The organism is Streptomyces sp. NPDC039430, assembly GCF_055639435.1.
Genome location: NZ_JBVKAK010000004.1, coordinates 452,321 through 497,189, shown reverse-complemented (window position 1 = coordinate 497,189; position 44,869 = coordinate 452,321). Strand labels below are relative to the sequence as shown.

The window sequence follows — 44,869 nt, the reverse complement described above, 5'->3', positions numbered from 1 at the left end:
ACCTACACACCGATCTCAAACTGACCCACCCCCCTTCCCGTAGTTGGTCGGTCACCCCCCCCCCCCCCCCCCCCCCCCCCCCCCACGTCACTGCTCACGCCGCGCCAGGCCGTGATGGGCGGACGCGGGGCGGCGTCAGCTCACCCATCCCTCCCGGCGATACGAGGCCAGCTTCTCCGAAGTGAGTGCCCGGAGGTCGTCGACACAGCCGTAGTGCATGGCGATGGTCACGGCACAGCGCACCACGTCCAGTACCTCTCTGGTGAGGTCGCTGACGTCCGGTTCGCCGTGGCGCTCGCGCTTGACGCCCATGCCCTCCAAGTGGTTGACCCGCTGGGCGACTTCCCCTGTCTCCTCGGCCAGGCGGGAGACGAGATGGAAGATGTCGTTGTGGCGGGGGAAGCGCGCGATCGCCCCGCCGGCAATGCGTTCCACTTCGTCCAGCCAGTCGGCTTCAGGCTCCGGCACGTGGGCTCCAAGGGTCGTGGGAGGGAGCGGCGGGTTCGGAGGAGAGGGCAGAGGAGGGGACGGGCCCGGCTGTCGCCCCTGTCGGCCCTGTCGCCCCTGTCGCCCCTGTCGCCCCTGTCGGCCCTGTCGGCCCTGTCGGCCCCTTCGTATCTGAGGTCCTCATCTACCCTGAGGCCCCCGTGAGTCGGTGCAGCCTCCGGATCACCCGTTCCCTCTCGCTCCTCAGCGCGGCACGCGTCCTGGGGGCGACCTGTTCGGCGAGTGATTCCAGCAGGTGCACATCGTCGCGGAGCAGGGCCGGTTCGGAGCACTGCTTGCGGCGCTCCCGGTCCATCAGGGTGCTCCAGCACAACCGGACTTCACGGCCGTCGGCGTACCGTACGGTACGGTCGCGGCGCCCCTCGAAACCCCAGTTCGTGTACTCGCCCGGCTCGGAGCGGACCAGAAACAGCGGCGCCGTGGTCGCGTCCACCCCCATCGCGCTTTCGTTGAACTCACTGACCAGCACGAACCCGGTGTACATCACTTGCTGATGCCCCCTTGGAACATCTCGTGGACGTTGGTGCCCTTCACGAACACGCATTGTGCTTCGTCCAGTGCCCTGGTGAGTTCCGGGGACAGCTTGCGCAGATTGGCCGTGGCCATGCTCGGGCCGGTGGTGCAGACGTCCGTGGCCCGCAACCGGCCGACGCCGAGCGCGCGCAGGCGTGGCGAGTCGAGCAGGCGCAGGACAAGCGCGGTGTCCGCGTCCGTGTAGCAGGGCAGGGACTTGGGCACCAGGGTGAGCTGGAGCCGGGGATTGGCCGCCACGAGGCGGTCGAGCAGCAGGAGGTCGATCACCGTCTCGGCGCAGTCGTCGGAGAACCACACCAACCGGCATGGTCCGTCCAGTACGTCGGCGCGGAAGGCCTCCCAGTGGTCGACGCGCAGTGGACGTTCGGCCAGTTCCCGGTACGTCGGCCACAGCCTTCGCGCCGCCTCGGCGGGATCACCCGAGTCGCCCACGGGCAGTGCCGTGCCGGGGCCGGGGGCGCGCAGCCTCTGCCCGGCGCCGATGAGTCCGGCGGCGAGGCTGTAGCGCAGCAGGGCGGAGAGGTCCCGCCCGCACCTCTCGGCGACCAACGAGGCGAGTTCCAGGGCTGCGTGGACGGAGCGGTGTGCGTAGGTCCGGTGCGTGACCACCGGTGCCCGGACATCGCCGAACACACAGTGCGCGATGACCCGGTCCACGACCGACGGCACCTCCTGGTTGGCCAGCGTCCGCGCCACCGGTGCCCCCGCCACGGAGTGGTCGAGCAGCCGCATCGTCTGTTCGTGGCAGAAGGCGACGACGGCCGGGTCGGCCCCCCCCGTGGTCGTCGCCGCCGTCGGCCGGTGGCGCCAGCCGTCGCAGCTTCCCCGCGATCACGCCGGAGAGCCACGGCCCGAAGTCGCACTCCGAAGGGTCGAACAGCACCTCGCCGTTCATCCGCTCGGCCGCCGTGAAGCCGTCGGGCACGAAGTCCGTACGTGTCAGCAGCCGCCGCCACGCCCCACTGCCCCGGGAGTCGTCACACAGCAGCTGTTCGACCAGGCGTGCGTCGTCCAGGTCGAGAACCCGCAATGCCGCTGTACACGGGGGCAGTTGGGGCGCTAGCACGTCTGCTCCCGGTCACTCAGGACCGTTACCCCGGCCGGCGAGATCTCCACTGCCATCCCGTCCCGCAGCCGCGCGGCACCGGGTGACACGATCGCCGGGACTCCTCGTTCGCGCAGCACGATGGCGGTGTGGCACAGGAGGTTGCCGCGCTGGAAGACGAAGCCCGCCGCGAGGTCCACCAGCGGGATGAGCCCCGCCGAGGGATACTCGGCCACCACGATGACGTTCTCGGCGCGGCCGACCGCGTCGACGGCGGCGGTGATCCGGGCGTCCGCCATGACCGCTGCGTTGTCCATGCCGGAGCCGACGACGCTGACCTCCAGCGCGCGGGCGGCCTCGTCGAGCTCCCCGAGGTCCGGCAGGCTGAGGACCGTACCCGAGGCGACACCGGCCGAGATCAGCTGCCCGCCGGGGGACGAGGGGGCGTCGAGGCGGCCGCCTTCGAGGCTGACATCACGGACCATGGCCCCGTCGTCGCCTGCGTACCACTCCACACGTGCCTCCCCGAGGGACTCGCACAGGGCACGGGTGACGCGGGCGATGTCCAGGATCTCGGCGTCGGACCGGTCGAAGGTGTACGGGGGTGTCTCCTCCGGGTGCCACCATCAGCCCTCGCCGGGCTCGACGCGGCACCGGCGCTCGAACGTCGCGATGTGCTCGCGGGCGACCTGCCCGGCGGGCGTGACAGTGAGGACCGACGGGACGAGCCCGCCCTCCTTGATGCCCGGAAGCCCGGCGGGAAACGCCTCGATGACGACGGTCCCGTCACTGAGCACGGCGGAAAAACCGGACGCCTCGGCGGGCACGATCTCCCCGATGTGCGCCGCGCAGAACGCCGGGTCGTCCAGCGGATTGCGGTCGTGTCCGCGCTTGAGATGGAGTGCGAGGTCCGCCAGCGGTGCGACAGTGCCGGTGCCGCGCGCGGCCCAGTTGACCTGGACGTACGCGGTGCGCAGATGACCGGCGAGCTCGTCCGCCAGGCGCGGCGCGTCCTCCGGGCGGTAGACGACGTACGCCTCGCGGTACGTCGGCACGTCGAGGACCGCGCACTGCCGCCGCAGCCAGATGTGCTTCATCAGGGCGCCTTCGAAGCGCCGTCGGCACAGGCCGAGGTCCGCGTCGTGCAGCGCGCCGACCTCGGAGTCGGGCCACCAGGCGGCGGCCGTCGGAGCGCGGGTCGCGGTGGCGTGTGTGATCGGCCGGGCCTGGAGCGTGTGGAGGCGGCCGTCGCTCCACACCCACTCGATGTCGAGTGGGTGGCCGAAGAGTCGTTCGCCTTGCCGGGCAAGGGAGTTGAGGGCGCCGCGGAGTCGGCGCGGCAGTGTGACGCCGGAGTCACCGTCACCTGCTGTGAGAGCGACGCGTCCGGCGCTGGCGCGCCCCGACGTGGTGTCGGTCGCGCTGCCCCAGGCGACATCGGTGATCGGCCCGTCGGCGTGCGTGACCGGATCCCGGGTGAACAGCACACCGTGCGCGTCGGGTCGCACCCAGGACTGGAGGAAAGCGGCGTACTCGCCGGGCAGTTGGCCGCGTGTGTACGACAGGACGCGGGCCGAGTACAGCGCCGCCCAGCAGCGGGCGAGCGCCGCGAGCACCTCCGGCACGGACTCCAGCGGGCCCTCGGACTCGAAGACACCGGCGAAGGACAGTCCGGCACCGTCCTCCACCGGAACGGACGAGCGCACCATCACGGGCCCCGCCGCGAGCAGCCGCCGTGCCGCCTCGCTCACCTCAGCGACCAGGTCGTCGGGCCATGGTGTGCGGGTCAGGGCACGGCGGATGAGTTCCAGGGAGCGGCCCGTGCCGGTGGGGATCGCGCCGAGGTCGCGCAGGTTGTGCTCGATCGACCGGCCGATGTCCGTGCGCGACGACACCTCGCCGAACCAGCGCGAGGTCACGCAGACGCCGTCCGGGACCGAATGGCCGGCCCCGTGCAGCCGGGCCAGGGCCTGTGCCTTCGCGCCCGTCAGCGGCGTGGGGAACCCGTCGGCTCGATACAGCGGTACGACTCTGTCCTGCTTCACCTTGACTCCTGTCCTCTGTTTCCTCCGCCCCGGCCCGTGCCGGACGTCAGGCGGCGCTCCGCAGGTCGACGCGGAGCGGCGCGCCGGACTCGCCAGTCGCCTCGTAGACCTTGAACTCGTACATGTCGATGACCCGGACGCTGCCGTCGGGGTAGATGCCGTACTGGTGGTGTGTACGGGTCTCCGCGGTCGACTTGAACCGCTTGCCGTCCCCGCCCTTGATACTGATCGCGTTCACGACCGGGCTGTCCCCGACGTACGAGCCCAGGTCGTAGATGTCCTTCGCCGAGACACGGCGCGGATCGGCCATGGCCTTCTCCGACTCGTCGGGGCGCAGCCCGGCCTGCTCCAGTGCCCGCGCCATGAACTGGAGCGCCTCGACGAGATCCTCGCGACCGATGAAGTCCGGCTCCTGGGGCGGGAGATGAGCCGGAATGGGCAGTGGCCGAGGACTTGGCGACGCTTCCGGCCGCTCCTTCGCCCGCTCGCTCTCCTCCCCATCCGGCTCCCCAGCCGCCTCCGCGCCGCCGACGAGGCTGAGCACCTCGGACGCCGGGGGCGCCAGGGCGGGGTCGCGCTCAAGGATGCGCTGGTGCAGCTCGGCGAGCGCGGGGCCCGGTTCCACCCCGAGTTCGTCGATGAGGAGCTGCCGGGCGCCGCGGAAGACGCCGAGCGCGTCGGCGGACCGCCCCGCCTGGTACAGAGCCGTCATCAGCAGGCTGTAGGGACGTTCGCGCAGGGGGTGTTCTGTGGTCAACCCGGTGAGTTCCGGCACGCAGCGCGCCGCCAGGCCCAGCGCGAGTTCGTACGCCAGACGCTCTTCGAGCAGGGTCAGGCGCAGCTCGCCGAACCGCTGGCGCTGCCGCTCCGCGAACGGGCCCGGCATACCGGCGAGCGGCTCGCCCTCCCACAACTCCAGTGCCCGCCGAAGCAGTTCTTTCGCCTGCTCGGGCCGCCCCTGCGCACCGGCCTGGTCCGCCTGGGCCGTGAGTATCCGCCGCCAGCGCCAGGCGTACGTCCGCAACGTCGACACGCCTTCGCGGGCGGGGTCGTGCCCCACAGCGCATCGGACAGATCGGCCGCCCCGGCGACACGGCCCGGCCTGAGCAGCAGCGCGGCGAGCATCGCCTGCTGCTGCGGATACCCCGCGGCGAGGGGGACGCCGTCCCGGAGGATCCGTAGCGGGCCGAGCAGCGAGAACCGGAGATGTGCCATGGTGCCTGACTCTTCTCGTACACGTTGACTGGGTGGGTGGTGATGAATGAGACCGTGATCTACATGCGCCGGTTCCGTAGGTGCTCCTGGCAACCGTCTACGGCTGCCGGCCCGGGAAAGGCCGGGTGAGGCAGGGGAGGGCAGGGCAGGGCCCTGGTCGAGGACGGAGGGGCGTTCTGTGAGGCGGAAAGCAGATCAGGCCTGTTGATTCAATATTCGTTTCACCATACTGTCGACGCGTGCGACCCTTCGATTCAGTTATTGAATCGTTGATTGCTCGAAGTCGTCGATCTGGCTGAGAGTCGCCAATTGTCATATTCCAGCCCGGCGTGCGCCGGTGTTCTCGGGATGTGCAAGCGTCCTGTTTTTTCGCGCTGTCGACCCGTACGAGTGACAGAATTAACTTGCTCTGGCCGCCCCTCGATTTGAGTGCCATAAAGGTGAAGGAGCTTCCCTTGCTCCTCCACCCGCACTCAAGAAAGAGGAATGCATGTCCACCAGAGCGAAGACTGTAGCGGCACTCGCGGCACTCTCGATTGCCAGCGTTGGGATCGTGGCGGCCACCTCCGCGATGGCTGTCAACACGACGGCTGCCGACCCGGGCGCCAAGGCGGTGACGAAGGTCAGGGTCGTTGAGGGCGACGCGCTGCTCTTCAGGGGCGGGGAGAATGAATGGGGCGAGGTCTGGGGACCCCGTTACCAGGGCACCGGAGAGCGGACCGCGCGGATCGACTGCCAGTACCGCACGGGAAGCGGCCCCGAACGCAGCAGGTGGTACCACCTCAATGGGCAGGATCACGTAGGCGCGGGGGCGGTCTACATTTCCGACTCGAAAGTCTCGCCCAAGCCGAATCTCCCCACCTGTGCGAACCATCCGTAAATGATGGATTCGCAGGCCGTGTGCTTTATGGGCCGCCGCCTGCTTTCGCGACGTGCCCCATTATGTGACGGATCGGCAAACGCCTGATCAGGCTGATCCTGCACCGGGCCACCGTGCGAACAATCGCCTCCGGCAATTCAATTTCCGGAGTGACGGCGAACACCACCCGCGGATGGGACCGTCGGTTTCGATCCACGCGAAACGCTCGGCCGGGAGACCCCGGCCGAGCGTTTCGCGTCAGGCACCGCTCAGGTGCGGTAGGCGTAGTACGCCGCGCTCGGGTACGAGGCGATGAGGCTGGCCACCGACCTGTTGTAGGTGTCGATGGAGTGGTACGTGAGGTACGGCACGCCCTGCTGGCTGCGGGAGGTGACGATCATCGTGTGGTCCTTGGAGCCGTCCTTGTCGAAGTCCAGCTGGAGCACATCACCGATGTCCATCTGGTACACGTTGGCAAGGCTGGTGACCCGTGCCGACGACAGCGCGAACCAGGAGAACTCATTGACTCCCACGAAGGAGTACGACTGGATCTCGGCGTTGCCGAACCACTTGTGGAAGTCCGTCACGTAGCCGGGAATGTGCTTCCAGCCGCCGGCCTTCAAGGACTGGCTGACGAAGTTGGTGCAGTCGCCGCCCGCTCCGGCGCCGTCGAAGCTCGGGTACTCCGGGTTGTAGTTCTTCCAGTGCTTCGTCGCGTAGGCCGCCATGGCGTTGTAGTCGTACCCACTGGCGGTGAAATTCTTCGGGTTGGCCGGCGCCGGACGCGTGATGGCCGCGCGGGGCGCCGAGGGCGGGTCGTCGGCGGCGGCCACCGGCGCGGCGGCGGACGGCTTCGCGACCTGGTTCACCGCGAGGTAGCCGGCGTCGGTGTCACGGACGGCGGTCAGCTGCCAGCCGCCCTCGCGGTCGGCCTGGAAGGTCAGTTCGTGGTGGGCCTTGAACCCGGTGGTCTTCGGCTCGGTGCCCTTCGCCTTCGCGTACGTCAGGGTCGTCTTCTCGGTGACGGCGACCGTGGCGTTCCTGCCCGCCACCCGGGTGGCGTCCAGCGTGACACTGGTGCTGGTTCCGCTGTACGTCTCGCCGAGACGAGCCAGGCGGGACTTGCGGGCGCGGAGTTCTTCGAGCGTCGAACCCTCCTCACGCGCCTGCGTGCCGGACAACCGCACCTTTCCGGCGAAGCCGGACGTGCGCTGCCGGGCCGCGCTCGGGGCGTCGTCCTCCACCAGCGCCCGGGTGCGGTCGGCGAAGACCGCTTCGGCCAGCCGCTGGAAGGTGGCCTTGGTCGCCGGATCCACCGTCGGGTCGTCGAGGACCGCCGCGCCCGCGCTCCAGCCGGGCCCGAGCCCGATGCCGGCGACCATCGAGACCGCCGCCACCGTGACTATGCCGGCGCGGCTCCGCCCACGGCTTGCTCTTCTCGTTTTCAATGAGGTTCCTTCTCTTCGGTGCACCTACTGGGCGATCGCATCTTCACACGAGATGTGCGTGGGATGTGAAGTGATGAGCACAAGTGGAACCAGACTGTTTCCAGGGTCACTTGACCACCGTGGACCAGTCCGGTGACTGCGCCGGATCCAGTCCGCGCAGGCGCTCCAGCGTCTCGGGCTTCTGTACGTCGAGCCAGTCGGCGAGCTCCTTGAAGGACACACACTTGACGCCCTTCTTGGTGCAGACGTTCTTGATCACCTCGTCGACGGCGTTCATGTAGATGCCGCCGTTCCAGTCCTCGAAGTGATTGCCGATGAACAGCGGAGCCCGGCTGCCGTAGTAGACACGATTGAACCCCGCCATGTAGGAATCGACGGTCTGCCGCTCCCAGTCGGGGTACTTGGCCGGGTCGCCCTCGGTCTCGCCGTCGGACTGGTTGTAGAGGAAGTTGAAGTCCATCGACAGGCCCTGGTACTCCCCGCCCGGATACGGGAGCATCTGCAGCGGAAGGCCCCAGATGCCGTCCTTCTTGGTCGGCCATATCTGGAACTCGCCGGGGGAGCTCGCGTCGTAGCGCCAGCCGTAACTCTTCATGGCCTTCAGCAGGTTCGGCTGGCCCTCCAGACAGGGCGCGCGTCCGCCGGTCACCTCCTTGCGGGGGTCGAACGGCAACGGAGGCATGTCCTTGTCACCGGTATTGGTCTTCCACTTCTCCACGAACTCGTAGAACTGGTCGATCTCGCTCTTCCACTCCGCCACGCTCCAGTCACCGCCCCCCTTGTCGCCGCAGAAGTGGCCGTTGAAGTGGGAGCCGATCTCGTGGCCGTCCTGGTAGGCCCCGGCGAGCTGCGTCAGGGTGGTTCGGATGTGCTCGTCGGTGGGGTAGCTGATCGCGGCGGAGCCCACCGGGTGCTGGGGCGGGCGATAGAGGTCCTTCTTGTCCTTGGGCAGCAGGTAGATGCCGGTGAGGAAGAAGGTCATGTGGGCGTCGTACTTCTTGGCCAGCTCCCGGTAGTGGGAGAAGAGCCGGTCGTCGCCCTCCAGCGCGCCGTCCCAGGAGAAGACGACGAACTGGGGTGGTTTCTCACCCGGTTTGAGCGGTTCCGCCCGCAACTGGTCTTTCTGCGGACCGGTGTAGGAGGTCGACCCGTCGCCGAGCACCTTGGTCTTGCCGTCCCATTCCGGCTCCTTGCTGGACTGCGCCGAGCCCCAGCCGGCCCATCCGTCGTCGCCACCGGAGGCGGCCTCGGCACCGTCGTCGGAGTGGTTCCACGCCAGGAAGCCCGCGACCACCGAGCAGACGACGACCAGGGCCGCCGCGAGGGTCACGAACCGGGTACGGGCGGTGCGCCGGGGTGCGCGCGCTTTGCGGCGGCGGCCGGGAGTCGACTTCATACGGGGCTCGAATCTGTGAGGGGGTACGGGTGCGGGTACGGTGCCGACAGCCGGTCAGCCCAGTGGGCTCATGGCGCCGGCCCAGATGTCGTACGGGACGCTGTCGGCGGCGGTTCCCGCGATCCCCTTCAGAGGCAGCGGTTCGAGGCTCTTGGCCAGATCGATGCGGTAGACGACCACGGCAGTCGTCACAGCGCGGGCCGTGCCGACGTACCAGGCGGCGGTGTCGTTCGCGGTGGTGCCGGCCTTGCCGGACACAGCTGCGCCGTCGGGAGCGGCGTCCGGGTGGGCGGAGCGGATGGAATCCGTGAGGGCCTGCGTCACTTCCTCGGCCACCCGGGGGTCGATCGCGCGGCGCGCGTGCGGCAGGTCCAGCCGCACGGTCGAGCCGTTCTTGGTGATGCGGCGCACGGAGTACGGCTCGGTGTGCTGCCCCGCGGCGGCGAAGGTGGCGTAGCCGCTGGCCATACGGATCGCACTCGGTGTGGAACTGCCCAGGGACAGGGCGGGGACCTGCGGCCCCATGCTCGACGACAGCAATCCGGCCGCCAGCGCCGTCTGCTTCACCTTGTCCAGGCCGGTGTCCATGCCCAACTGCATGAAGGGGGTGTTCACCGACTCGGCGAGGGCCTCGCGCAGCGTGATCCGGCCCCATGACTTGCGGCCGTCGTTGCGGGCGGCGACCTTCTTGCCGGCGCGGTCCCAGTAGGGGCCCTCCGGCGTGACGACGGGCACATGGTCGTCGCCGTCGTAGAGGGACTCCGGGGTGACGGGCTCCCGGGGCGCGTCGCGCTGCTTGACGGCGCCGTGCTCCAGCCCCGCCGCGTAGACGAACGGCAGGAAGGCCGAACCGGCCGGAACCGTCGTGGCGTTGGACTCGTTGTAGCCCTGCTTGCGGTGGTCAGGACCACCGTAGACGGCGAGGATACGGCCGTCGGTGGCCACCGACGCGGCGCCGTAGTGGGCGGTGACCGCCGCGTCCGGATGGGTCCTTCGGGCCTCCTCGCGCGCCTTGGTCACCTCGTCGTCGAGTGCCGCCTCCCGCTTGCGGTCGAAGGTGGTGTAGATCTGGTAGCCGCCCAGGTCGAACTGTTTGGCCGAAATCCCGCCCGTCTTCCTGGCGTGCTGGGAGGCGAGTTCCACGAGATAGTCGCTCTGCTGACCGGTGTCGTAGAGCGGGTTCTGCTTGAGCGGCTCGGGGAAGGTGCGGTAGCCGGCCCGCTCGGACGCCGACAGCTTGCCGATCTCGACCATCCGGTCCAGGATCCAGCTCCAGCGCTCCACGGCCCGGTCATGGTTGGCGGCGCTCAGCGTGGGGTCGTACAGGCCCGCGCCCTTGAGCAGCGAGGAGAGGAAAGCGGCCTCGCTCGCGTTGAGTTCGCTGACATCCTTGCCGTAATACGCCTGCGCGGCGCGCTGGATGCCGTAGGTGCCGCGGCCGAACCAGCTGGTGTTGAGGTATCCCTCCAGGATGTCGTCTTTGCTCATCTGGTTGTCGAGCTTGAGAGCCATCATCGCCTCGGTGAACTTGCGGCTGATGCTCTGGTCCTGGTTCAGGTAGACGTTCTTGACGTACTGCTGGGTGATGGTCGAGCCGCCCTGTGTGTCACCCCGGCCGATCGTGCGCCACAGCGCGCGGGTGAGGCCCTTGGAGGAGATGCCGGGGTCGGTGTAGAAGCTCTCGTTCTCGGCCGCCAGCACGGCCGAGACGACATCCTGCGGTATGTCCTTCAGCGGCATCGCCTGCCGCTGTACCCAGCCGGTGCGGGCCATGGGGGTGCCGTCGGACCAGAAGTACACGTTGTCCTGCTGGGTGGCGTACGTGTTCAGGTTCTCCGGTATGTCCGTCGAGGCGTAGGCGATGCCCAGGAACAGCCCGGTCAGCCCGAAGGCTGTCAGCGTTCCGCCCAGCCACTGCCGCAAGGAGGGCACCCAGCGGCGCCAACCGGAGCGGCCCGGGCGCGGATAGCGTGGCCTGAACCGGCGAGCGTACGACAGCGGCCGCCCGGCGAGGGGGGCCAGGAGCGTGCCCATGCGCATGCCGGCGGACGGCGGACGCGCGGCCTTACGCCGGTCGGCCCGCCCGCTGGACGGCTCCGTCCGCCGTGCCTGCAACCGCATGGTCTCGTCGGCGGGCGGAGTCGACTCCGCGCGCTCGGACGGCGGGGGCACCTTGAGCTGCATGGTGCGTTCGGGATCGGCGGGCGTGGCTGCCCGGACACCACTGTGCCTGCCACCTGGCCCCGCCCCCTGCGAAGCGATCCGTCGGCCCGACGGCCTGCGGCTCTCTTCCGGGCCCCCCGGCCCCTGCCCTGCCTCTGTCATGGCTGGGTCTCACTCCCCACTACGTGCGGCCCGTACGGGTCGACACGGCTGCCGCTGACGCGGCTGCCATCCCCCCAGCCGCTTTGCGGCCCTTGCGGTCATACAAAATTATCAGCGATCTTTTCAAGTTCTCCGCACAAGAGCCGGACAGAACACAACTCACAGGAAACGCGGGGTGGCCCGGCCCGGGACGGTCCTGCGCACAGAGCAACTCGCGACCGTCTCCGGCTTCTTCGGGGGCGGGCCGTCAGGGCGCTGCCGGTCGAGCAGGGCTGACTTGTCGACGTGCGAGGCGTGGTGCCATGGCACGGTGTGCGGTTCGCGTGAAGATCGCCAACTGATGCGGTGGGATACTGTTCCGCCGGGGGAGACGGCGGGTCGCCTTGTCCGCAGAGCCACTCGACGCCAGGACGCTGCTGGTGCCGACCGCCCCTGCCGGGCGTCCTCTTCTCCCGGGGGCCGGGCCGGGGCCGCGAGGCTCTCCGGAACGGCAGGAGATCGGGGAATCGGAGAATCGGGGAAAAGATGCCGGACGGGGAAGAGCACTGGAACGCGGTGCTGGTCGACATCCTGATGAGCCGGAAGATCGGACCGGCCCATGTGAAGCTGGTGGGTGATCTTCTCTCGGTCACCGCCCAGTTGGACATGGCCGGCACACGGCGCCGCGGGTCGGCCTTCCCGCTGGACAGCATCATCGAGTACGACGAGAGGGTCACACCGCTGGAAGAGGCGTACCGCGCCGCCTGGCGGGCGGTCGACGCCGCGCCTGACAGGGAGCGGCGCCGACCCGAGCAGGACCGGCTCAGGGCCGCGCTGGCGGATGCCGTGGAGGGCATCGCGGAGCTGGCGCGGGACTGGGGAGTCCAGGTGGAGCTCCATCGCTTCGGCGCACCCGGGCGGTAGGTCCCCGACGTCCCGAGCGCCTGTCTCCGAGGCCGGGCGAGCGTTTGCCCAGGGCGAATCGTCGAGCCGCGAGCGAGCGCGGCGGGTCTCCTCCGCCGGGCTTACGTCGTGGACATGAGATCGGGCAGGGTGAGGGCCGAGTGGGCCGGGCGGCCCGTCGCCTCGGGGATGGCGCTGAGATCGCGGAGCCTTTCGTTGCGCTGCTCCAGGGCCTCGGCGGTGGCCGGGAAGAGCGTGGCCCCGCCCTCGCCCACCAGTCCCTGGTTCACGGTCACGAACCCGCGGGTGTCGTGTTCGTAGGCGGCGAAGCCCGCGGTGTGGTCCCGGCCGGCCAGGGAGGCGGCGAGCATGTACGCGCCGACGAGCGCGAGGCTGGTGCCCTGGCCGGTGAGGAACGAGGGGGCGTACGCGGCGTCGCCCACCAGCGCGACCCTGCCGCTGGACCAGCGGGGCATACGGATCTGACTGACCCCGTCGAAGAACACGTCGTCCGCGTCGCGCATGGCGGCCAGCATGCCGGGGACCTCCCAGCCCGCGCCGGCGAAGACCTGGGCGACCAGGTCCCGTTGGGCTTCGGGGTCCGAGAACGCGTCGAACGGCGCTTCCGGCTGGGCGAAGTTCAGAAAGGCATGCACCTCGTCGTGGTCGCCCACGGCGTAGAGCGCCGCGGCCCTGCCCGGGGTGTTCCACATCACGGTCTCGTGCGAGAGCCCGAAGGTGTTGCGCATGGTGAACACGGCGAAGCAGTAGCCGAGGTAGCGGCGGAACCGCACCTCAGGGCCGAACAGCGTCTTCCGGGTGCGTGAGTGCGTACCGTCCGCGCCGAACACCATGTCGAACGTGCGCGTGCCGCCCCCGCGGAAGGTGACATCGACCCCGTGGCCGGACTGGTCGAGGGTGTCGATGGAGTCGTTGAACAGGAACTCCACGTCGTCACGGACCGCCGCGTAGAGCGCCTCGGTCAGATCACCGCGCCGCACCTCCAGGTCCCGTCCCGCGACACCGCCGGTGACGGAGTGCGGGTGGACCGAGGCCACCGTGCCGCCGTCCCCGCCGAGGAAGGTGATCCGGCGCAGATCGATGTGTACGTCCCGCAGTCGGGGCAGGATTCCCATCCTCCGGACGACCTCCAGTGCGGTGCCGCGCACGTCGATGGGGTAACCACCGCTGCGCGGTGTGTCCGCCTTCTCCACCACGGTGACCTCGTATCCGTAGCGGTTCAGCCAGTACGCGAGGGCGGGACCCGCGATGCCGGCCCCGGAGATCAGGACCGTGCGCCCCAGCGTGGTTCGGATGCCCCTCGGCTGATCGGTGCGGGTCATTCCTTGACTCCATTGTTCATGGTGCGGACGACAAGCAGGGACAGCGCCGTGAGGGCGCCGGCGATGACGAAGCCGGTGACGAAGGCCGATTCGGCCGGGACCTCCGACCCGGCCGGGGTCGCGGCGGTGAGGAGCGCCCCACTGAGCTGCACACCCACGGCGAACCCGATCACGCGAGTCACCAGGACCAGACTGGTGGCGATGCCGGTGTCACTCCGGTCGACCGACGTGGCGGTGGTGGTCACCAGCGCCGTGACGCACAGGCCGTTGGCGAGCCCGATCAGCGCCTTGCCGACGACGAGGTGCCAGACCTCGGTGTGTACGGCTGCCAGGGCCAGCAGGCCGAAGGCCATCATGACGACGCCGGTGGCGACCACGGCACGTGAGCCGAAACGCCGCGCACCGATCCCGCCGATCGGCCCGGCCAGCGTCGAGGCCACGGCGCCGGGCAGCAGGAAGAAGCCGATCGCGGTGGCGTCGGCCCCGAATCCGTACGCGTCCTCGGACACCGCGAACAGTTGCGGTACGAGATAGACCGCCGCCGAGGTACCGACGCATATCAGGAAGGTCAGCACGCACGACTTCCACACCGCAGGCCGTGCCAGCATGCGCGGGTCGACCATCGGCGCCGCCGCACGGCGCTCGACGGCCACCCATCCGCTCACGAACGCGGCCAGAAGCAGGATGAGGGCGACGAGTACGAGTGGCTGCGAGGCGATGTCGGCTGCCAGCGCGAGTACGAGCATGAGCGTGACCAGCGTCCCGCTCAGGAGAAGCAGGCCGGCCCAGTCGATCCCGGCGTCGTCGGACCCGCCCGGCGGATCGTCCGGCATCAGCCTGTTCACCAGCAGCATGGACCCGATGACCGCGAACGTCGGCAGCGCGAACATCCAGTGCCGGGACAGCCCTTCGGCGACGGGTCCGGCGGCCAGCGTTCCCGCCATCCCGCCCCCCACGAACAGCCCGCTGACCACCCCGATAGCCACCTTCGACTCCCCTGCGGGGAGGTGTTTTCGCACCAGGATGAACGACAGGGGCAGCGCGCCCACCATCGCTCCCTGCAGTACCTGACCGAGCAGCAGCACCGGCAGGTTCGGCGCCAGGGCCGACACCAGCCCCCCGGCGGAGACCACCGCCATCAGCCGGATCAGGACCCGTTTCCCGCCGTAGCGGTCGCCGAACTTGCCGGCGACCGGCGTGATGAGCGCGCCGGTGATGAGGAGCACGATGCTGAGTAACGCCCCTTCGGCGGGGCTCATGGCCAACTCCCGTTGCAGGAGCGGAAGCGTCGGCGTCACCACCGACTCCAAGGCACCGGTGGCGACCGCCAGCACGCCGAGGGCCCCGACAGCGGCCTTACCGACGCGGGGCGGGGAAACCAGAGTCGCGGTCATGGACATCCTTTCCGTCATTGCCGGGCCCGGCGCGGACACAGCTCCCGCCGCGAACCCGGACTACACTACACCGTGCAGTGTAGTTCGATAGGATGTACTCATGCCGACCACGAAGACACCGACGAAGACACTGCGCGAGGGGTCCACGCGGAAGCGGGCCGCCATCCTCGCGGCAGCCCGGGAACTGTTCCTCGCCGACGGCTTCGACCGGTCCAGCGTCGACGCGGTAGCCGCTCGGGCGGAGGTGTCCAAGCGGACGGTCTACGACTACTTCGGCGACAAACAGACGCTGCTGCAAGCGGTCGTCGACGGCGTCGGCGAGTCACTGATCACCACGATCAGGCGCACCCTCGACGAGACCCTCACCGACCTCACAGAGGACGCCGGTCTTGAGGACGCCCTGGTCACGTTCTCGATGCGCATCGCGACCGACATGCTCGGCTCAGCGGAGTACGCGACGCTGCAACGGCTGGTCCGGGCGGAATCCGGTCACCTGCCGCACCGGGGCTACAACTCCATGGCCGACACCCCGGACGAGGCAGTCGCCGAGCGGTTCGCCGCCCTCGCCGAGGCCGGGCTGCTGGACGTCCCCGACCCCCGGCTCGCGGCCGACCAGTTCATCGCGCTGACCTTCGGCGTCACGCTGGACAGGCTCGGCTCCGCGAACGCCGCGGAGGACACCCGCGTCCGGCCCCTCATCGTCGAGGGAGTGCGGACCTTCCTCCGCGCTTACCGGACCAGGTAGGAGCAGGCGGGCAGGTGGCGGCCGCTGATCTCCGGGTCAGGGCCCGGTCAACTGGAAGTGCCAGACGAATTCCACGGGCACTCCCCGCCCGGGGTGTATGCCGGAGAGCACCGGATGCCCGCCGAGTCGCAGCACCCTCAGCACGGCCGCGATACGTCCGGTGCCGCACTCGGCGTCATCCCCGGGCCGGGGGCCGGGCCGGCCTCGCTCACCGGAGCGCGTCGAGCAGCAGGCTCGCGGCCACCGCCGCTCCGTCGGTGCGGATCTGGGCGCCCAGAGCCCTGGCCCGCGCCCGGGTCTCGGGTGACAGCGCCGTCTTGAACGCGACGCTCAAGGACTCGGTGGTCAGGGTCGGACCGTCGAGTGCCGCCCCGATATCCAGGGCTGCCACCCGGCCGGCCCAGTAGGGGTTGTCGGCCAGTTGGAGAGGTACCACGACTTGCGGCACGCCCGCCCGCGCGGCCGTCACCGTCGTGCCCGCGCCGCCGTGGTGCACCACGGCGGCCACCTTGCCGAACAGACGCTGATGGTTGACCTCACCGATGGCCAGGCAGTCGTCCCGGCCGTCGACCAGGTCCAGGTCCGCCCAGCCACGGGAGACGAGCGCGCGGTGGCCCTGCGCGCGGATCGCCTCGATGGCCCTGCGGGCGATGTCCGGCGACGGGCGCATGCTGCCAAAGCCCACGTAGACCGGCGGCGCGCCCGCGTCCAGGAACGTCACCAACTCGGCCGGGAGCGGGCGTTCGTCCGCCAGGGTCCACGCACCCGTCTGTGTCACGTCGAGGCCCGGGGTCTCCCGCCACGGCCCCAGGACCGGGTCCGCCGCCAGCCACGGCCGGCCGGTGAAGACATGGTCGCGGACGTTGTCCACCGGGGGCAGACCGATCGATGCCCGGTGGCCGTTGAGCGCCTCGCCGAATTGCGCGTTCACGTTGTGGGCGTCCAGCTCCCACAGCGTCCGGTTGTCGGTCATCTCCGGCTCCGGCCAGCCGGGCCGCGGTGGCGGCGCGTGGTACGGCGACGGCAGGTTGATCGCCGAATAGCTCGTGTACACGTAGCGGATGCCCGCGGCCTCGGCCACGGACCGCGCGGCGATCTGCGCCAGGCCGGCCGCCACCAGCGCGTCACATCCGTCGACCGCGGTGGGGAGGACGTCGAATTGCGTGTCGACCAACTCGTTCCGGTACCGGGACAGATCCGCCGCCGACGGCAGAGCCGTCCCGCGCATCAACGCCTTCACCGGAGGTCCGGCCGGCATCAGTTGTATCCCGAGACCTGCCAGCCGCTCCGCGAACTCCTCGTCCGGCGGGGCGCACATCCGGACCTCCACACCGAGCGCCCGTAGCCGCACCGCGAGTGCCACCAACGGCTCGACATCGCCACGCGTCCCGTAGGTGGACAACAGCACCCGCATTCCACGTCCTCTTCCGTTCTGTCTTGCCATGCCTTCCGGCCGGTCCCGCTCATGCTCCCATGGGCCAACTCGGCGCTGTCGATGCCGACTTCCGACTCCGTGGGCAGCGGTGCGCGACCCGCAGGGACCTCGCGCCGACGAGCGGGTCGATCAACGCTCCCTCTCGCGTGCGGCCGTCCTCGGTGACTACGGTGAGCGCCGGCGTGCCATCCAGGCCGACGGTGCGGCGTCGGCCTCGGGCGGCCCGTACCCGGCGAGGCGCGCAAGGTTCCCGATCGTCAACTCAACCTGAGAGCCAGTCAATGCATAGTTCGTCCGTGCCCATCCCTGACGTTTCGATCATCTTGCCCTGCGCCGGATTCGGGACGCGCTTCGGGGCGCCCTACGCGAAGGAGCTGCACTGTCTGGCTCCTGGGGTCACTGTGCTGGACCGCAGCCTGGAGACCGTAGTTGAACTGGCCGAAAGCGGACTCAACGTGCGCCTGGTCGTCGTATTCAGGACACACAAACTGGACACGGTGAGTTATCTCGCGCGCTACGCCGAGACCTTTCAGATGGTCTTCGTCTACCAGGACGAGTCGTTCGAGCCGGGGCTCGACGGGGCGATCCGGTCCGCCCTTCCGATGACGCACGGGCCGGTGGCCCTCGTCCTGCCCGATATCGTTGTCACCGGCGAGGGCGGTGCGGGCAGTCTGCTCGCCGCGTTGCGGCACATAGGCGTGGCGGGTTGGAGCGTCGTGGCCGCCGAAGAGCGGGATCCCGGCACACTGCGGCAGATGGGCGCGCTGGCCGTGGCCGAGAGGGGCGGCGTGGCGACGGTCGAGGCGGCTGCCGACAAGCCGGCGGATCCCTCGGGCTTCAACGCGTTCTGGGGCATGGTGGCGGTCACCGCGGAGGAGGCACATCGGTTGCCTGACGTGGTGAGCAAAGGGGCGGACAACCCACTGCCCGGCGCCGTCGCTCACATGGTGGAGCGAATCGTCAACTACAACACGGCCGCGGGCTGACTCCCCGGGTGCGCCCTGCCCTGAAGTGCCGTGCGGGCAGGGGGCTTTGGGCAGCGCAAGGAGCCGCCGCGTGTGGTCCACCGCCGGGAGTCTCCGTTCAGCCCTGCCCTGACTCGTACTCGCGCGTCCCCCACGGGGAGCCGTACGCGGTCAGCAGGTCCAGGAACGGGCGCGGCGGGAGCGCCTCCGGGCCCAGGACGCCGGTCCCGGCCCACACCCCGCCCGCCATGAGTTCGAGCGCGACGACCGGATTGACCGCCGTCTGCCACACCACGGCCTGGGAACCGTACGTCCGCATCGACCACTGGTTGTCGACCACGTGGTACAGGTACACCTCGCGCGGCCGGCCGTCCTTGACGCCCTTCACCCACGTGCCCGCGCAGGTCTTCCCCGTCATCCGCTCGCCGAGCGTGGCCGGGTCCGGCAGGCAGGCGGCGACCACGTCACGCGGGGAGACCCGCACCGTGGCGCCGTCCGCGTCGCGGACCGTGACCGGCTCGGTCGCGTCCAGTCCCAGCGCGTGCAGGGTCTTCAGCTTGTCGATGAAATCGTCACCCAGCCCGTACTTGAAGGTGACCCGCCCGGCGTCCACCCAGCGCGGTACCAGCAGCACCTCCTCGTGTTCGACGTTGACGCACTCAACCGGGCCGATGCCCTCGGGGAAGTCGAAGACCTCCGGCTCGCTGAACGGCTCGGTGGTGAACCAGCCCCGCTCGCGCTCGTACACCACCGGCGGGTTCAGACATTCCTCGATGGTCGTCCAGATGCTGAACGACGGGGCGAAGTCGTATCCCTCGACGGTCAGATTCGCCCCGTCGCGTATGCCGATCTCCTCGATCTCGTCGAACAGTTCGTCGGCCGCGAACCGGGCGAAGACGTCGGACAGCCCCGGTTCCACCCCCATGCCGACCAGCGCCAGCCGTCCCGACTTCTCCCACACGTCGGCCCGCGCGAACTGCTCCTCGCCCAGCGTGACCCCGCACCGCGCGTACGGCTGCGAGGCGTGCGGCCGGGACAGCGACATCGCCATGTCCATGTAGTGGCTGCCCGCCGCGAGAGCGGCCTCGAACAGCGGCATCACGAACCGCGGGTCGGTGGCGTTCAGCAGCACGTCGCACCGCTCCTCGGTGAGGAGGGCGGCGACCGCGGCCTGGTCGGAGGCGTCGATCCGGCGTGCGGTGAACCGGCTCTCGCCGCCGTCCAGCGCCGCCACGGCCGCCTCGGCGCGCGCGAGGTCGTAGTCGGCGACCACGAAGTGGCCGAAGAAGTCCCGGCGGGCCGCGATCCGGGTGATCGCGGTACCGACGCCACCGGCGCCGACAAGCAGAACACGCATGACGAATCCCTCTCTCGTTCTCGGTGGGGTACGCGCGGGTCCGCGCCCCATGGGAGGGGATGAAAGCCGGGCGCACGAGTTAAGGTCAATGGTGTTGGCATAAGCGCGGCCGACCGCCCGGCGGGGCCGGGGCCGTCCGTCCCGGCAGGGGAGGCAGGCACCATGCCCAAAAAGGTGGTACCGGAAGAGGCGCGCAGACGACGGCGCCCCACCCGGCGGGGAACCGTCCTGTCCGAACGGCTGATCGTCGAGACCGCCCTGCGGATGCTGCGCGAACACGGCAGCGCCGGGCTCTCCGTCCGCCGCCTGGGCATCGCCCTCGGCGCCGATCCCAGCACCCTCTACCGGTACTTCGACGGCATGGACGGCCTCACCCTCGCCATCGGCGAGGAACTGATCGGCCGAGCCCTCGACGGCTGGAGCGCCACCGGGGACTGGCGCACCGACCTGCGCGAACTCGGCCGGCGCATCCACGGCGCCTACCTCGCCCACCCGCAGGCCGCCGTGCTCACCGCCAGCCGCGTCACCGGCCGCCCGCGTGAGATCGCCGCCGACGAGGCCGTCCTCGGCATCCTGCGCACCGCCGGCTTCCCCGATCCCGACGCGGTCCTGATCTTCCACGCCTTCATCGACCAGAGCCTGGCCTTCGCGGCCCTCGACGCCGCCGCCCTGGCCCTGACCGAGACCTCCCGCACCTCCGACGAACGGCAATGGGAGTCCACCTACGCCCGGCTGCCGGCCGAGAAGTACCCGCACATCGCGGCGACCGCCAAGCTGCTCGCCGCCCGGATGAACCAGAGCGCCTACCCGGCCGCCCTGGACATGCTGCTCGCCAGCGCGGACACCCGGCTCCAGGCACTGCGCGCCCACTGACCGGCCCACTGACCGCGCCGGGTGCCCTCAGCCGGAGTGGCCGGCCCTGAAGGCCCTCAAGGCGCTGACAGCCCTGACGGACCCGGAAGGCGCCGGCGGGCCGTCGTCCGGCCCGCGGTCAGTCCTGCCCGGGGTCCTCGTCCGTCTCCTCCTTCTTGCCCCGGGGAACGGAGACGGAGTTGAAGGCGGGGGCATCGGAGGCGTCCAGCGCGCCGGTCATGGCGATCCGCCAGATCGGACCGGGGAGGCAGCCGCCGCAGACCTTGTCGTAGTACTGGCCGCCGATGGTGACGCCGAACATCGAGCTCTTCTCGCCGATGTCGTCACCCACCCACACCGCCGTGGAGAGGTCGGGGGTGTACCCGACGAACCAGGCGTCCTTGCGGTCGTTGGTCGTGCCGGTCTTGCCCGCGTTGTCACGGTCATCGAGTCCGGCCCGCGTACCGGTGCCGTCCTCGACCACGCCCTTGAGCATCTGGTTGACGGTGTCCGCGGTCCGCTCGCTCATCGCCTTCGAGCACGCCGGCTCCGGCACGGGGATGTCCTTGCCCCGCGCGTCCTTGACGGACTCGATGGCGACCGGCGTGCAGTACGTACCGCGGTTGGCGAAGGTGGCGTACGCGGACGCCATCGAGAGCGGGGTGCTGTCGATACTGCCGAGGGTCACCGCGGGCCGTGCCTCGATCTCCTTGCCGTCACCGCGCTCGTAACCCACCTTCTTCGCCATCTCGATGGTCTCGCACAGGCCGGCCTTCTGCTCCAGCAGCGCGAAGTAGGTGTTGATGGACTTGCCGAGCGCGCTCGTCATGTCCCACGTGCCCTTCTCGGACTCCAGTTCGTTCTGGAGGGCCCAGGGCTGGTTGCCGGCGGGCGAGCCGTCACAGGTCCGGAAGGAGCTCTCCGGCAGGGTGAGCTTCCAGTCCGTGGTGAACGACGTCGCCGGGCCTATGCCCTTCTCCAGCGCCGCCGCGGCCGTGAACGGCTTGAAGGTCGAACCGACCTGGAAGCCATAGGTGCTGCCGCCCATCCTGTTGCCGACGGCGAGGTTCAGGACCGTCTCGTTCTGCTTCTGATTCAGTCCGTACGGGCGGGACTGGCCCATCGAGAGGATCCGGCCGCTCCCCGGCTCGACCTGGACCACGGACGCCGCGAACTTGTCGCCCCTGTCCACCTTGGCGGTGGCCGCCTCGTTGGCGGCCCGCTGCGCGCGCGGATCCAGCGTCGTCCTGATCGTGAGACCGCCGAGGTTCCAGAGCTTCGAGCGCTCCTTGTCGGTCCTGCCGAACGCCGGGTCGTTGAGGACCGTCTTGCGTACGTAGTCGCAGAAGAACCCGGCACCGCTGACGGCGGTGATGCAGCCGTTCCTCGGCCGGCTGACCTTCAGCCGGACCGGGGCGGCCATGGCCTTCTCCGCCTCGGCCCGGGTGACGCTGCCGGCTGCCACCATCCGGCTGAGCACGGTGTCGCGGCGCGCGGTCGCCTCCTCCACGTTGTTCACCGGGTCGTAGCGGCTCGGCGACTGCACCATGCCCGCGAGCAGCGCGGCCTCCTCCAGCCTCAGGTCCTTCGCGCGCTTGGAGAAGTAGCGCTGGGCCGCGGCCTCGACGCCGTACGCCTGGTTCCCGAAGAACGTGATGTTGAGGTAGTTCTCCAGGATCCTCTCCTTGCCGAGTTCTTCCTCGACCTGGATCGCGTACTTCAGCTCCCGGACCTTGCGGCCGACGGTCTGCTGGGTGGCCTGCGCGACCTTCTCCGGATCGTCGCCCGCCTCCTCGACGAAGACGTTCTTCACGTACTGCTGGGTGAGGGTCGACGCGCCCTGTGTGGCGCCGCCCGCCTGTACGTTGCGGTTCATCGCGCGCAGGATGCCCTTGAGGTCGACCGCCCCGTGGTCGTAGAAGCGGGAGTCCTCGATCGCGATGATCGCGTCGCGCATGTGCGGGGAGACGTCCTTGAGCGGGACGACGGTGCGGTCGCGTGAGTAGACCGTCGCGATCGCACCGCCGTCGCGGTCCAGGATCCTGGTGCGCTGACTGAGCGGTGGGGTCCTGAGGTCGGACGGGATGTCGTCGAACTCCTCGACCGCTCCCTTGGCGGCGAGACCTATCGCCCCGGCGGCGGGCAGTGCGATGCCCGCGAGCACCACTCCGGAGAGCGCGGCGACACCGAGGAATGCGGCGGCCTGCTGGGTCGTGGTGAGCCTCCGGCCCGGGCGCTTCTGTGGCATGCGTGGCAGCCTACGTTCCCAAGCCGGGCGCTTTCGGCCACGCGTGCGGCACCCGGCCGCCCTGCCGGGTGCCGCCGCCGCACACCGCACGCCGTATGCATGCCCGGGTTCCCGGTGCGGCTGGGTCCGGAGACGGCGGTACCCGGCCCGGATCCGGGGGTGCACGTGCGGGGGTGAAGTACTCAAACGGTGTGCGCACTTCGGCCCTTGGGCGGGAACGGAGTCCCGGCCGTGCGCGTTTGGCCTCGTTGGCCGGTGGGTTCGAGTCCGGTGAGGGATTCCGGGCGGCTGCGGGCGGCGACCCGGGCGTGCGTCTCGGTTACCTCGGGTCGCGGTTGAACAAGGCCATCGACCAGCGGTAGCCGAGCACGGACAGGCCGACGCACCAGGCGAGGGCGATCCACCCGTTGCCGCCGATCTCCGTGCCCAGGAGGAGTCCGCGCAGGGTCTCGATGGCCGGGGTGAACGGCTGGTACTCGGCGATCGGCTGGAACCAGCCCGGCATCGTGTCGGCCGGTATGAAGGCGCTGGAGATGAGCGGGAGCAGGATCAGGGGCATCGCCATGTTGCCGGCCGCCTCGGGGTTGGGGCTGGCCATGCCCATCCCGACCGCGATCCAGGTGAGCGACAGGGCGAACAGTGCGAGCAGTCCGAACGCCGCGAGCCACTCCAGGGCCGTGGCGTCGGTGGAGCGGAAACCGATGGCCACGGCGACGGCGCCCACGAGGATCACGCTGGCGACGCACTGCACTACGCTGCCGACGACATGCCCGATGATCACCGAGCCGCGGTAGACCGCCATCGTGCGGAAGCGGGCGATGAGGCCCTCGGACATATCCATGGCGACGTACACCGCGGGCCCGATGACGGTACTGCCGATGGTCATCAGCACGATGCCCGGAACGATGTAGGCGATGTAGTCGGAGCGGTCGGCGCCGCCGCCGCCGATGCCCGCGCTCATCACATCGCCGAAGACGTAGACGAAGAGCAGCAGCATCATGATCGGTGTGAGCAGCAGGTTCAGGGTCCCGGACGGGTAGCGGCGCGCGTGCAGCAGGTTGCGGCGCAGCATCGTGTGCGAGTCGCGTACGGCGAGGGAGAGGGCGTTCATCGGACGGTCTCCTCGGGGTGGCCGGGGATGTCGGTGCCGCCGGTGAGGGCGAAGAACACGTCGTCGAGGTCGGGGGTGTGCACGGTCAGTTCGTCCGCCTCGATGCCGGCCGCGTCCAGCCGGTCGAGCAGGGAGCGCAGTTCGCGCTGGCTGCCGTCGCAGGGAATCCGCAGCGTGAGTGCCTCGTCGTCGCGGGTGATCTCCCGCAGGGCGCCGGTGGCGGACAGGTACGCGGCCGGATCGGTGAACCGCAGCCGCACGTGCCCGCCGGGGACGATCCGCTTCAGTTCGTCGGCGCTCCCTTCCGCGGCGATCCTGCCGTCGTGCAATACCGCGATGCGGTCGGCGAGTTCGTCGGCCTCGTCCAGGTACTGGGTGGTGAGGAAGACGGTGACGCCGCCGGACACCAGTTCACGGATGATCCCCCACATCGTGTGGCGGGAGCGGGGGTCGAGGCCGGTGGCCGGCTCGTCGAGGAAGATGATCCGCGGATCGCCGACGAGGGTCATGGCGAGGTCGAGGCGGCGCTTCATGCCGCCGGAGTAGGTGGAGGCGGGCTTCTTCGCCGCCTCCACCAGGTCGAAGCGTGCGAGGAGTTCGCCGGCGGTGCGCCGGCCCTCGGGCCTGGACAGGTGGTGCAGGTCCGCCATGAGGAGCATGTTCTCCTCGCCGGTGATCAGGCCGTCGACGGCGGAGAACTGCCCGGTGACGCCGATCGCGGCACGCACCCCGTCCGGCGAGGCGGCGATGTCGTGGCCCGCGACCTGGGCCTGCCCGCCGTCGGCGGTGATGAGCGTGGACAGGATCTTGACGACGGTGGTCTTGCCGGCGCCGTTCGGGCCGAGCAGCGCGAACACGGACCCAGCCGGGATACGGAGATCGATGCCGTCGAGGACGAGCTTCTCGCCGTACGACTTGCGCAGCCCCACGGCGGAGACGGCGGTCGGCGGCGGGTGACCGTCACCCTGTCTGGATGTGGGCATGACAGATGAAGGCATGGTGGCTTCCTTTCGAAGACCCAGGACACAGGGGGAGTGGAAGCTGTGGGGTAACTCGGTTCGAGTGAACGGGCCATGACGACGCGTCAGCCCCGTCGTTCTGCTGGGCACCGGTGTCGAACGGCCGGCCGCCGGAGACCTGCTCGCCGGGGGCGTTGGCAGGGCTGGGCCGGGTCTCGCGTCCTGCTCGACCAGCTCGGCGGGCAGGATCCGCGGCGGCTCCGCCGGCCGGTCGGCCCGCGCCTGCTCGCGCCGAGGCGAACGAACCGCGCGTGCGGGCGAGGGGACGGGTGTTACTTCCGGGCTGTGCCGGGTTCCCCGCTGATGGATTCCTGGTAGACGTCCGCATAGGTGCGTGAGTCCTTGACCAGGTCGTCGCAGAACGCGGCGACATCGGTGCCGATGAGCTGCAAGACTCCCTTGCCGGCGGCGACGCCCTCCTCGAAGAAGTCGACGATCCCGGGGAGCAGAGGCCCGTCGGGCAGGTCGATCGGTCCGACCTTGAACAGGTACCTCTGCATCTCCTTGTAGACGATCTGGTAGTCCGGCGGGAGCGCTTTGACCCGAGCCATATGCGCCCGCCACTGCTTCTTGCCCTCGATAATGTCCTGGATGCCCACGTCAGCCTCCCAGCCGGCTCAGTTTCCTTGCGACGTTCCTGTTCAACTGCTCGCGCCACCGGTCGCGATAGGTCCGAGCCCCTTGTCCACCGGCCAGCGCCGTGCAGAAGCCCGGGATGTCGTCGCCGAGCACCTCGTGGACGCTCTGCCCGTCCGCCGCTGTTTCTTCGAGCAGCCCCAGGGCGGCGTCGAGGATCGGCATCAGGTTGCGGCCGGTGAAGTCCGCATGGGGAAAGAGGTGGCCCTTGATCTGTTCCCACGCCGCCCGGTATTCGTCCGGCAGGGCCGCGGCCCGGACTTCGAACGCCTTCCATTCCCTGGTGAGATCGCTGCCGGTGATGGTCTCCCAGAAGTTCATCTCCCGCCCTCCTTGAGCCTGTCGATGCGTGCTGAGACGTACTGCCATTTCGCCCAGAACTTCGCGAGTTCCTCACGCCCGGTGTCATTGAGCGCGTAGAACTTGCGCGGCGGGCCGACCCCGGACGGTCGTTTCGTCACCTGGACGAGTCCGTTCCGCTCCAGTCGCAGCAGGATGGTGTACACCGTCCCCTCGACGACGTCGGCGAAGCCGAGTTCGTTCAGCCGACGGGTGATGGCGTACCCGTAGGTTTCCTCGCCGCTGATGATTTCGAGCACGCACCCTTCGAGCGTGCCCTTCAGCATCTCCGTCAGGTCGTCCATCGCGAATCCCCCTCGGTTCTCTCGGTACTGCGTGCTACCGAGTACCACTATACGGTACCACCGAGTAGTGGCGGTGTCGGCGATCGGCGAACACGGACCGGACTCTGTGATCGGTACGAAGCCCCGGGTGCCGGAAGGCGGCCGGGTGGACGAGGCCGAGGTGCGCCGTAGGCTCGGCCGCCCCGGAGCCGGCGGATGCCCGGAGAGGGCGGCCGCGGGGTTCGCGAGGCGGTTGGGGATGGCTCGGTGTGCGGATGCCGGTGAGAAATGACGGCACCGCGGGCCGGCGAGAGCCCGCCGTCCGTGAGGGCGGCGGGCCGGTGTCAGGGGTGTGATTGTTGGTGAGCTCCTGCCGCGGCAGGAGGCCCGCGCCGACCAGTTGCACGAGCGGGCACGCGGCGCACCGACCGCGCTGGCCGGCGCGACGGACATCCTGCCCGGCGCCCCCGGGAACCCGCGGGCCCGCCCGGCCGTGCGCGGCGCGCGAACGGTTCCCAGAGACGCTGACGAAGGCCGACCCGGACGTCAGCCGACCAGCTGTCGCTGAACTGCCTGGGCGTCGATCAGATAGTTCATCTCGTAGAAGCGCCCGTCACGGACCTTGTGGAAGGCGTATTCGCCGTACTCGACGGTGGCGCCGGTGGGGGGCAGACCGAACCACTCCTTCGCGGGCGTCCCCTTGTTGAACAGACGGGCCGCCACGCGATCCCCCTCGATGGCGAGGTCCTGGACCCGCCAGGTGAAGTCCGGCACCGCGTCGCCGTGCCCCTCCAGCTCGGCGATGACGTCGTCCCGCGTGACCGGCCGGCCGTTCATGACCAGCTCGTCGTGGATGAATTCGGTCATGCGCTGAAACTCGTGAGTGTTGAGTGCGTCGATGTAGCGCTGGAAGAACTCGCGCAGGTCGGTGTCGGACATGATGGCCTTTCTGTCGCGCTGGATTTCGGGTTGTGTCATCCGGGTCGCGTACGCCGATGTCAGATCTGGTTCTCGCCGCCATCGACGTAGAGATTGGCGCCCAGGATGAAGCTGCTCCGCCCGGAGGCGAGGAAGGCCACCGCGTCGGCGACCTCGTCGGGGCGCCCGATCCGGCCCAGCGGGACACCCGCGACGAACTGGGCCTTGGTGACGGGCGCGGCTCCCTCGGCCACGGCGTCGACCGCGGGAGTGTCGATGGTGCCCGGGGAGATCGCGTTGACCCGGATGCCGCGATCCTTGAGTTCGTTGGCCCAGGTGCGGGCGAAGGACCGTATCGCCGCCTTGGAGGCCGCGTACGTGCCGAACGCCGTGACGCCGTCGTCGGCGCGCACCGAGGAGTTGAGGATCACCGACGCGCCGTCGTTGAGCAGCGGCAGCGCCTTCTGCACCGTGAACAGCGTGCCCCGTACGTTGACGCCGAAGGTCTCGTCGAAGTGGTCCTCGGTGACTTGTTCGAGTGTCGCGAACGACGCGGTTCCGGCGTTGGCGAACACGATGTCCAGGCCGCGGCCCCGGGCGCGGACCGTGTCGTAGAGCCGGTCCAGGTCGGCCAGGCTGGAGATGTCGCCCACCACGGCGGTGGCCGCCGCCGGGCCGATGGTCTCGACGGCCGCGTCCAGCAAAGTCTTGCGCCGGCCGGTGATGAACACGTGCGCGCCCTCGGCCGCCAGTCGAACGGCGGTGGCCAGGCCGATCCCGCTGCCGCCGCCGGTGACGACGGCGGTCTTGCCTTCGAACTGCCCCATGATCAAGACCTCTCAGATTCGGTACCGATCGGTACTGAATGAGACCGTAGCATCTTTCGCACCGACCGGTACAGAAGGGGTACGATCGACGGCATGAAGACGGGACAGAAGGCGCCGATCGGCCGGCCGAGGGGATTCGACACCGAGGAAGTCCTCGAACGCGCCATGCGGGTCTTCTGGGAACAGGGCTACGAAGGCGCCAGCCTCACCGACCTGACCGGCGCCATGGGTATCAACCGCACCAGCATGTACGCGGCTTTCGGCAACAAGGAGGACCTGTTCCGGAAGTGCCTGGAGCGCTACACGGAGGGCCCCGCCTCATACGGGGCCCGTGCCCTGCGGGAACCGACCGCCCGTCAGGTGGCCACCGCGCTGCTCAACGGCGCAGTCCGGGCCACCACCGGCGTCGGCAGCCCCGCCGGGTGCCTCGGTGTCCAGGGATCCCTCGCCGCCGGTGAGCCCGGAAGCAATGCCCGCGACGCACTCGTCGCCTGGCGCGACGGGCACGTCTCACTCCTCCGCGACCGCTTCCAGCGGGCCGTCGACGAAGGCGACCTGCCTCCCGACGCCGATGCCGGCCTGCTCGCCCGTCACCTCATGACTGTGGCGAACGGCATCGCCGTCCAGGCCGCCGGCGGCATCACTCGCGATGTCCTCCAGCAGGTGGCCGACATGACCTTGCGAAGCTGGCCACCCGCCACGGGCCCGGCTCAGCCGGACGCCTGAGCCGGCACAGTCCGCTGTGTCCGGAGGGGCGGCCGGTCTTCGCCGGGTCCTCGGCTCGTGCTCGGCTCGTGCTCGGCTCGTGCTCGAATGCCGCGGCGAGGCTCGGTTCCTGCACGCCGGATACCGCGTCGGCCGGGTCGCCGGCGACGAGGTCCACGGGGGCAACCCGCAGCTGCGGTCCGCCCTCTCACGGGTCCCGATCGCCACGCTGCGCTCTCAGGAGTACTGCAACCCGGGCGGCACCGGAACGTCGAGGAACCCCAGGAGCGCGGCGAGTTCGTGGTCCAGCTCCAAGCCGACCTTGGTGATCTGCGGCGTGTTGAAGCTGCCGAAGGCGGTGCTGGGCTGGTCGACGGTGAACCAGGTGGCACCGTCGGCGTCCTCGAAGATCGCGGTACGCAGCGGCGCGTAGAGCATGACGGCCGGGTTGTAGCGGTACATCCGCTGCGCGAAGGTGTGGTTGCCCATCAGGTACTCCACGCAGCGGCCCCGGTCGCCCGCCAGCCGCATCAGCGATGTGAACTCCGTGCTCCAGTAGATGATGAAGCTGTGCGGAGCGTTCTCCTTCGTCGCGTCGAGGACGGTCTGCCAGTCGGCGCCCTCCTCGACGAGCTTCGCGAATCGCTCACTCTGGAACACGGGAACGGCGTCTTCGTAGCGCTCCCGGAAGGCGTCGAACGACTCGTTGACCTGGACGGTCAGCCGGTGGACCTCGTGCGGCACGGTCTCGATCGTGCCGTCCGACGGCCGAGCAGTCGTTGTCATGATCCCTCCACTCCTGGCCAGGGACTCCTGGCTCGGGCGCCCCCGCGGCCGACGCGGGGGCCGGCGCCATGGCCGACACGAGGGCTGGCGCCGTGGCCCGGCCGACGGATACCGACTATCGGCCGCCACGCTCCGCAGCGGCTCCCAGAGCCGACGACCGAACGGCGCTGGCCGCCTCCCAATTACGCTACGCCCGCCGCAGGGGGCGGACAACCCAGGTGATCGTGGGGGCCGGCCGGTGATCGCCGGGCCCGTGTATGCGAGGGCTACCGACAGACCCTCGAAGCGCACCGCGAGGTCGCGCCGCCGCGTGAGGCTGCGCCGATGGTGGCGATGCGCCCTGGAGGCCCGCAAGCCCGCCGCGGTGGAGTCGCCGGTGCTGCCCGGCGACGCCCGGCAGGCCCGGGACTGTCTTCAGCTGACTGTCCTCGACCCACATCCAGAGACTGGCCGGCGCACGGTGCCGCTGGGACTTCGTCATCGCGACGGCCACCACCCGCCCGGTCAAGCTCGGCCAGCCGTGGGCGAAGAAGAACAAGATCGAGTTGTGCTTCATCCCGACCTGCGCCTCGTGGGCGAACCCGATCGAGGCGCACTTCGGACCGCTGCGGCAGTTCACCATCGCCAACTCCAACCACCCCAACCACCCCGTGCAGTCCCGGGCCTTGCACGCCTGCCTGCGTGGGCGCGACGCCAACGCCCGTCACCGCGACGTCCTGGCCGCCGAACGCAAGGTAACGCGCTCGCGTCCTAGGGAGAAGGGCATCCGCTGGGGCGGGCGCCGGCGGGCAAGGCATTCACCGGGAAGGCCAACCGCCCATCGTCATGGCCTCATTTTGGCGTCGTGAGCATCTCCAGAAGGATGCGCTGCAGATCGGTGCGGTCCTGCGGGGTAATCCTCGCCAGCCTGCGGTCGAACTCCGCCGCGAGCGCTGAGAGCGCGCGGTCCCGCGCCGCCTCGCCCTCGGCAGTCAGGATGAGCCGATGCCGCCGCAGGTCCTCGTCATCGATCTCGCGCCGCATGAACCCCTTTGCGACGAGGTTGCGGACGTAAACCGTCACGCTCGCTTTAGGGATCATCAGCGCCGCCGCGAGTCCGGCAGGGTACGGCGACGCGGCCACCTCTGCCAGCACGAAGAACTCCTTCGTCTCCAGCCCGAGCTCGGCCAGTTCAGCGCTGCAGGCATCCATGACGACGCTCAGCAGACGCTGGTTCAGCGTCCACAGTTGCGCCCCGTCAACCGCCACGCAAGCCCCTCCATCCGTCCAGGTGGTACAGTTCTGAATTAGTTCTGAACTGTACCACCTGGCTTTCGTACTGGACGGTTATGGAACAAAGGTCTACGTGAAAGGCGCCATCAGATGCTGCGGCACATCATGATCCCGCGCGGACCGATCGATCTCGCGGCCGACCTCTACCTGCCCGACACCATCGACGATGCGGCGCCGCTGCGCGCCGTGGTGCTCTCCACGCCCGGCAGCAGCGTGAAGGAGCAGATCGGCGCGAACTACGCATCTCGCCTCGCCGCCTGCGGCGTCGCGGCGCTCGTGTTCGACCCCGCCCATCAAGGTCAAAGCGGCGGAGAGCCCCGCGACCTCGAAGACCCCTACCGCCGCGGCGAGGACATCTCCTACGCGATCGACGCGCTCAGCACGATCCCCGGCATCGCCCCGGAACGCATCGGCGTCCTTGGCATCTGCGCCGGCGGAGGTTACGCGGTGCACACCGCCCGCACGGACCATCGCATCAAGGCGGTCGGCACGGTCGTCCCAGGCAACATGGGCACGTCGTTCCGCGGCTTTCAGCCGGATGGCGCGGCGGCCGCACTCGACACCATGGCCGACGCGCGCATCGAAGAGACCCGCTCCGGCGAGCTGACCCGCGTGAACTGGCTGCCCGACACCTTGGAAGAAGCCACAGCGGTCGGGCTGACCGATATCGACACGATCCAGGCAGTCACCTACTACCGCACCGATCGGGGCAGGAACGAACACTCCACGAACCGCCGCCTCTCGCGCGGCGATTCGATGCTGCTGGGCTACGACGCGTATCACCTGGTCGATCAGCTCATGACCCAACCGCTGCAGGTCATCCTCGCCGGACGCATCGGCAACACCAACTCCTACGAGTCCGGTATGCGGTTGTGGAAGCTGGCACCCAACCCGGTCGACCTCATGGTGATCGACGGCGCCGGCCACTACGAGATGTACGACGAGCCCGAGTACGTCGACGCCGCCGTCGACCGGCTCGGCAACTTTTACCTGAACAACCTGTAAGTCACCAACAACCTGTAAGTCAACCAACCCGGTGAACCTATGCGGTCACGGCACTGGCGAGGAGGTCCCACGCGACCCACGCCGCGTTGTGGCCCTGGTGCGTACAGTCCTCCACATCACCAGAGCACCAACCTGTCTCGGCACTGCCGGGACACCACGGTTTCCAGCGCATTGATCGCCGAGCGGAGCACCGCGCGGTCGAGTGCTAGCCGCAGCTGCTGGAACGGATCACCGCGCGGCGCGGAACTCGATGAACTCGAAGAACAGCTGGTGAGGCGGTTGACGGAAGCGCGGGCGGACAGGTGTGGGGGTTGACGTCAGAGTAAAGGCCGAACTGGAGCCGCTCCGCGGCAAATTGGCCAGACTCGCCGGTCGCGGCCGGCTGCGGAAACGTCCCGACGGCCGGTTCACTACTTGCCTGTGACCAGGACCGCTCGCGCCCCCTGCGTGCTCGTGCCAGCGAGCATGCAAGGGGCGAGCATCTGCACTGGTGGTGTTGGGTCCGCGCAGGCTCTCACAACTGCTCGAAGTGGAAGGAGCGGATGAAGCAGTCGCGCGACTGACCGATCGCGAAAAGGACGCAGTCGAGCACGGATTGGGCGGTCAGCGGGTTGTCGGCGGTCCTGGTGGCCTGTTCCCAGGTGGCGTCGAGTGGGTCGCCGTCCGTGAAGTCCGGTGGGTAGAGCGAGATGACACGGATGCCCTCAGGGCGGAGCCGCTGGGAGAGGACGTCGGCAAAGCCGGCTTGCGCGGCTTTGGCCGCGTAGAACGCGGGGTGCGCCTGAGAGCGATGGTTCCGGGCTTCCGCGGCCGAGGAGACCAGGTTGACGACATCGGCACCAGTGGAAACGCGTAGCAACGGGAGGAAGTGCTTGACCGTGAGCAGGGTGCCGGTGGCTCCGGACGCGATGGTGTCGGTGATCGCGCCGTCGTCGGCATCCCAAAGATCAGGGCCTGCCAGGTAGCGGGCCCCATTGTTGATCAGCACGTCCACCTGGCCGGTGTGGGCGGTGACCCCGTCGGCGAACGCCTTTATGGAGGTTGGGTTGGCCAGATCGCAGCCGAACGCGTCAGCTTGCGCGCCGCTGTCGGACGTCACGTCATCGGCCACCTTCTGTGCCGCGGCCAGAGAGCGCGCGGAAACGAACACGTGCGCCCCCAATCGGCCTGCGCTCAGGGCCAACGCTCGCCCGAACCCGCGCCCGGCCCCGGTGACTACCACCGTATTCCCGGTGAGATCCATGCGCGTACCTCCTCTGTGTTGATCACCGCGAGCGTAGCCGTAGCATCAAACACGATGGACTCTCGCCTCGGCCGAGGCGCGATTGGGGAGATCCACTGAGCCCGTCTGGGGCGGACACGAGCATCACTCGGAGGCACCTGCCCGCTTACCTGTCAGTGCCGTCTGTCGCTTTCCACGCGCACCGTCAACCAGCTCGCCGATCTGCTGCGGCGCCATCTGAAGGCGATGGTGTCCCGGTGGGGCCTCCTGCCGCCGGGAAGGATCGGGGTGATCGATCGTTCTGGCCGTGCACCGTACGACCAGCGCCTGGCCGACATGGCCGATGGCAACGACGTGTCCGAGTCCACCGTCCGCCGATGGCGGGACGAGCTGATCGGACTGCTCGCCGCCCAGGCGCCACGTCGGGGGCCGGATCAGCTCGATCGGGCTGGACGAGAACGGGTCGCCGGTCATCGTCGAGTACAAGCGGGGCATCGACTCGGGCGTCATCAACCAGGGCTTGTTCTACCTCTCGTGGCTGATGGACCACCGGGCGGAGTTCGAGCACCTGGTCCGCTACCGGCTCTTCGGCACCGACCTGCTCGGCCTTGAGACCGTGGCGTCCGTGAGCGACGGCACGCAGGTAGCCCGGCGGGTGCGCCGACAGGCAGTCGCGCGGACGGTAGGCGACGTCCGGGAAGCGTCGATGGTCGAGTTGGTGAACGCGGTCGACGAGGCGTTGCTCGGCCTCGGGGACGGCGTGAACCGCGTTGAGCGCAAGCAGTACCGGGCGTATCAGCGTCTGCGGAACTTCGCCTGCGTCTGCCCGCCTCAGCGGAGCAAGCTCCTTGTACCTCAAGGTCGACCCGAAGGAGGTCGATCTCGTCTCCGGGTTCACCCGGGACGTGACGGGGCTCGGCCACCGCGGGACGGGCGACTTGGAGGTGCAGTTCCGCGCGTCGAAGGACGTGGAGCGTGCGCAGGATCTGTGCCAGGCAAGCTACGCAGAGACGTGATCGCTCGCCGGCAACTTGGTTATGAGCGCTTCGGGTCGGGACACGCGCGCATTTCTGCCAGTGGCAGAACACCGGCCGGACCGGGCTCGATGATCACTACAGTCCAGTCTCATGACGACGATTACGACGCGTACGGTCGAGTACCCGGCCGACGGTTTGACGATGACCGGGCACCTCGCTCTCCCGGCCGGTGTCGACCGCCGGCCCGCGGTGCTGCTCGGACCGGAGGGCATGGGGCTCAGCGACGTCGAACGCCGCCGGGCCGACGCTCTCGCCGAGCTGGGATATATAGCGCTGGCCTTCGACCTTCACGGCGGGCGCTATTTGGGCGACCCCGAGGAGATGCTGGCCCGTTGCCTGCCACTGCTCGCTGATCCCGACCGGATGCGGGGCATCGGCCACGCGGCGCTCGACGTGCTGCGCATCGAACCGCGGACCGACCCCGACCGGATCGCCGCCGTCGGCTACGGCACCGGGGGCGCCGTCGGGCTGGAACTCGGGCGCGGCGGCGTCAGCCTGCGTGCGATCGGGACAGTCAACGCACTGACCACAGGCCGGCCGGGCGAGGCTGCGCGCATCCGCTGCCCGGTGTGGGCCGGGGTCGGGTCGGAAGACCCGATCATGCCGCCCGCGCAACGGAACGCGTTCACCGCCGAGATGCAGGCCGCAGGCGTCGACTGGCGCCTCACGGTCTACGGCGGAGCCTTGCACGCCTTCCACCACCCACCGGTCGACCACCCCGCGGTCCCCGGCGTCGGCTACCACCCACGGCACGCACAGCGAGCCTGGCGCGACATCGTCGACCTGCTCGCCGAGTGCCTGCCAGTGACGGAGGATCTGGAGGCATGACCCAGGCAAGCATGCTGGCGCCGGACCTGGTCGGCGTCGGGCACTGACAGTCCCCGCCCCTCAAGTCCGCACAGCAGAACCGCATTGGGGCGGATGCTCGGCCGCGGAGACGCGTTCGCAACTGCCGCAGTAGATACCGGATTTACTGCGACGGAGCCCCTGCCGTGGTCGTCGCGACCCGCGGCGGTCCGTTCCGGCCGCCAGGGCGAGGCGCATGTATTTGCCCGGCGGCTACACCCTCACCACCAGCGATGGCCTTACCGACTTCGCTCGCCTCGCCCACCGCACCGTCGGCGGTGAGGTCTCTCTGGGCGGGAAACTCGTGCTCACCACCATCGAGAACGAGCGGATGGTGTGGCTGGAACTTCCCGAGGGGGATGTCGAGGCACTCGAAGCCCAAGCCCGTCATGCTGGCGCGACGACGCTCTCCCACGTCGCTTGAGCTTGACTAGTAACCCCACCAAGACCACGTCTTGGTGGGGTTCGTCGTTCGTCTGACAACTGGGGGGCCTGTTGAGTCGGCACGGAGGCACCGACGCCGACAGAGAGGATGCCGCTCTCTTCAGCGCCTGGCCCGCGGCGAAGAACCCCCGTCAAGGACGCCGAAGACCGACGCGAGGCCACCATCAGCGGCGTCGTCATCCGCTACGACGTCAGCGACACCACCGTCACCGTCGTCCGTGCCGTCTCCATCTGAGCGCGCCACTCGGCCGAGGCGGCGAGGCGGCGAGGCGGCGGGCGCGGGCCCGGCGGTAGGCGTTGCTGGTGAGGTCGGTACGGCCGGCCAGGGGCCTCCAGGGACGCGAAGCCCTGCCGTGCGAGGGCTGGCCGGGCCGGGTTGGGCGGGTGTGTCAGGATTCCGCGAGACGCGGCGTACAACTGCCAGCTTGCAGTCCAACGCTGAAGGCGGCACGAGCAGATGACGTTGGCGTGTCTGTGAGAATTGTTTCGTCAGCGGCAAACTCCGGTGGCGATCGAGGTGGCGGGCCGATTCTTTGTGATCACGTCGCTGCCCAGAGCGGGGCCGCTACCGTGATCCCATGTCACACGCATCCGCGCTCCTCGTCATCGACATGCAGAACGCCCCAGTGGCCATTGCCTACCAGGCAGCCGAGACCGTCGCCGTGATCGCCGGGTTGCGCGAACGCGCCAGAGCCGCTGGTGTACCGGTAGTAACGATTCTGGACCAGGGTGCCGGGATGGAAGCTGGGACCGAGGGCTGGCGGATCGTGCCCGAACTCGCGCCCGCTGCCGACGAGACCGTCGTCCACAAGACCAGCCCGGACAGCTTCCTTGACACCGATCTCGACAAGGTCCTGCGGGTGCTCGGGGTCACCGAGGTGGTCGTCACCGGGTTCGCGACCGAGATCTGTGTGGACACCACGGCGCGGCAGGCGCTGAGCCACCGGTATGACGTGGTGCTGGTCGCCGACGGGCACACCACGTCCGTCCGGCTCGACAGCGGCGAGTACGCCCCGCCGGGGCAGTCGATCGCGCACCACAATGAGATCTTCCGGCACCTCGACTTCCCTGGGCGCGGCATCCGGGTGCTGCCCGCGTCCGAAGTGGATTTCGCCGCGTCTGAGAAGCTGCCCAGGTAAGCGTGTGCTCAATGGGCGCCGGTTCGGGTGGCTTGGTTCACTTGGCTTCGTACAGCACGTCGATCGGGCCGCGCCACGTCTGGTGTGAAGCGACACCGAAGCACGGCTGACCTGGGCGCTTCCGTCCCGAGCTACAGCCTCACCTCAGCTGACTACTCGGGCGAGGCGCCCATGTGGCGGCGTCGGTCCGCAAGCTACGCAAGCTACGCGAGCTGATGCAGATCGCGGTCATCTTGGTGCTCTGCGCTTGACCTGTCGGGGGATCTTGGACTTCGCGCCGCCTGCGGCGCGGGTGGCCAGAGCCGCACATCATCATCGACGACGCGTTCCCCGACCAGGGCTGAAGGTCCGTCAGCGAGCCTAGACGGCGGTGTTCGTAGACCGTGAGGGACAGTGTGTTCATGGCGGATTGGACGCGGTCGACGTCCGGGCCCCGGTCGACGGCGTCCAGGGCGTCGGCAGGCCGAGACCCGTACGGCCAGGGGCAGGCCGTCGAAGGTGGATCCGGGCGGCAGGCTGGGACGTCATGCGCAGCAGTATGCACAGCGCCTCTGACACCCGTTCCGTGCGGCCGGACCGGGGCAACTCGGGCCAGGAATCGACGATTGGTGCCGGACCTCGCCGACTGCTCGCGGCGTATCGACCACCTGGTCCCCATGGCGGGGCGCGCGGGAAGCCGGTCACCACCGGGCCGAGCAGCCCCGTTGCCTTGCCGTTCCGGGCCCGGGTTCGTGCTCGGAGCCGTTGGGCCTTACTCGTCGGAGAAAACGGGCCAGTGGTCCGGCTTACCCGCGGACGGCAGCGGTGCCGGGGGCTGTAGGGGGCTGGCCGAGGTCGGGGACAGGGCGTCGAGGATGAGCGCGACGTAGCGCTTCCAGCCGTCGCTGTCGGGATCCATGCTCCACAGGACGCCGACCAGCATTCCCATGATCCTGTGCAGGTCGTCGGGTACCACGTCGTCGCGGATCTGGCCGGCCCGCTGTCCTTGGCGAAGGAGCTGGGCCAGAGTCGCGAAGAACTGGTCCGGTACCTCTGCGGCGATGGCTCCCGAGTTCTTGGCGGCGGCCAGGGTGTTGCGTTCGCGGGCCGCGACGGACATCGCGGCCTCCAGCATGGTGGCCAGTGCGCGCCGGGGGTTTTCGTCGCTGAGGGCCTGTTCAGCGGCGGGAGACATGATCTCCGTCAGGCTCTGGTCCAGGGCCGCCCGGACAAGTTCTTCCTTGTCGGTGAACCGGCGGTAGACCGTCGCGCTGCCCACCCCGGCGCGGCGGGCGATCTCCTCCAGCGATGCTTCGGGGCCGCTGGCGGCGAATACCTCCCGAGCCGCTCGCAGAATCCGCTCTGAGTTGCGCCCGCGTCGGCACGCATCCGTCTCGAAGGGCCGTTCGTCATCACCGACCGTAGCATCCGATGGCTCACTATCACTTGCGGTAGCGTCAGCCTTGGACGAGACGCCCCCTCCCGGTCTGGATGACGCCGTCCGCGAGTCGGCGATGGTCTGTCCGGCCGCTGCGATCCATCTGGTGGAGTCGTGAACCGGGTGGTGATCGTCGGTGCGTCGGCCGGCGCGGGCTGGCCACCGCGGAGGGGCTGCGGCGATCGAGGTACGACGGTGTGGTCACGCTGATCGGGGACGAGCCGTACCTGCCCTACGACCGTCCGCCGCTGTCCAAGCAGGTCCTGACCGGACAGTGGCAGCCCGACCGGCTCGCCCTGCGCCCGCAGGCCGATCTCGATGCTCTGCGCCTGGACCTGCGTCTGGGAGTGCCCGCCGCCGGGCTGGATCTGGCCGGGCGGACCGTGACACTGGCTGATGGCACCCGGGTGCCCTTCGCCCCCGAAGGGCACCCGGATGCCCTTCGGGGCCTGGTCGTCGCGACCGGTGTCCGCTCCCGCCGTCTGCCGGGCTGTGAGGGTCTGGCCGGGGTGCACCGCTCCGGGGCCTGCTAGACGCGCTGGCGCTGAGGGAGCGGCTTCTTCCGGGGCGGCGGCTGGTGATCGTCGGTGCCGGGTTCGTCGGCGCCGAGGTGGCCGCCGTCGCGCGTGGGCTCGGAGTGGACGTGACCATGCTGGAGTCCGGCCCGGTCCCGATGGCCATGGCCGTCGGTGAGCAGGCCGGCCGGTTCCTGGCCCAGGCCCACGTCGACCACGGTGTCCGCCTGCGCACGGGCGTCACGGTCTCGGAGATCCTCGGTGCCCGCGGTGAGGTCCGCGGTGTGCGACTGGCCGACCAGAGCGTGATCCCGGCGGACGACGTGCTGGTCGCCATCGGCTCCCTGCCCAACACCGAATGGCTGGAGAGCAGCGGGCTCGCCGTGCTGGACGGGCTGCTGTGTGACGAGTTCAGCTCCGCCGCACCCGGTGTGTACGGGGTGGGGGACGTGGCCCGGTGGCGCAACCCGCTGTTCGGTACGGCAATGCGCGTCGAGCACCGTACCAACGCCACCGAGCAGGGCCTTGCCGTCGCCCGCGACCTGCTGGCCCCGGAGCTTCGGCGGCCGTTCGCCCCGGTGCCGTACTTCTGGTCCGACCAATACGGGATGAAGGTCCAGGCGTACGGGCATCTGCGCGACCACGAGGAAGCCAGGGTGGTGGACGGTGAGGTGGCGCAGGGGCGCTTCCTGATCGCCTACCGCCGTCAGGACCGGCTGGCCGGAGCACTCGCGATCGGGATGCCCCCGAAAGCCCTGCGTGCGTGGCGGGCGCTCATCGCGTCCGGCGCGCGGTGGAACGAGGCCGTCACCGGCGCGGTCGCCGCCTGACCCCTTGCGGGCCCGCCGGCCCCGGAGCACGACCACCACCGCGTCCGAGCGGTGTCGTCAGCATCAACCGACCCCAAGCCAAGGAGCAGTCATGAGTCTGGGTACCGACATGAACGACACGGCGGGTCTGCCGTCCTTCCCCGGCGTGCGTGACGCACGCTGTCCCCTCGATCCGCCCCAGGAATAGGCGCAGTGGCGCGACAAGGACGGGTTGCAGCGGGCGGACTGGCACGGCGCGCCCGTCTGGATGGTGAGCCGCTTCGAGGACATCCGGGCGGTGCTGAGCGATGAGCGGATCAGCGCCGCCACGGTGGACACCGAAGGCCGGCCGCCGATCTTCCCGAAGATGGACGACCCGGAGCACGCGCGGCTGCGCCGCATGCTGACCAAGGACTTCACGGTCAAGAACGTCCAGGCGATGCGCCCGCAGATTGAGGAGATGGTCGACGACATCCCCGACAAGATGATCAGCAAGGGACAGCCGGCCGACCTCGTCACCGACTACGCGCCGCCCATCCCGTCACTGGTGATCTCCCTGCTGCTCGGGGTGCCCCACACGGATCACGAGATCTTCCAGGAACACAGCAACACCCTGCTCAACCAGAAGGGCCGGTGCGGAGGAGCGGCACGCGGCCAGCATGGCGCTCTACGGCTACCTGCTGGAGCTGGTGGCACTCAAGGAGCGTGAGCCGGGAGACGACCTCATCAGCAGGCTGATCACCGAGCGGGTCGGCACGGGCGAGATCACCCGCGAAACAGCCGCGATGAACGGCAACATCCTCCTGATCGCCGGACACGAGACCACGTCCAACATGATCGGCCTGTCCACCCTCACCCTCCTGCGGAACCCCGAGGCGCCGGCCCGCATCCGTGACACGGACGACCCGGGCGTCCTCGCGAACGCCGTCGAGGAGCTCCTGCGCTACCTGACCATCGCCCAGGACCTGATCGTGCGCGTGGCCCTTGAGGACCTGACCATCGGCGGGCAACTCGTACGGGCCGGAGACACGCTGGTCACGAACCTGTCCGCCGGAAACCGGGACTCGACGTTCCTGACCGACCCCGACCGCTTCGACATCGGCCGCAGCGCCCGCGGGCCTCGCCTTCGGCTACGGCGTCCACCAGTGCCTCGGGCAGTCACTGGCACGCGCGGAACCAGAGATCGCGCTGCCCGCACTCCGGCTGGCGGTACCGGCCGAAGAACTGAGGTTCCGCCACGAGATGGCCACCTACGGCGTCCACGAACTGCCGGTCGCCTGGTAGCCACGCCCTCACGCCGACGACGAAGGAGCGAACAGTGAGCCGATCCGCCACACAGTCCACGACGCCCGGCCGGGTGGCCGTGTCACCGGCGCCGCCTCCGGCATGGGGCTGGGCATCTCCCGGCGCCTCGCCGAACAAGGGCACCGCGTCGCCCTGTTCGACCGGCAGGGCGACGCGGCACGGCAGGCCGTCACCGAGCTGAGTACGGTGCTGGGCTCCGCCACGCGGGCCTACGAGGTCGACGTCACCGACCGCGACGCGATCAACGGCGTCGTTGACCGCGATGCGATCAACGACGCCGTAAGCGCGGTGCGGGACGAGTTCGGCCCGGTGGAGATCCTGGTCGCCTCCGCCGGCGTCGACTCCTTCACACCGTTCACGGACATCACCGTCCAGGAATGGGACCACATTCTCGGCGTCAGACCTCACCGGCACATTCCACTGCGTCCAGGCCGTCGTCCCGGACATGCGGGCAGCCGGCTGGGGCCGGATCGTCACCATCTCATCGGTCAGCGCGCAGTCCGGCGCGACCGACATGGCGCACTACGCCGCGGCGAAGGGCGGCGTCATATCCCTGACACAAGCCGGGCCCCCGGGCGTCACACAGGTGTCCCAGTTCCGCTTCGCGGACTACGCCACGCTGCGAACCACGAGCCTCCCTCCAAAGCATCCAGGCCCTCTTCCGCTACTACGCCACGTTCTTGGCCGAAGCGCGGAGCCACGCGAACAGGCTGATCGAAGCGTCCATGCGGCGTTGGGAGGCGCCGATGGGCGACGCGGAGGAAGACTTGGCGAGACCTCGGCCCGGGAATGCCCCGGAACTGCTGGTCAGAGCTGGGATACCAGTGGGAGTTATCGGGATTGACGGCGCATCTCGACATACCGCTCAGCCGTGCGCCGCGAAGGGCGCCTGACGGGTGAAGACCCAGGTCAGGCGCCCTCCTCCTGCGCCTAGAAGAAGCCCAGCTTCTTCGGCGAGTACGACACCAGCAGGTTCTTCGTCTGCTGATAGTGGTCCAGCATCATCCGGTGGTTCTCGCGGCCGATCCCCGACTGCTTGTAGCCGCCGAACGCGGCGTGCGCCGGGTAGGCGTGGTAGCAGTTCGTCCAGACCCTGCCCGCCTGGATCGAACGGCCCGCCCGGTAGGCGGTGTTCATGTCCCGCGTCCAGACGCCAGCGCCGAGTCCGTACAGGGTGTCGTTCGCGGTTTTGATCGCGTCGTCGAAGTCGCTGAAGGACGTCACCGCGAGGACCGGCCCGAAGATCTCCTCCTGGAAGATCCGCATGCGGTTGTGGCCCTCGAAGATCGTGGGCTGGACGTAGTAGCCGCCGGCCAGTTCGCCGTCGTAGTCGATGCGCTGACCACCCGTCAGGACCTTGGCGCCCTCCTGCCGGCCGATGTCCAGATACGAGAGGATCTTCTCCAGCTGGTCGTTGGACGCCTGCGCGCCGACCATCGTGTCGGTGTCCAGCGGGTGGCCCGGCACGATCGCCTCCGTGCGGGCCACGCCCGCCTCCAGGAACTCGCTGTAGTGGCCGTCCTGGATGAGCGCCCGAGACGGACAGGTGCACACCTCGCCCTGGTTGAGGGCGAACATCGTGAAGCCTTCGAGCGCCTTGTCACGGAAGTCGTCGTCCGCGGCCCAGACGTCGTCGAAGAAGAGGTTCGGGCTCTTGCCGCCGAGTTCCAGTGTGACGGGCTTGATGTTCTCGGAGGCGTACTGCATGATCAGCCGCCCCGTCGTGGTCTCGCCGGTGAACGCGACCTTCGCCACGCGCGGGCTGGACGCCAGCGGTTTGCCCGCCTCGACGCCGAAGCCGTTGACGATATTGACCACACCGGGCGGCAGCAGATCGGCGATCAGGCTCATCCAGAGATGGATGGAGGCCGGCGTCTGCTCGGCGGGTTTCAGTACGACGGCGTTCCCGGCGGCCAGCGCCGGCGCCAGTTTCCAGGTCGCCATCAGGATCGGGAAGTTCCACGGGATGATCTGGGCGACCACACCGAGCGGCTCGTGGAAGTGGTACGCGACGGTGTCGTCGTCCAGTTCGCTGAGCGTGCCCTCCTGGGCGCGCAGTGCCCCCGCGAAATAGCGGAAGTGGTCGATGGCGAGCGGGATGTCGGCCGCGAGGGTCTCCCGGACAGGCTTGCCGTTCTCCCAGCTCTCGGCGACCGCCAGCTCCTCCAGATGCTCCTCCATCCGGTGGGCGATCCGGTTGAGGATATTGGCGCGCTCCGCCGCCGACGTCCTCGCCCAGCCGGGGGCGGCGCCGTGCGCCGCGTCCAGGGCGCGCTCGACATCGTCGGCGGTGCCACGGGCGATCTCGGTGAAGGGGCGGCCATTGACCGGGCTGGGGTTCTCGAAGTACTGGCCGCGCGCCGGCGGTACGTACTCTCCGCCGATCCAGTGGTCGTAGCGGGACTTGTACGAGACGATCGCGCCCTCGCTGCCGGGCGCTGCGTAACGGGTCATCTCTGTGGCCTCCCGGATTCCGCGCCGCCCGCCGTTGGACGGCGCCCACGCCCGACCTTATGGAGCGGGACGTTGCGACGACGTTGCACCGCCGCCGTGCTCAGGCGTGCTCAGCCGGTGCTCATCCGTTCGGTGCAGCAGGCCGCCCCGTTCCGCCTCTCACCCCGCGTCCGCCTTGATCATGTCCGCGCACTTCTCGCCGATCATCATCGTGGTGATACAGGGATTGACCGTGGGCAGGAACGGCATCACGGACGCGTCGGCCACCCGCAGCCCGGTGACCCCCTTGACCCGCAGCCGTGGATCGAGCGGTGAGCCGACGTCACCCGGCGCCCCCATCCGTACCGTCCCCGCCGGGTGGTAGACGGTGTTGTGGGTCTCGCGGATGTACGAGAACAGCTCGTCGTCGGAGCGCGCCGCCGGTCCCGGCGCCAGCTCCGTCCCGGCCCACTCCGCCATCGGCGCCCGGCCGGCGATCTCCCGGGCCAGCCGCAGCCCGTAGGTCATCACCCGGATGTCGTGCTGATGCGTGAAGTAGCGCGGATCCACCGCGGGTTTGTCCCGGAAGTCGCGGGTACGCAGCCGGACCGTCCCCATGGACCGGGCCCTGGTGACATTCGGGGTGAGACAGAAGGCGTTGTCCGTGGTCGGATAGCCACGCCGGTAGGTGTTCAGGTCGAACGGCACCGAGCCGTAGTGGAACATCAAGTCGGGCCGGTCCAGGCCGGGTTCTGTGTCGGCGAAGATGCCGATCTCCCACCACTGGGTGGACGAGGTGACCATCGGCCGCTTCGCCTCCCACATGATCACGCCCTCGGGATGGTCCTGGAGACGCGAGCCGACCCCGGGGGAGTCCACCCGTACATCCACTCCGACGTCCCGCAGCCATCCGGCGGGACCGATGCCCGACAGCATCAGCAGCTTCGGCGAGTCGATGGCGCCGCAGCTGACGATCACCTCGCGCCGGGCCGCGACCGCGCCGCTGTGAATCGTGTCGGGTTCCAGATACTCCACCCCCGTACAGCGCCGTGCCTCGTCGAACAGCAGCCGCTTGGCCTGGAGACCCGTACGGACCTCCAGATTCGGCCGCTTGCCCATGACGGGGTGCAGATACGCCACGGAGGCGGAGGAACGGACGCCGTCCGCGCGCGCGTTGATCTGGAACCAGTGCGCCCCGCGTACCACCGTGGAGCCGGTGTTGAACGGCGTGACGGGGATACCGGCGGCGGCGCACGCCTCCAGCAGTGCCCGGCCGCACGGATCGTTCGGGGGTACGGTACGGATCGTCACCGGCCCCGACCGGCCATGGTGTTCGCCGGGCGCGTCGTTGGTCTCCAGCCGCCGGTAGAGCGGGAAGCACTCCGCCGCGCTCCACCCCGTACAGCCCAGCGCGCCCCACTCGTCCAGGTCCTCGGCCGGTGCCCAGAAGGCGATGCAGGAGTTGTGGGACGAGCAGCCGCCCAGCACCTTGGCGCGGGCCTGCCGCATGAAGCTGTTGCCGTTCTCCTGCGGCTCGACGGGGTAGTCCCAGTCGTAGCCGGACTCCAGCAGCGCCATCCACCGGTCGAGTCTGAGGATGCTCTCGTCGCCGACGTCCGAGGGACCGGCCTCCACCACGCAGACGGTGACCTCCGGGTCCTCGCTCAGCCGCGCGGCGACGACGGCGCCGGCGGTCCCACCGCCGACCACCACGTAGTCGAACTCACGCACAGAGTGTTCCGCGGACATCGCTGCTCCAGGTCCAGGTCGGAGGCGTTCAGGGGATGGTGGCGGGCGGCTCGGGCTCCTCGGCCGCCGACCGGTGCGCCGCGAGCGTGCCGGTGCGGGTGCGCTGGACGAACCAGTAGTAGGTGAAGCCGCCGACGGCGACGACGCCGACGAAGAGGAACGCGCCCCAGCGCAGATACCAGTGGTACGGCGGCGAGGCGTTGTACACCTCGTGGCGAGGCCACGCCAGGTTGAGTGACATGGCCGCGCCCCACAGCACGGCGAGGACATTGACCGGCAGCCCGAACCCGCCGAGCGAGAAGTGTCCCTCGGCCGGCTTCCAGGTGCCGCGCAGCCGGCGGACCAGCATGGGCAGGGTGACCAGCAGATAGGCCACATAGATCATGATGATCGCGATGCTGGTGATCACCGAGAAGATCTGCGGCTGGTCGATATTGATCACCAGGATGCAGATGG

Annotated in this window: 42 protein-coding genes and 5 pseudogenes (1 of these 47 only partly in view); 18 read left to right on the top strand and 29 right to left on the bottom strand. The window is 69.3% G+C overall.

The window, feature by feature from the left end:
- Positions 1-135 precede the first annotated feature (135 nt).
- The 6 genes from ACZ7LS_RS14055 to ACZ7LS_RS14030 all read right to left on the bottom strand — a co-directional run bounded on the left by ACZ7LS_RS14055 (position 136) and on the right by ACZ7LS_RS14030 (position 5,164).
- Positions 136-468, bottom strand: a complete 333-nt coding sequence (locus tag ACZ7LS_RS14055) for a nucleoside triphosphate pyrophosphohydrolase family protein (RefSeq protein ID WP_382528829.1) — start codon at positions 466-468, stop codon at positions 136-138.
- 163 nt (positions 469-631) lie between these two features.
- A complete protein-coding gene (locus tag ACZ7LS_RS14050; RefSeq protein ID WP_385134440.1) occupies positions 632-994 on the bottom strand; it encodes a hypothetical protein in 363 nt (120 codons plus the stop codon).
- Positions 991-1,773, bottom strand: a complete 783-nt coding sequence (locus tag ACZ7LS_RS14045) for an ARMT1-like domain-containing protein (protein WP_385134438.1) — start codon at positions 1,771-1,773, stop codon at positions 991-993. Before ACZ7LS_RS14045 ends, ACZ7LS_RS14050 begins: the two co-directional genes overlap by 4 nt.
- Before the next feature lie 327 nt (positions 1,774-2,100).
- Complete coding sequence (locus ACZ7LS_RS14040; RefSeq protein WP_385134436.1) at positions 2,101-2,601, bottom strand: PEP-utilizing enzyme; 501 nt, start codon at positions 2,599-2,601, stop codon at positions 2,101-2,103.
- 111 nt (positions 2,602-2,712) lie between these two features.
- Positions 2,713-4,131, bottom strand: coding sequence for a PEP/pyruvate-binding domain-containing protein (locus tag ACZ7LS_RS14035; RefSeq protein WP_385134434.1), 1,419 nt, complete (start codon positions 4,129-4,131; stop codon positions 2,713-2,715).
- Positions 4,132-4,177: 46 nt separating this feature from the next.
- Positions 4,178-5,164: an AfsR/SARP family transcriptional regulator gene (locus ACZ7LS_RS14030; protein WP_385134432.1), complete on the bottom strand. Its 987-nt coding sequence runs from the start codon at positions 5,162-5,164 to the stop codon at positions 4,178-4,180.
- A 672-nt stretch (positions 5,165-5,836) separates the two neighbouring features.
- Between ACZ7LS_RS14030 and ACZ7LS_RS14025 the strand changes: the two genes are divergently transcribed.
- Positions 5,837-6,226, top strand: a complete 390-nt coding sequence (locus tag ACZ7LS_RS14025; RefSeq protein WP_382528814.1) for a hypothetical protein — start codon at positions 5,837-5,839, stop codon at positions 6,224-6,226.
- A 248-nt stretch (positions 6,227-6,474) separates the two neighbouring features.
- Here the strand turns inward: ACZ7LS_RS14025 and ACZ7LS_RS14020 are convergent, their stop codons facing one another.
- The 3 genes from ACZ7LS_RS14020 to ACZ7LS_RS14010 all read right to left on the bottom strand — a co-directional run bounded on the left by ACZ7LS_RS14020 (position 6,475) and on the right by ACZ7LS_RS14010 (position 11,233).
- Complete coding sequence (locus ACZ7LS_RS14020; RefSeq protein ID WP_385134491.1) at positions 6,475-7,587, bottom strand: amidase domain-containing protein; 1,113 nt, start codon at positions 7,585-7,587, stop codon at positions 6,475-6,477.
- A gap of 172 nt (positions 7,588-7,759) precedes the next feature.
- Positions 7,760-9,049 carry a polysaccharide deacetylase family protein gene (locus ACZ7LS_RS14015; protein WP_382528811.1) on the bottom strand — a complete coding sequence of 430 codons (1,290 nt, stop codon included), beginning with the start codon at positions 9,047-9,049 and terminating at the stop codon, positions 7,760-7,762.
- A 54-nt stretch (positions 9,050-9,103) separates the two neighbouring features.
- On the bottom strand, positions 9,104-11,233 hold the full coding sequence (locus ACZ7LS_RS14010; RefSeq protein WP_382528809.1) for a transglycosylase domain-containing protein: 2,130 nt from the start codon (positions 11,231-11,233) through the stop codon (positions 9,104-9,106).
- A 666-nt stretch (positions 11,234-11,899) separates the two neighbouring features.
- On the opposite strand from ACZ7LS_RS14010, the gene ACZ7LS_RS14005 reads away from it, so the two are divergent.
- The gene (locus tag ACZ7LS_RS14005) at positions 11,900-12,277 is read left to right on the top strand and encodes a hypothetical protein (RefSeq protein WP_385134430.1); all 378 of its coding nucleotides are present in this window, start codon (positions 11,900-11,902) and stop codon (positions 12,275-12,277) included.
- 101 nt (positions 12,278-12,378) lie between these two features.
- On the opposite strand, the gene ACZ7LS_RS14000 is transcribed toward ACZ7LS_RS14005, so the two are convergent.
- A complete protein-coding gene (locus tag ACZ7LS_RS14000) occupies positions 12,379-13,599 on the bottom strand; it encodes an FAD-dependent monooxygenase (RefSeq protein WP_385134428.1) in 1,221 nt (406 codons plus the stop codon).
- A complete protein-coding gene (locus ACZ7LS_RS13995) occupies positions 13,596-14,993 on the bottom strand; it encodes an MFS transporter (RefSeq protein ID WP_385134427.1) in 1,398 nt (465 codons plus the stop codon). The genes ACZ7LS_RS14000 and ACZ7LS_RS13995 overlap by 4 nt, the downstream gene beginning before the upstream one ends.
- 100 nt (positions 14,994-15,093) lie before the next feature.
- Between ACZ7LS_RS13995 and ACZ7LS_RS13990 the strand changes: the two genes are divergently transcribed.
- A complete protein-coding gene (locus ACZ7LS_RS13990) occupies positions 15,094-15,738 on the top strand; it encodes a TetR/AcrR family transcriptional regulator (protein ID WP_382528800.1) in 645 nt (214 codons plus the stop codon).
- Between the two features lie 208 nt (positions 15,739-15,946).
- Here ACZ7LS_RS13990 and ACZ7LS_RS13985 read toward each other — a convergent pair whose 3' ends face one another.
- Positions 15,947-17,152 (bottom strand): glycosyltransferase, encoded by a 1,206-nt coding sequence (locus ACZ7LS_RS13985; protein WP_385134425.1) that lies wholly within the window; start codon positions 17,150-17,152, stop codon positions 15,947-15,949.
- Between the two features lie 317 nt (positions 17,153-17,469).
- On the opposite strand from ACZ7LS_RS13985, the gene ACZ7LS_RS13980 reads away from it, so the two are divergent.
- On the top strand, positions 17,470-18,159 hold the full coding sequence (locus ACZ7LS_RS13980; protein WP_382528791.1) for a glycosyltransferase family protein: 690 nt from the start codon (positions 17,470-17,472) through the stop codon (positions 18,157-18,159).
- Between the two features lie 97 nt (positions 18,160-18,256).
- Here the strand turns inward: ACZ7LS_RS13980 and ACZ7LS_RS13975 are convergent, their stop codons facing one another.
- Positions 18,257-19,495: a saccharopine dehydrogenase family protein gene (locus ACZ7LS_RS13975; protein ID WP_385134423.1), complete on the bottom strand. Its 1,239-nt coding sequence runs from the start codon at positions 19,493-19,495 to the stop codon at positions 18,257-18,259.
- Positions 19,496-19,657: 162 nt separating this feature from the next.
- Between ACZ7LS_RS13975 and ACZ7LS_RS13970 the strand changes: the two genes are divergently transcribed.
- Complete coding sequence (locus tag ACZ7LS_RS13970) at positions 19,658-20,368, top strand: TetR/AcrR family transcriptional regulator (RefSeq protein WP_385134422.1); 711 nt, start codon at positions 19,658-19,660, stop codon at positions 20,366-20,368.
- Positions 20,369-20,486: 118 nt separating this feature from the next.
- On the opposite strand, the gene ACZ7LS_RS13965 is transcribed toward ACZ7LS_RS13970, so the two are convergent.
- From ACZ7LS_RS13965 to ACZ7LS_RS13930, 8 genes are all read right to left on the bottom strand, one after another.
- Entirely contained in the window at positions 20,487-22,595 is a 2,109-nt protein-coding gene (locus tag ACZ7LS_RS13965) for a transglycosylase domain-containing protein (RefSeq protein ID WP_382968428.1), read from the bottom strand.
- 319 nt (positions 22,596-22,914) lie between these two features.
- Positions 22,915-23,706, bottom strand: coding sequence for an ABC transporter permease (locus ACZ7LS_RS13960; protein WP_382672661.1), 792 nt, complete (start codon positions 23,704-23,706; stop codon positions 22,915-22,917).
- Entirely contained in the window at positions 23,703-24,689 is a 987-nt protein-coding gene (locus ACZ7LS_RS13955; protein ID WP_385134420.1) for an ATP-binding cassette domain-containing protein, read from the bottom strand. The genes ACZ7LS_RS13960 and ACZ7LS_RS13955 overlap by 4 nt, the downstream gene beginning before the upstream one ends.
- Before the next feature lie 308 nt (positions 24,690-24,997).
- Positions 24,998-25,324, bottom strand: a complete 327-nt coding sequence (locus ACZ7LS_RS13950) for a DUF1048 domain-containing protein (RefSeq protein ID WP_382530079.1) — start codon at positions 25,322-25,324, stop codon at positions 24,998-25,000.
- A gap of 1 nt (position 25,325) precedes the next feature.
- Complete coding sequence (locus ACZ7LS_RS13945; protein ID WP_382530077.1) at positions 25,326-25,682, bottom strand: DUF1048 domain-containing protein; 357 nt, start codon at positions 25,680-25,682, stop codon at positions 25,326-25,328.
- Positions 25,679-26,005 (bottom strand): PadR family transcriptional regulator, encoded by a 327-nt coding sequence (locus ACZ7LS_RS13940; protein WP_382530075.1) that lies wholly within the window; start codon positions 26,003-26,005, stop codon positions 25,679-25,681. Before ACZ7LS_RS13940 ends, ACZ7LS_RS13945 begins: the two co-directional genes overlap by 4 nt.
- Before the next feature lie 525 nt (positions 26,006-26,530).
- The gene (locus ACZ7LS_RS13935) at positions 26,531-26,923 is read right to left on the bottom strand and encodes an ester cyclase (RefSeq protein ID WP_385134418.1); all 393 of its coding nucleotides are present in this window, start codon (positions 26,921-26,923) and stop codon (positions 26,531-26,533) included.
- A 59-nt stretch (positions 26,924-26,982) separates the two neighbouring features.
- A complete protein-coding gene (locus tag ACZ7LS_RS13930) occupies positions 26,983-27,729 on the bottom strand; it encodes an SDR family NAD(P)-dependent oxidoreductase (RefSeq protein WP_382530071.1) in 747 nt (248 codons plus the stop codon).
- Positions 27,730-27,822: 93 nt separating this feature from the next.
- Here ACZ7LS_RS13930 and ACZ7LS_RS13925 point away from each other — a divergent pair, with 93 nt between their 5' ends.
- Complete coding sequence (locus ACZ7LS_RS13925; RefSeq protein WP_382530069.1) at positions 27,823-28,455, top strand: TetR/AcrR family transcriptional regulator; 633 nt, start codon at positions 27,823-27,825, stop codon at positions 28,453-28,455.
- Between the two features lie 216 nt (positions 28,456-28,671).
- On the opposite strand, the gene ACZ7LS_RS13920 is transcribed toward ACZ7LS_RS13925, so the two are convergent.
- On the bottom strand, positions 28,672-29,220 hold the full coding sequence (locus ACZ7LS_RS13920) for a DUF302 domain-containing protein (RefSeq protein ID WP_382530067.1): 549 nt from the start codon (positions 29,218-29,220) through the stop codon (positions 28,672-28,674).
- A gap of 521 nt (positions 29,221-29,741) precedes the next feature.
- Between ACZ7LS_RS13920 and ACZ7LS_RS13915 the strand changes: the two are divergent.
- Positions 29,742-30,068, top strand: a pseudogene (locus ACZ7LS_RS13915) (hypothetical protein); the annotation flags it as partial.
- Here ACZ7LS_RS13915 and ACZ7LS_RS13910 read toward each other — a convergent pair.
- Positions 30,052-30,468: a MarR family winged helix-turn-helix transcriptional regulator gene (locus ACZ7LS_RS13910; protein WP_365745822.1), complete on the bottom strand. Its 417-nt coding sequence runs from the start codon at positions 30,466-30,468 to the stop codon at positions 30,052-30,054. The pseudogene ACZ7LS_RS13915 and the gene ACZ7LS_RS13910 sit on opposite strands and share 17 nt — an antisense overlap.
- A 114-nt stretch (positions 30,469-30,582) precedes the next feature.
- Here ACZ7LS_RS13910 and ACZ7LS_RS13905 point away from each other — a divergent pair, with 114 nt between their 5' ends.
- A complete protein-coding gene (locus tag ACZ7LS_RS13905; RefSeq protein ID WP_382530063.1) occupies positions 30,583-31,497 on the top strand; it encodes an alpha/beta hydrolase in 915 nt (304 codons plus the stop codon).
- Between the two features lie 514 nt (positions 31,498-32,011).
- Here the strand turns inward: ACZ7LS_RS13905 and ACZ7LS_RS13900 are convergent.
- Together ACZ7LS_RS13900 and ACZ7LS_RS13895 are read right to left on the bottom strand one after the other, a co-directional pair.
- Positions 32,012-32,740 carry an SDR family oxidoreductase gene (locus tag ACZ7LS_RS13900; protein WP_385134415.1) on the bottom strand — a complete coding sequence of 243 codons (729 nt, stop codon included), beginning with the start codon at positions 32,738-32,740 and terminating at the stop codon, positions 32,012-32,014.
- A 123-nt stretch (positions 32,741-32,863) separates the two neighbouring features.
- Positions 32,864-33,229 carry a hypothetical protein gene (locus ACZ7LS_RS13895; RefSeq protein WP_385134413.1) on the bottom strand — a complete coding sequence of 122 codons (366 nt, stop codon included), beginning with the start codon at positions 33,227-33,229 and terminating at the stop codon, positions 32,864-32,866.
- On the opposite strand from ACZ7LS_RS13895, the pseudogene ACZ7LS_RS13890 reads away from it, so the two are divergent.
- The 5 genes and pseudogenes from ACZ7LS_RS13890 to ACZ7LS_RS13870 all read left to right on the top strand — a co-directional run.
- Positions 33,144-33,735: pseudogene (locus ACZ7LS_RS13890) on the top strand (DUF5655 domain-containing protein); the annotation flags it as partial. The gene ACZ7LS_RS13895 and the pseudogene ACZ7LS_RS13890 sit on opposite strands and share 86 nt — an antisense overlap.
- A gap of 111 nt (positions 33,736-33,846) precedes the next feature.
- A complete protein-coding gene (locus tag ACZ7LS_RS13885; protein ID WP_382530059.1) occupies positions 33,847-34,584 on the top strand; it encodes a dienelactone hydrolase family protein in 738 nt (245 codons plus the stop codon).
- A 214-nt stretch (positions 34,585-34,798) separates the two neighbouring features.
- On the top strand, positions 34,799-35,026 hold the full coding sequence (locus tag ACZ7LS_RS13880) for a hypothetical protein (RefSeq protein ID WP_385134411.1): 228 nt from the start codon (positions 34,799-34,801) through the stop codon (positions 35,024-35,026).
- 108 nt (positions 35,027-35,134) lie between these two features.
- Positions 35,135-35,281, top strand: coding sequence for a hypothetical protein (locus ACZ7LS_RS13875; RefSeq protein WP_382530058.1), 147 nt, complete (start codon positions 35,135-35,137; stop codon positions 35,279-35,281).
- A 343-nt stretch (positions 35,282-35,624) separates the two neighbouring features.
- Positions 35,625-36,185 (top strand): cysteine hydrolase family protein, encoded by a 561-nt coding sequence (locus ACZ7LS_RS13870; protein ID WP_382530056.1) that lies wholly within the window; start codon positions 35,625-35,627, stop codon positions 36,183-36,185.
- Between the two features lie 751 nt (positions 36,186-36,936).
- Here ACZ7LS_RS13870 and ACZ7LS_RS13865 read toward each other — a convergent pair.
- A complete protein-coding gene (locus ACZ7LS_RS13865) occupies positions 36,937-37,518 on the bottom strand; it encodes a TetR/AcrR family transcriptional regulator (protein WP_385134489.1) in 582 nt (193 codons plus the stop codon).
- A gap of 198 nt (positions 37,519-37,716) precedes the next feature.
- Between ACZ7LS_RS13865 and ACZ7LS_RS13860 the strand changes: the two are divergent.
- The 5 genes and pseudogenes from ACZ7LS_RS13860 to ACZ7LS_RS13840 all read left to right on the top strand — a co-directional run.
- Positions 37,717-38,947, top strand: a pseudogene (locus ACZ7LS_RS13860) (NAD(P)/FAD-dependent oxidoreductase).
- Positions 38,948-39,158: 211 nt separating this feature from the next.
- Positions 39,159-39,635, top strand: coding sequence for a cytochrome P450 family protein (locus ACZ7LS_RS13855; RefSeq protein WP_385134409.1), 477 nt, complete (start codon positions 39,159-39,161; stop codon positions 39,633-39,635).
- Positions 39,586-40,248: a cytochrome P450 gene (locus tag ACZ7LS_RS13850; RefSeq protein WP_385134406.1), complete on the top strand. Its 663-nt coding sequence runs from the start codon at positions 39,586-39,588 to the stop codon at positions 40,246-40,248. Before ACZ7LS_RS13855 ends, ACZ7LS_RS13850 begins: the two co-directional genes overlap by 50 nt.
- A gap of 4 nt (positions 40,249-40,252) precedes the next feature.
- Positions 40,253-40,618, top strand: a pseudogene (locus ACZ7LS_RS13845) (SDR family NAD(P)-dependent oxidoreductase); the annotation flags it as partial.
- A gap of 25 nt (positions 40,619-40,643) precedes the next feature.
- Positions 40,644-41,075: pseudogene (locus ACZ7LS_RS13840) on the top strand (SDR family NAD(P)-dependent oxidoreductase); the annotation flags it as partial.
- Between the two features lie 86 nt (positions 41,076-41,161).
- Here ACZ7LS_RS13840 and exaC read toward each other — a convergent pair.
- From exaC to ACZ7LS_RS13825, 3 genes are all read right to left on the bottom strand, one after another.
- Complete coding sequence (gene exaC, locus ACZ7LS_RS13835) at positions 41,162-42,685, bottom strand: acetaldehyde dehydrogenase ExaC (RefSeq protein WP_356516222.1); 1,524 nt, start codon at positions 42,683-42,685, stop codon at positions 41,162-41,164.
- A gap of 159 nt (positions 42,686-42,844) precedes the next feature.
- Positions 42,845-44,413: a GMC family oxidoreductase gene (locus tag ACZ7LS_RS13830; protein WP_382530046.1), complete on the bottom strand. Its 1,569-nt coding sequence runs from the start codon at positions 44,411-44,413 to the stop codon at positions 42,845-42,847.
- Positions 44,414-44,441: 28 nt separating this feature from the next.
- Positions 44,442-44,869: the 3' portion of an APC family permease gene (locus ACZ7LS_RS13825; protein ID WP_382530044.1), read on the bottom strand. 1,180 nt of this gene lie beyond the right edge of the window; only the last 428 of its 1,608 coding nucleotides appear in the window; its start codon lies off the right edge, out of view — the gene reads right to left on this strand; its stop codon occupies positions 44,442-44,444.

What these genes read in the sequence shown, in the direction of transcription:
- ACZ7LS_RS13945 (WP_382530077.1), bottom strand. Translation starts at nt 25,682, where the DNA reads ATGAACTTCTGGGAGACCATCACCGGCAGCGATCTCACCAGGGAATGG.
- ACZ7LS_RS14000 (WP_385134428.1), bottom strand. Translation starts at nt 13,599, where the DNA reads ATGACCCGCACCGATCAGCCGAGGGGCATCCGAACCACGCTGGGGCGC.
- ACZ7LS_RS13880 (WP_385134411.1), top strand. Translation starts at nt 34,799, where the DNA reads ATGTATTTGCCCGGCGGCTACACCCTCACCACCAGCGATGGCCTTACC.
- ACZ7LS_RS13850 (WP_385134406.1), top strand. Translation starts at nt 39,586, where the DNA reads ATGGCGCTCTACGGCTACCTGCTGGAGCTGGTGGCACTCAAGGAGCGT.
- ACZ7LS_RS13920 (WP_382530067.1), bottom strand. Translation starts at nt 29,220, where the DNA reads ATGACAACGACTGCTCGGCCGTCGGACGGCACGATCGAGACCGTGCCG.
- ACZ7LS_RS13930 (WP_382530071.1), bottom strand. Translation starts at nt 27,729, where the DNA reads ATGGGGCAGTTCGAAGGCAAGACCGCCGTCGTCACCGGCGGCGGCAGC.
- ACZ7LS_RS13960 (WP_382672661.1), bottom strand. Translation starts at nt 23,706, where the DNA reads ATGAACGCCCTCTCCCTCGCCGTACGCGACTCGCACACGATGCTGCGC.
- ACZ7LS_RS14045 (WP_385134438.1), bottom strand. Translation starts at nt 1,773, where the DNA reads ATGCGGCTGCTCGACCACTCCGTGGCGGGGGCACCGGTGGCGCGGACG.
- ACZ7LS_RS13830 (WP_382530046.1), bottom strand. Translation starts at nt 44,413, where the DNA reads ATGTCCGCGGAACACTCTGTGCGTGAGTTCGACTACGTGGTGGTCGGC.
- ACZ7LS_RS13935 (WP_385134418.1), bottom strand. Translation starts at nt 26,923, where the DNA reads ATGTCCGACACCGACCTGCGCGAGTTCTTCCAGCGCTACATCGACGCA.
- ACZ7LS_RS14015 (WP_382528811.1), bottom strand. Translation starts at nt 9,049, where the DNA reads ATGAAGTCGACTCCCGGCCGCCGCCGCAAAGCGCGCGCACCCCGGCGC.
- ACZ7LS_RS14020 (WP_385134491.1), bottom strand. Translation starts at nt 7,587, where the DNA reads ATGGTCGCCGGCATCGGGCTCGGGCCCGGCTGGAGCGCGGGCGCGGCG.
- ACZ7LS_RS13975 (WP_385134423.1), bottom strand. Translation starts at nt 19,495, where the DNA reads ATGCGTGTTCTGCTTGTCGGCGCCGGTGGCGTCGGTACCGCGATCACC.
- ACZ7LS_RS14005 (WP_385134430.1), top strand. Translation starts at nt 11,900, where the DNA reads ATGCCGGACGGGGAAGAGCACTGGAACGCGGTGCTGGTCGACATCCTG.
- ACZ7LS_RS13965 (WP_382968428.1), bottom strand. Translation starts at nt 22,595, where the DNA reads ATGCCACAGAAGCGCCCGGGCCGGAGGCTCACCACGACCCAGCAGGCC.
- ACZ7LS_RS14025 (WP_382528814.1), top strand. Translation starts at nt 5,837, where the DNA reads ATGTCCACCAGAGCGAAGACTGTAGCGGCACTCGCGGCACTCTCGATT.
- ACZ7LS_RS13875 (WP_382530058.1), top strand. Translation starts at nt 35,135, where the DNA reads ATGCCGCTCTCTTCAGCGCCTGGCCCGCGGCGAAGAACCCCCGTCAAG.
- ACZ7LS_RS13895 (WP_385134413.1), bottom strand. Translation starts at nt 33,229, where the DNA reads ATGACGCCCGAGTCGATGCCCCGCTTGTACTCGACGATGACCGGCGAC.
- ACZ7LS_RS13925 (WP_382530069.1), top strand. Translation starts at nt 27,823, where the DNA reads ATGAAGACGGGACAGAAGGCGCCGATCGGCCGGCCGAGGGGATTCGAC.
- ACZ7LS_RS13885 (WP_382530059.1), top strand. Translation starts at nt 33,847, where the DNA reads ATGACGACGATTACGACGCGTACGGTCGAGTACCCGGCCGACGGTTTG.
- ACZ7LS_RS13905 (WP_382530063.1), top strand. Translation starts at nt 30,583, where the DNA reads ATGCTGCGGCACATCATGATCCCGCGCGGACCGATCGATCTCGCGGCC.
- ACZ7LS_RS13870 (WP_382530056.1), top strand. Translation starts at nt 35,625, where the DNA reads ATGTCACACGCATCCGCGCTCCTCGTCATCGACATGCAGAACGCCCCA.
- ACZ7LS_RS13990 (WP_382528800.1), top strand. Translation starts at nt 15,094, where the DNA reads ATGCCGACCACGAAGACACCGACGAAGACACTGCGCGAGGGGTCCACG.
- ACZ7LS_RS13985 (WP_385134425.1), bottom strand. Translation starts at nt 17,152, where the DNA reads ATGCGGGTGCTGTTGTCCACCTACGGGACGCGTGGCGATGTCGAGCCG.
- ACZ7LS_RS13995 (WP_385134427.1), bottom strand. Translation starts at nt 14,993, where the DNA reads ATGACCGCGACTCTGGTTTCCCCGCCCCGCGTCGGTAAGGCCGCTGTC.
- ACZ7LS_RS13970 (WP_385134422.1), top strand. Translation starts at nt 19,658, where the DNA reads ATGCCCAAAAAGGTGGTACCGGAAGAGGCGCGCAGACGACGGCGCCCC.
- ACZ7LS_RS13955 (WP_385134420.1), bottom strand. Translation starts at nt 24,689, where the DNA reads ATGCCCACATCCAGACAGGGTGACGGTCACCCGCCGCCGACCGCCGTC.
- exaC (WP_356516222.1), bottom strand. Translation starts at nt 42,685, where the DNA reads ATGACCCGTTACGCAGCGCCCGGCAGCGAGGGCGCGATCGTCTCGTAC.
- ACZ7LS_RS13900 (WP_385134415.1), bottom strand. Translation starts at nt 32,740, where the DNA reads ATGGATCTCACCGGGAATACGGTGGTAGTCACCGGGGCCGGGCGCGGG.
- ACZ7LS_RS14010 (WP_382528809.1), bottom strand. Translation starts at nt 11,233, where the DNA reads ATGCAGCTCAAGGTGCCCCCGCCGTCCGAGCGCGCGGAGTCGACTCCG.
- ACZ7LS_RS13940 (WP_382530075.1), bottom strand. Translation starts at nt 26,005, where the DNA reads ATGGACGACCTGACGGAGATGCTGAAGGGCACGCTCGAAGGGTGCGTG.